Here is a 57,671-nt window from a genome sequence, read left to right on the forward strand (position 1 = left end):
TGCAGCGTGGCTTCCAGGTCTACAAGAACATCTGTGCCGGTTGTCACAGCCTGCGCTTCATTGCCTTCCGTAACCTTGAAGGCATTGGGTTCAACGAAGACCAGATCAAGGCGATTGCCGCCGAGTATGACATCGAAGACGGTCCGAATGACGATGGTGACATGTTCACCCGTCCGGGCGTTGGTTCGGATTACTTCCCGTCTCCGTTCCCGAACGAAAAGGCGGCGGCCGCATCAAACAGCGGCGCCATTCCGCCGGATCTTTCGCTGATGACCAAAGCCCGTGTGGGTGGCCCGGACTATGTGTTCGGCCTTCTGACCGGCTATGAGGAAGAAGCACCAGAGGGCTTCGACCTTGCAGACGGAAAGTATTACAACCACTACTTCCCGGGTCATCAGATCTCCATGGCACCGCCGCTTTATGATGAAGCGGTCGAGTACACGGATGGCACCCCGATGACCCTGGAACAGCATGCACGCGACATTTCTGCGTTCCTCAACTGGACGGCACAGCCGGAACTTGAGGCTCGCAAGGCGCTTGGCATGAAAGTGATCCTGTTCCTGCTGGTTCTGACGGCAATGCTGTATGCGGTCAAACGCAAGATCTGGCGCGACGTCGAACACTAAGACGTCCTGATCTGCCCGATATTGAAACAGGCCACCGACATTCGGTGGCCTGTTTTTTTTGTACGCCGGTCAGACGCTACGCAGGATATGGCGGGCGATATCAATAAGAGAAATAGGACACAACCAGCCGGTCGATCTCGCCGCTTGCAAGCATGTCACTGAGCACGCGATCAAGAGCACCGGCGAACTGGTCGCGATAGGGCCATTTGCCTTCCGGGTCCGGGCCATAGGCAACATAGCCAAATTCGTGCCCGATGATCGCGGCCTCGTCAAACAGGCGGGCGACTGCCTTGTCGACGGCCAGTTCGCGCATCCCGGCCAGAATGGCCATGCGTTCATTGACGTAACAATCAACACGACCAGCCATCAGGAAACGCAGGTTGCTTGCGGTGGTGTTGGCTTCTTCAAGGGTAATCTCGCCCGCCTCGACCATGTCAAAAAATTCCGGCCCGGCCAGACGATATCCGGCGTTGTTGGCAAAGCGCGCCCCTTTGAAATCATTCGGGAAGCGCTTCAGATCGTTGCTTTGCGCGTAATCCTTGCTGCAGATTGCCACGACGGTTTCGCGCAGGATCGGGATGGAATAGCGTTCGATCCAGTCGCGATCCCCGCGCGCGTAAGGCGGAAAGAACCCCATGATCTTGCCGTCCTTGAGCAGCTCCATCCCGCGGCGAAACGGCACATTGACAATATCAAGCTGATAGCCCGGCAGGCGATCAAATGCTTCCTGCAAGATGCGGACATAAATGCCTTCGGGCGTGACCCCATCGAGAAACGCATAGGGTGCGTTGCTGTCTTCGGCATAAAGCGTGATGGTGCGGGGCATGTTGCTGTCTTGCACCGGCTCGGCCACGGCGTGCAATGGCAGAAACAGCGCACCGCCAAACAGCGCGCGTCCGGTAAACCTGACTGTGTTTCGCAAAACAGATTTCAATGACATGACGTTATTATGCAGACAATCATGGCGTGCCTGTCAATTATCATCATGTAACAAAACCTGCCGTGATTTTGCGGACTTACTGGTCTGATGCCGAAGCCTGTGCTGGTTTGTCTTCGTCCGACGGGCTGTTTTGACACTCATCCGTCTGGTCGTGCGACACACGGTGCTGTTGATTGCCATCGGCCGGGCGCAGTGGCGGCACCGTCACCGGGATATGCACCAGACGGCGTTTGCGCTGTGGCGTGCCGGAGCTGGCGTAAAGCTGTTTACCGGCTTCGACAATCGAGACACCGGCAAAGGCCTTGAACAGGCGCGATCCGATATTTTCAAACACCTGCGACCAGCGCAGCAAAAGGCGCATGTTGGTCGGTGGCATGAAAAGCGCGCGACTGTGCTGGATCGGCAGGAACATGTTTTCACGCAGCAGGTTTTGCAGCTGTGACACGCTATGGGGATGGCCATAGCCAAACGGCGTTTTTTCCGACCATGACCAGAGCGAGCTTCGGTTGGGTGTTACCACAACAATCCGGCCATTAGGCGTCAGCACCCGCCAGCATTCGCGCATCAGGCGACGCATCGAGTCCGTATGTTCGACCAGATGCACGACCAAAATGCGATCCACCGAACTGTCAGGCAGCGGCAACATGGTTTCTTCGGTCAGTGCCACACGGTTGTCTTCACCCGCAGGCCAATGAACGCAGCCCTGCTGGGCGGGCATGAAGGCCATGACACGCTCCGCCTCGCCAATGAAGGGGCGCAGATAGGGTGTGGCATAGCCAAAGCCAAGGACCCGCATGCCGCGGACATCCGACCACATGACGCGCAAACGCCTGCGGATCAGACGCCGGGCGGCCTGCCCGATACTGCTGGCATAAAAACGGTGAAGATCAACGACATCCTGACGCATGCGATCAGCCTATCATTCCCGGTCCGGCACGGGAATGTTTTTGCGTGATTGTTTCAAGACAGTGGTTGCTGCTAGTCTTGGTTCAAATCGGAATTCATAGTTTTGAGGTACGCCATGGCTGCGGGCGAAGTGATCGTTATTCCCTGTCTTTCAGACAATTACACCTATCTTGTGCGCTGCCACCGCAGCGAAGTCACCGCCATTATCGATCCGGGCGAAGCGGCCCCTGTGATTGCCGCCCTTGAAGAGCGTGACTGGAACCTTGATCTGGTGATCAACACCCATCACCATCATGACCATATCGGCGGCAATGCCGAATTGATCGAGAAATACGGTGCGAAATTGCTGGGCCCGACGGCCGAAACCGCGCGCATCCCCAACATGGATGAAACCTGTGCCGAGGGCGATCAGGTCCTGATCGGGGATCTGGAAGGACGGGTATTTGATGTGCCGGGCCACACCAGCGGGCATATCGCGTTTTATTTCCCGGCCATCACCGCGCTGTTTTCAGGCGACAGCCTGTTTGCGCTCGGCTGCGGGCGTTTGTTTGAGGGTACACCCGAACAGATGTGGCATTCCTTGCAGAAGTTTCGCAATCTTCCGCCCAGCACGCAGGTCTATTGCGGCCATGAATATACCCAGGCCAACGCGAAATTCGCCAAAACGATCGAGCCCGACAACGCCATCCTGATCGCACGGTGCCAGGATATTGACGGGCTTCGCGCACGCAACCTTCCGACCATTCCATCGCGTCTGGATGTGGAGCTTGCGACCAATCCGTTCCTGCGCGCCGATGAGCCCTCGGTCGCCGCGGCCATGGGCATGAGCGGCGAAAGCCCGGTTGCGATCTTTACCGAGATTCGCAAACGCAAAGACAATTTCTAAGCTGATGTTGGTTCAGGCCATCTGTTTGAACAAAACGTTCTGATCCAAAAGATAGCGCGAGAACAAGGGCAGACTTGCCGCACCGATGGCGCGTGCGGCACTGCCCACCCGCCCTTGTTCGATGCGGGGGCGTTCGATGCCTTGCAGATCGAGCTCGGAAATTGCGGCACGGGTTGCGGCAACCACCCGTTCGCAGACATCGGCCGGGAAGCCGCCATCAACAATGACCGCTTCGAAATCGATCACCGAGCAGACCGAGGTGATGGCAATCGCCAGACTGCGTGCGGTGTGTTCGATCCAGATATCAAGCGTCTTGCCCAGGCCATGCCAGTAATCGGGATCGCGCCAAAGCATCGCCGGATCACCGCCTTCGCGGGTCAGCATCTGTTCAAGCACAAAGATCGAGGCCTGATCGATCAACTGGCTGGGATGGCCGCTGCGTGAGGAGACCGGCATGGAGCCAAAGGCGCCAGCATTGCCCGTCCGCCCGGCATAAAGCGCCTGATTAAGCACAACCCCGCCGCCAATAAACGACCCGATAAAGAAATAGGCAAAATCGGAATAGTTCGGGCCAAGGCCAAAGACCAGCTCCGCCCCGCAGGCGGCAGTCGCGTCATTTTGCTGAAAGACCGGGAACGGCACGATGGCGGCGATGGCATCGACCAGATCGACCTCGCGCCAGGCATTCATGTCTTCGACCGGTGCGCCGACTTCATCGACCCAGTTCCAAAGTTCAAACGGGGCCGCGATTCCGACCCCGGCAATGCGGTCAATCTGGTTGCGATCAAGACCGGTCAGGATGTCATCGACAGCACCACACACGAACCGGCGAATGCCATCGGGGGTGGGATATTTATACGCTTCGCGTTTGGTTGCCCGCACCGATCCAACAAAATCCATCAGGATCAATTCCGTGCTGCGCCGCCCGATCTTGAGCCCGAAGGAATAAACCCCGTCCGGGTTAAGCGCCATCGGCACCTTTGGCTTGCCAACATTGCCGCGCACCGGTGTGCCGCGCATCAAAAGCCCATCCTTTTCAAGGGCGCGCATGATGACGGAAACGGTTTGGGCCGACAGCCCGGAAAGCCTTGCAATTTCGGCCTTTGAAAGACCGGCGTTACGGCGCACGAGCGACAAAACAAGTCGTTCGTTATAAGCGCGCACACGCAACTGGTTTGCGCCGCCGCCCGGATGCAAGGGACGCGCGTTGCGATCATCCGCCCCGATATTGTCCGGGTTCGCAGAGATGCTGTCAGTCATTGGTTCCTCCCACTCGGGGTCCTTAATGCCCGATTAGGGATCATGGTGACAGGAATAATTAATAAATCAATCGGATTTATTAATTGACAGGATCGCCGGTTTGGTGTGTCGTAAGGCCATACAGATTGAAGACCCGCGACAAAAAATGTGCGTCACGATCTGTTGGAAAACAGCAAAATCAGGCCAAAATGGCCAAATATTCAGGTTCAGTCCTGGGAGGAAACAAATGAAGAAAGCACTTCTTGGCGCCGCCCTTGGTGCGCTTGCACTGGGTATGACTGCGGCTCCGAACGCCGCAAAAGCCGACGAAATCGGCGCCTGCCTGATCACCAAAACCGACATCAACCCGTTCTTCGTGAAAATGAAGGAAGGCGCGTCTGCCAAGGCCGAAGAACTTGGCATTAACCTGTCGACCTATGCCGGCAAGATTGATGGCGACCATGAAACACAGGTTCAGGCCATCGAATCGTGCATTGCATCGGGTGCCAAGGGCATCCTTCTGACCGCATCGGACACCAAGGCGATTGTTCCGGTTGTCAAAAAGGCCCGCGATGCTGGCTTGATCGTGATCGCACTCGACACGCCGCTTGAGCCGATTGATGCAGCCGATGCAACCTTTGCCACCGATAACTTCAAGGCTGGTGAACTGATTGGTCAGTGGGCGGCCGCCAAGCTTGGTGACAAGGCAGCAGACGCCAAGATCGCCCTGCTTGATCTCACGCCGAGTGCGCCGTCGGTTGATGTGCTGCGCGATCAGGGCTTCCTGAAAGGTTTCGGGATCGACATCAAGGACCCCAACAAGATCGGGGACGAGGATGACGACCGGATCGTTGGCCATGACGTGACCAACGGCAACGAAGAAGGCGGCCGTACTGCGATGGAAAACCTGATGCAGCGCGATTCCGACATCAATGTTGTTTACACCATCAACGAACCGGCCGCTGCCGGTGCCTATGAGGCACTGAAATCGTTTGGCATGGAAGACGGTGTTCTGATCGTCTCGGTCGATGGTGGTTGCCCGGGTGTTGCCAACGTCAAGGATGGCGTGATTGGTGCAACCTCGCAGCAATATCCGTTGCTGATGGCGTCCAAGGGGATCGAAGCGATCAAGGCATGGGCTGATAGCGGTGAAAAGCCGCAGAACAGCCAGGGCCTTAACTTCTATAACACGGGTGTGAACCTTGTGACCGATCAGCCGGTAGACGGTGTTCCGTCGATTGACGTTGCCGAGGGCATGGATCGCTGCTGGGGTTAATCCGGGGTTTATCCTGACCTGCTTCGAAGGAGGGCAGCATTATCCCCTGCCCTCCTTGTCCCACTTTGCTTTACACTTGGTATGTCATCCGAACCCGCCACAAGAGCCGGGCGGGAGACAGCGAACGGATCAGGGATGCCTGATCCTGTTTTCGACCAGGTCCGGAGGAAACGATGAGCGAGACACCCAAATCCTCGCGCCAGAAACAGGAATTCGAGCACGCGCTTGAGTCCAGCGACCGCAACGTCGCGCAATTCGAACATAAACACCGCAGTTTTTTCGGCAACGTGCAGCATTTTTTGCACGGCAACCCGACCATGGTGCCGGTGATTGTTCTGATATTTTCGATCATCATTTTCGGCTTTGTCGCCGGCAGTAAATTCTTTTCGCCCTTTAACCTGTCGCTGATCATGCAGCAGGTGTCGATCATCGGCATCCTGGCCGCGGCGCAAAGCCTTGTGATCCTGACCGCCGGTATCGATCTTTCGGTCGGTGCGATCATGGTTCTGATGTCGGTCATTATGGGCCAGCTTGCCGTCACCATCGGCATTCCAGCGCCGATTGCCATTATCATTGGCTGTATCGGCGGGATCTGTGCCGGGGGACTGAACGGGTTCCTGGTGACCCGGATCAAGTTGCCACCGTTTATCGTGACGCTCGGCACTTGGAATATATTCTTTGCGCTCAATCTTTGGCTTTCGGGCGCGCAGTCAATCCGAAGCCAGACACTTGATGAAATTGCCCCGCTTTTGAAATTCTTTGGCGAAAGCATCGCGCTTGGCGGGGCCCGGATCACCTATGGGTCGATCCTGATGCTGGTGATCTTTGCGGTGCTTTGGTACATCCTTAATCACACCAGTTGGGGGCGGCATGTTTATGCCATTGGCGATGACAAGGAAGCGGCCGAACTTTCGGGCATTCGCACCAACCGCACCCTGATTACGGTTTATTGCCTTGCCGGTTTGGTTTGCGCGATTGGCGCATGGGCATCAATCGGGCGCGTGGGATCGGTTTCACCGCAGAGTTTTCAGGAAGCCAACCTGCAATCGATTACGGCTGTTGTGATCGGCGGCATTTCGCTGTTTGGCGGGCGCGGATCGATCATTGGCCCGTTGATCGGGGCGTTGATCGTTGGCGTGTTTAATTCCGGCCTTCGCCTTGCGGGGGTGGATGTTCTTTGGCAGGTGTTTGCCATCGGCTGGCTGACCATTATTGCTGTCGCCATTGACCAGTGGATCAGAAAGGTGTCGTCATGAGCAACACTTCCCAATCTGTGCAACCTGTTCTTAAGGCACGCGGCATCGTCAAACGATATGGTCGTGTTACCGCCCTTAACTATGCCGATTTTGATCTTTATCCCGGCGAGGTTCTTGCCGTGATCGGCGATAACGGGGCGGGGAAATCATCCCTGATCAAGGCACTTTCAGGGGCTGTGACCATTGATGAAGGCAGTATCGAGCTTGATGGCAAACCGATCCAGTTCACATCCCCGATGGAGGCCCGCGAAGCCGGAATTGAGACGGTGTATCAGAACCTGGCACTTTCGCCGGCACTTTCGATTGCTGATAACATGTTCATGGGCCGCGAGCTTCGCAAGAAGGGCTTTATGGGCAAGTATTTCGGGGCGCTGGACCATAAGGAAATGCAGCGTCTGGCACGTGAAAAGCTGACCGATCTTGGCCTGATGACCATTCAGAACATCAATCAGGCGGTTGAAACCCTTTCGGGTGGGCAGCGCCAGGGGGTTGCGGTTGCCCGCGCAGCCGCATTCGGATCGCGTGTGGTGATCATGGATGAACCGACAGCAGCACTGGGCGTTAAGGAAAGCCGTCGCGTGCTGGATCTGATTGCCGATGTGAAGGCGCGCGGCATGCCGATTGTGCTTATTTCGCATAACATGCCGCATGTGTTCGAGGTCGCCGATCGCATTCATGTCCATCGGTTGGGCAAACGTCTTTGCACCATCAAACCCGATGATTACAGCATGTCAGACGCGGTTGCCTTCATGACGGGGGCCAAAGAGCCACCGGCAGAAGACGCCGCCTAACACAAAGCACCCCGGATATGAGAACCATAGTTTCATGACACCTGATCTCGACGCGTTGGCAGACGCCATTCGCGCCAAGCACGCCGACAAGGGCCGCATTCTTGTGGCCATTGTCGGTGCACCAGCCTCGGGCAAGTCAACCTTGTCCGACCGGCTTTATCACCATCTGGGGGGTGATAAAGCCGGGGCTGCTGTGGTGCCGATGGACGGGTTTCATTTTGACAATGGCATTCTGGAAGACCGCGGCCTTCTGGCCCGCAAGGGTGCGCCCGAGACATTTGATGTTGGTGGGCTCAAACGCACGTTGACGGCACTTCGCGACGCGCCAAACGAAGATGTTTACGTACCGCTGTTTGATCGGACACTCGAAATCTCGCGGGGTTCGGCCAGGATGATTGCGCCTGATCACAAGATCATTCTGGTCGAGGGCAATTACCTGCTTCTGGGTCAATCCCCGTGGAGCGAACTCCATGACCTGTTTGATTTATCGATCTATCTTGATGTGCCGGAAGACACGCTGCGTGCCCGATTGATCGCGCGTTGGCGCAGCTTTGGCTTTGATGACGCCACCGCCACCCACAAAGCCACCAGCAACGATCTTCCCAATGCGCAGACCGTGATACGCGGGACCGGGAAAGCCGATATTCGCGTGCGCCCGTCCTGATCGATCACCGGACATCTCTAAAAGAAAACGCCCCGCATTCCTGCAGGGCGGTTTGCTTTAGCGGAGATGCCTCGCCCAATGGGCCAAAGCATCAGAACATATGCTGACCGCCATTGATCGACAGGCAGGAGCCGGTGATGAAGCCCGAATTCGGGCCGCAGAGATAGAGGATCGCCTGGGCGATCTCATCGGCCTCGCCCAGTCGTCCAACCGGGATTTTGGAAATGATGCCTTCAAGGACCTTTTCCGGAACAGCCGCCACCATGTCGGTATTGATATAGCCCGGCGCAATGGTGTTGACCGTAATCCCCTTACGCGCGACTTCCTGCGCGAGTGCCTTGGTAAAGCCGTGCACGCCAGCCTTGGCGGCGGAATAGTTGGTCTGGCCCAACTGACCGGCCTGGCCGTTGATCGAGGAAATATTGACGACACGGCCAAAGCCGCGTGCACGCATGCCTTCAAGAACCGGTTTGGTCATGTAAAAGAGCGAGCTCAGGTTGGTGTCGATCACCGCGTTCCACTGCTCGGTCTCCATCTTGTGCATGAAACCGTCGCGGGTGATGCCGGCATTATTGATCAGAATATCAATCGGGCCGACTTCAGCTTCGACCTTGGCGATGCCAGCGGCACACGCATCTGCGTCGGCCACACTCCATTTATAGGTCGCAATGCCGGTTTCGCCGGTGAAGGCCTTGGCGGCCTCGTCATTGCCAGCATAGTTCGCCACAACGGTGTAGCCCGCGTCCTTGAGTGACAGACTGATTGCCCTGCCGATCCCGCGTGTTCCACCGGTTACCAGTGCTGTTTTTGTCATGGTCGCCTCCCTAAACTTCGTTCATCAAACGTGTCATCATCGCGAATTCCGTAGCTTGCCCTTCTACGACTTGCGTAACTTTAATCCATAAATTGCGTTATATACGTAACTTTATTACTTCTCCATCCTCGAATTCCACAAAAGCGCTTAGTCTTTCGTCGCACCGCAGCAAATTCTGCATCAATGCAAACGGGGCATCCCCATCAAGAGGACGCCCCGCATATGTTATTTTCCGGCAAAAGGTCGCTTAGCGTTCAACGCAAAGCGCAACCCCCATACCGCCACCAATGCAGAGCGTCGCCAGACCTTTTTTGGCATCGCGTTTCTGCATTTCGTGCAGCAGTGTCGTAAACACACGGGCGCCGGATGCGCCGATCGGATGGCCAAGCGCAATCGCACCGCCATTGACGTTGACCTTATCGGTATCCCAGCCCATGTCGCGGTTAACCGCAATCGCCTGGGCAGCAAAGGCTTCGTTGGCTTCAATCAGGTCAAGGTCGGCTGCCGACCAGCCTGCCTTTTCAAGCGCCTTTTTCGAAGCCGGGATCGGGCCGGACCCCATGATCGCCGGATCAACACCGGCCGTTGCCCAGCTTTTGATCGTCGCAAGCGGGGTCAGGCCACGCTTCGATGCCTCAGCCGCCGACATGACGACAAGGGCGGCCGCCCCATCATTGATGCCCGATGCGTTACCAGCCGTCACCGTGCCTTCCTTATCGAAGGCCGGGCGGAGTTTGGCCATACCGTCGATGGTGGCACCGTGACGCGGATATTCGTCAGCATCAAAGATGGTTTCACCCTTGCGATGCGAGATGGTTACGGGAGCAATTTCATCATTGAAGCGACCGGCTTTCTGGGCGGCCTCGGCCTTGTTCTGGGAGGCGGCGGCGAATTCATCCTGCTCTTCGCGCGAAATGCCCCATTTCTTGGCAATGTTTTCAGCCGTGTTGCCCATGTGATAGCCGTTGAACGCACACCACAGGCCGTCCTTGATCATGCTGTCGATAAATTTGACGTCGCCCATTTTGTGCCCGGCGCGCAGATGCGCGACATGGGTTGAAAGCGACATGTTTTCCTGACCACCGGCAACGACGATGTTGGCGTCCCCCGTCATGATCTGCTGTGCCGCCAAGGCAACGGTACGAAGCCCTGAACCGCAAACCTGGTTGATCAGAAACGCGGTTGTACGATCAGAGATGCCCGCACCGATGGCGGCCTGGCGTGCCGGGTTCTGACCCTGACCACCTGTCAGGACCTGACCAAGGATCACTTCGTCAACAGCATCGCCTTCGACACCTGCGCGTTCGAGTGCAGCCTTGATGGCAATAGCACCCAGATCATGCGCCGGTGTATTGGCCAGCGTGCCACTGAATGCGCCGATTGGTGTCCGTGCGGCACCCACAATTACGACGTCGGTCATGAGATCCTCCGATTAATCCTGATTACGTTTCCAAAGATCGGGCGAAGGTCGTTACGAGCCTTGCTCAGATCCTGCCTCAATCTTACCGCGCCGCAGCAAATTTCCAAGCGCTGATACCTACCACTTTCGGGTCAGTCGAATATATACAACTTGCAAGCGAGGAGCATCAAAGGACTCCCAGCAGGCGATACATAGAGTGTGTGCCTATAGCGGCGAGATCGCAAGCCCTGTGCGCAACTTTAAGGGCAATGTCACGATTAATTTCGACTTATAAGGCCCGGTCCCATCACTGGAGCCGGGCCTTACAGGCGGGTTAGCGGACGTCGTAGATCTCGGCGGTGTTGTCCTTGATCTGATAGACTTCGAACGGGGCATTCTTGACCCCGCCCATACCGGGCGAGCCCATCGGCATGCCTGGCAGGGTATATGCCTTGGCCTCAGGGCGTTCTGCCAAAATGCGGTCGATGGTTTCAAACGGGACATGACCGGAAATGGCGTAGCCTTCGATCATGGTCAGGTGGCAGCCCTGCATTTCTTCGGGAATTCCCATCATGCGCGACATCTGAACGACCTGATCGCTTTCGATCACTTCGACTTCATAGTCCCGCGCGACAAGATAATCGGCATAGATCGCACAGCAGCCGCAATTGGGATCCTTGTAGACTTTTGCCTGCAAGGGATTGGCGTGGCTGTGGTCGGAAAAACTCATCGTTGCCAGGCCAAGGGTCAGCATAAATGCAAAGAAACGTTTCATGGTTTTGATCCTGTCGTTTTTCGATTGCAGCTTTGGGGCGGTCAGGCGGTCCGGATGAAGCCGGACATGCCGCCGAATTTGTGTTCGAGAATGTGACAATGAAGCATCCAGTCGCCGGGATTGTCGGCAACAAAGGCGATTTCGGCCTGTTCTGCCGGGGCAAGAAGGACGGTATCCTGCCATTCCTGATAGCGGGTTGGTTGCCCGTCGCGCGAAAGCACCCGGAAGGCATGACCATGCAGGTGGATCGGGTGATACCAGGCCGTCGCGTTGGTGACGGTCACGACACAGCTTTCCCCACGGCCGAGTGAAAATAGCGGGCCAAGTTCATCCCGTTCGGGATCGCGGCCATTGACCATCCAGATGCCACCGCCGGTCATCATGCCCATCATCGATTGCGCCATGCCGCGCACTTCACCAAGGAAGCCGGCATCAATTTTGCCGGTTTCAACAAGATGACGCAGCACACCACCGCCCATCATGCCGCCGGTATAAAGCAGCTGTTCACGCCGGGCATTTTGCAGATCGGGTTCGGGCAACGGGTTATCGGGCAAGGTCATGCTGGTTTGCGCAACATCACCGCGCACCGGATTCCCCGCAACCCGCAGGCTTGCCAACGGGTTTTCAAGCCCGTCATAGAAACGGTCGATCAGAGAAAACTGGCCACTGGCATCGGGCGGGACATCAACAATAAAATCGGCCCGCATGCCCGGTGCGAACAAAAAGACTGGCAGGTCCGGCACATGCGGTGTGACCGGATGACCATCGAGGGCAATCAGATGCGGTGCCAAACCCGCAAAATCGATGGCAAAGACCCGCGCATTCGCGGTGTTGATCATGCGCACCCTGATCCGTTCGCCGGGGCGGACCGAAATATCGGGATTTGCCACACCATTGATGGTGACAAGCCCGCCCAGACGCCCGGCGTGGCCAACATCGTGCCCGGCGTTAAACACCGGATCGATTTCGCCATTTTCCCCAAGACGCCAGTCATCGATCAGCCAGACAAATTCCCGATCGACGCTGACCGGATCGGCTTCCTCGACGATCAGGGCACCATAGAGGCCACGGGCAAGCTGGGTCGGTGAATTGATATGCGGATGATACCAATAGGTGCCGGCATCCCGGGCGTTAAAGCGGTAATCGAATGTGTCGCCCGGTGCGACCGGCTTTTGGGTCAGGCCCGGCACCCCATCCATGGCATTGGGAACACGCACCCCGTGCCAGTGGATGCTGCTGGGCTCGGCAAGCTGGTTTTCAAAGCGGACATGGACGTCTTCGCCCTGTTTAACGCGCAAAAGCGAGCCCGGCACCGTGCCGTTAAACGCCCATACCGGCGTTGGCACAGCACCCCCGGGGATAAGGCGGGCAGTGGCGGGTGCGGCGGTCACTTGCTGAACGCCCCTGGTCTCGGCGGCGTGGGCCATGCCGCGCCCGATGCCCGGGATCATCCCGGGTAATGTGGTGGACAGGGCCGCGGCGGTGACGCCACCGGCACCCAGCGTTTGCAAGAAACGGCGCCGTGACGGGCGCAAAGTGGAAAGGTTCTTCATGAGGATGACTTTCCTGACAGATGACAGTTTCCCGGCATTGCACATGCCGGAATGGTTGGCGTGCAGCACCTTCGCGAAGGCACGCGCACTTGGCCGGTCTTTGGGGCACTACTGCTAAAGACCGGGTCGGGTCAGGAAAGAAGGCGCGGCGGGGCGATTTCCGGGCGTCGCGTGATGCCAGCAGCGCGATGGGCCACGGGCAGGATATGAAGCTGCTTGACCGAAAAGAGGTTTTCCAGCGGATCCTTGCGGGCAATCACGGCCGGGACAGCGCAGATGATATCGCAGGCATCGGCCACCTGTGGCGACGCCGCGCAATCATCGCAATCAGCCATCATCTGATCCATGGTTACATGAGAAATGCCTGCCCCTGCCATCGGCATTGCCGAGGCCGAGGCCGAGACAGATATATGTGTCATGCCCGCGACCGAGGCGCTCAGCAAACACAGTGTCATGAAGATATGGAGCAGCTTGTTCATAAGCCGAAAACTATCGCGATCCGGTTGGCGCGTCCATGATCTTGATCATATCGACCAAAGACATTCACGTTACGGCTAGATCGCTGGTCCGAATTCATCCTTCAGCGTTTCGGTGATGATATAGGTGCGGTACCAGACGATGTTGTCGTCGGCATCAAACAGCGTTTCGCAAAGGGCGGTATATTCCGCCATGTCACGCATCTGCAAAATCATCACCCCGGTAACTTCGCCGGTAACAACATGGCATTGGCGTACGGCATCAAGTTTGCGGACCTTGCGAATAAAATCCTGCCGGAACTGATTGCCGTGACGATGAAATTCAAGATTGATCACAGCCCCCAGCGGACGTCCGACCTGGGCCGGATCAATCACCGCGACGGTTTTGCGGATCACACCTGATTGGCGCAGCTTGGCCACACGCCGTAAACAGGCCGACGGCGACAAGCCGATCCGATCAGCCAATTCGGCATTGGGGATATCGGCGTTTTCCTGCAACTGGCGCAGGATTTTGGTATCGATCTGATCCAGTTCGGGCATATCACGCAACTCCACCGCGCCAATCAGCTTAATAACGCTTCCATATTGCACTAACATGCGCAAATACGCTGCACAAAAATCAGAAACCCGTGGCATGATCGCGGCCTTGAACGACCTTACATGCGCCTACCACCACCATTAAAACCCTCAACACCTAACCGGGTTGCCGCCCCATGCATCGTTATGCCTTTGATCTGATCAACCGCAGCCAGAAACTGTTCATCACCCTGATCAAGGTGATGTTGCCCGTGATGGTAATTGTCCGCATTGCCGAGGAGTTCGGGGCAGTTGAACTGGTATCCAATTGGCTGGCACCGGTGATGGCGCTGATCGGCCTGCCGCCGGAGGCCGGGCTGATCTGGGCGACCTGCGTTTTGGTCAGCATGTATGGTGCGGTCGGTGCCTTTGTCGGGCTGGCAGCGCACCTTGATATGACCGCCGCACAGCTTAGTGCGCTGTGTGCGATGATGCTGTTTGCCCATGGCCTGCCGGTCGAACAGGTGATTGTCAAACGGGCCGGGGCAAGTTTTTGGGCGACCACCGCCCTTCGCGTCGGTGCCGCGATCGGATATGCCGCGCTGGTGACCTGGGTGAGTGATATCACCGGATGGCTTTCCGAGCCGGTTGATTTTTCCTGGATGGCGGGGAGTGAAACCACGACTGCCGCCAGTGGACTGGCCGGTTGGATCGACTGGTCGATCCAGATGTTCAAATCGCTTCTGGTGACCTTTGGCGTGATTGTCGGATTGCTGATCCTGCTTGATCTGCTCGAGAAAACCGGGGTCACGGCGCGCATCACACAGGCGATGATGCCGGTCCTGCGTATATCGGGCATTTCACGCGACGTAGCACCGGTAACCACCATTGGTGTGCTACTTGGCATTACCTATGGCGGGGCGCTGATCATTGATGAGGCGCGCAAGAACAACTATCCGCCAAGGACGCTTTTCCTATCACTCAGCTGGTTGTCGCTGTCGCATTCCCTGATCGAGGATACGGCGATCATGCTGGCGCTTGGGGCCGATATCTGGGTGGTTCTGGTCGGGCGGGTGATCCTGACCCTGATCATCATCGCCCTTCTGGCGCGCCTGACCCTGCGCTGGGCGCCGGAGCGCGCCCAACTTGCCACGGAGAGCTCAGTTAAATGAGTTCTACAGAACTTAGATTTCAGGGCGCATAAAGACGAAGCACCACCCAACTTGTTGCTACCAAGGGACAAACCCAAATCGATTTGTCGCGAAGTTAGTACCCAGGGTATTTATTGGGTTATGGCATCAATAACGTGCTCTATAATCTGCTGCTGGGTCTTTTCAGGCATGTATGCGTGCATCGGCAAGCTGAGTACTTGGCTAGCGAGTTTTTCTGACACGGTTACGCCGCTAGAGACTACAGGGTAATGCATGTATGCGTTTTGCTGATTCAGTGGTTTTGGGTAGTAAACAGCAGTAGGAACCCCTACCTCTTTAAGCTTGGACTGAACCTCGTCTCTTCGCTCTAATTTGATGGTATATTGCGCCCAATTTGAAATTGCACCTTCTATCAAAGAAGGCGTTTCAGCAAATTCTTCAAGACTTTTACTGTATCTTTTCGCTATTTCGTTCCGCGAACTCAGCTCATCTTCGAATACTTTGAGTTTCTCAAGAAGAATAGCAGCTTGGATCGTATCAAGGCGGCTGTTTAAACCGATATTAACATTATCGTACTTTTCACCCCCCTTACCATGCTGCATTAATGATCTGATAAGTGTAGCCTTGCCATCCAAGTCTGTTAATATCGCACCACCATCGCCGTAGCACCCCAACGGTTTGGCCGGGAAGAAACTCAACGTAGTGTAATCGGCCAAAGTACCTACCCTTTTGCCGTATAACGATGCGCCGAATGCTTGCGCTGCGTCAGCAACTAGTATCAGACCATGTTCTTCTGAAACGTCTTTTATTGAGTTGTAGTTAGCCGGTTGACCAAACAAATCAACAGCGACCACCATCTTAGGTTTTAGGCCAGCCAATTTTGAGTCAGCAATTCCCTGTTTCAGGCTCTCCACTGACAAGTTGAACGTGATAGGGTCAACATCTATCAGATATGGAGTTGCACCGAGAACGCTGAATGCTTCAGCAGTAGCGACAAATGTAAATGCTGGAACAAATACAGCATCTCCGGCGCCCAAGCCCTCGGCCATACCGACTAAAGTGAGCGCATCAGTGCCATTACCACATGTCAAGGAGTGAACTGCACCGGTAAAAAGGGAAAGAGCTTCTTCGAACTCTTGAACCTCCTTTCCCTGAATGAAATCTCCACGTTCTAGCACACGCTTAATAGCTTCATCTAGAAGCGGCCCCAAAGCTTTTCTTTGGGCCTGCAAATCAATAAAAGGAATACTCATTCTGGTTTGCCGCCTACAAATTCCAGCGTCCCACAATCGTTTAACTGATACTGAGAGCCATCATGTGGGCATACGAGGTCTTTATCTAGCTTCATACCGGCACGACTAACCCAACCAACACGTTTGGCTGGAACTCCAACCATCAGCGCATAGTCAGGTACGTCCGTTGCTACAACGGATCCTGCAGCGACGAAACAATACTCACCTAAAGTATGACCGCATACGATTGTAGCATTTGCGCCGATGCTCGCACCTCGCTTGACTAAGGTCGAGCGAAACTCATCCTTGCGCTCGATATTAGCCCTTGGATTATTCACATTTGTAAATACACATGAAGGACCACAAAAAACGTCGTCCTCCAGCGTCACGCCCTTATAGACACTAACATTGTTCTGGATTTTAACCTGATTACCGATGGTTACATCCGGGCCAACAACAACATTCTGACCTAAAACGCAGTTTTCACCAATTACCGTATTCTGCAAAACGTGCGAGAAATGCCAGATTTTGGTTCCCTTGCCAATTCTAACAGGCATGTCCACATAGGCACTTTCATGAACTGTCACCGAGGCAAAATTTGGGGCACGAGATCGAGAATCTTCCATACGTTAGTTTCGCTCTATAACAAAGGAATGCATATCGCCTTTTTGCGGTTCCAAAGCTTTGCTGCGAATTGACGATACCAACTCAATTGATGGACGCACCTGATCTATACCAAACCCACCGCCGTTAAGAATATCTTGGTAACTCCGCGTATGCAGGTCTGTAAACCCACCAGAGAACTCAACTTCATCACCATCGACGGTGATTGATCGATAGGTCGTTTGACCATCTGGGGTTTGGGTTGGAAGGTCATTTCGATCGACTGAGAGGAACCAGCGGACACGCGCACGTTTGAATTCTAGATATCCTGCTGCATGGCTCGGCTCACGAACATGCACATTATTACACTGCAACTCACCGAACACAAATGAAAGCATATCGTAAAAATGCACCCCAATATTCGTAGCAATTCCGCCTGATTTCGCTTCATTTCCTTTCCATGACACATAGTACCAAGCACCGCGCGATGTAATGTAGGTCAGGTCGACTTCAAATATCTTATCGATTGGAGCCGCATCAATGCGTTGTTTTAGAGCCATAATCGCGGGATGGAGTCGGAGCTGCAAAATTGTGTAAAGCGTCCTGCCGGTATGCTGCTCCATCTCTTGCAAGCCATCAAGGTTCCATGGATTCAGCACCAACGGCTTTTCACATATTACATCTGCCCCGGATCTCAAACCGAAGCGTGAGTGCGCATCGTGCAAATAGTTCGGCGAACAAACACACATGTAGTCCACACCGTTTCCTGAACGGGATAGGACATCAATATGACGGTCAAAGCGCTCAAACTCCGTAAAAAAACTTGCGTCTGGAAAATAACTGTCCATAGCCCCAACGCTGTCTGCAGGATCAAAAGCCGCAACCAGCTCACCCTGAACTTCCTTTATCGCCCTCATGTGCCGTGGCGCGATATATCCGGCAGCTCCGATTAACGCGAATTTATTCATATCGAGAAAGTCCCAGAATCTTTATGAAATAGTGATGAGATATGCTACTTTTGTAGTATCTATTTTACGTTGCCTTAAATGAAAGAACGGCCTGAAGAACACTATCTGTGTCCTTAGCCCTAGCTAGCCAAGAATGGCTTTGAACAACTACTCTCCGCGCATTTTCAGACCATTTCAGGCGCTGATCTTCTGACTCGACGAGCTTCGACACGGCATTTGCCAAAACCTCCGGCTGCCCTGGCTCGATAACTATGCCGCAATTCTCTTCACGTATGAGTTCTGCTTGAAACGGCTGATTGGTAGCAATTACTGGAACGCCGGACGACAAACTTTCGAACAACTTGAGGGGGGCCAACCCTGTGACTGCCCGTCCCTCCAAGTTTTCGGGGCAGACTAAAGCCCCTGTCGCGCGCGCAACAATTGTAGCTAATGTCTGATAAGGCACCCGGCCATAATAGTGCACGTGGTCTAGACGTTCTGCTGCCATTTCGACAAATTCACGATCTTCGCCATCACCCGCAAAAACCACATGCATCCCAGCTGGCCAAGCAGGTTCTTCGATTGCTTCTAGGATAGTTCGAATACCCTGCCAACGAGCCATGGTGCCAAAAAAAATCAAAAACCTTCTAGGCAATATTTCTGTTAAACCGTTCACTTCTTTGGCAGCCTCAGGAGAAAACACATCTGTATTTGCGCCGTTTGGGATTAACGAGACAAACTTCTCTTCTCCGCAGATTTTCTTGGAAAGACTTACCAGACCGGGCGTAACAGCCACCACAGCATCCGACCAATTGAGTTGACTCTTCATCAACCAAGAGAAGAATGCCTTGAATCTTCTTGTATGTGGCCAGGCGATAAACAAATCATCTATTGGGCCGTTGACTTCTACAACGGTTGGAACACCGCCTATTTTAGCCCAAAGCGCCAATGGCCAAGCCGCGAAATGCCAGCGCATGTAATAAATGTCTGGCTGCCTCCTGAAAATAATAAGCGTTAAACTACGAGCAATCCCCGCCACCCGAGACAAAGCCCCGGGCAACCTACTCTGCTCATAATCAGGACAAAACAGATCAACCTGCCACCCTATATCCCTAAGATGGCGAACAATTTCGTGAACATGCGTATAGGACGCATGGCCCTCTCTGTTAGGCTCAGGACTGAGATAAGCCAGACGATATTTTTTGGTAGCCACCTGCGTCATAGCCCCAATTTTTCCGCTATATCCTTAATTATAATGCGAATATTCTTATCCGTGCGGTAGCAACTGTGGGGAACAGGGTCTGCCGCCATGACAGTATCAAACTCTCCCTGGCTTAGATTAAGCTTTTTAAGGACGTAGGCTTGATCTCTGCGAAGTTCATCTTCTTGGTACAAAGGTTTTTCGAGCTCCAACAGCGCTTGCGCTCGTGTGAGCTCACCATTTCTAACTAAAGCTGACAGATGGACTTTTCGTTTATCAATATTAAATTTGACCGGTAAAATGTACGCTTGGTAGAATTTCGTAAATATCGATTCGTAGTGTTTTCCTCCATAATATGTCCATCCAGTTTCCTCACTCAAAACTTTCATAGCAGCATCTTTGCGAAAATTAACTAGATTAAGAATTTCGACAAACTCGAACCCCATGTGGAATTTTCGCCGAATTGTACTCTTTAATAAACCCATACGAGGAAATGACGTTAGCTTAATTTCGCCAAATTTTCTGTGGATGTCTTCAATATTCGTAAGGTCATTCTTGTTCCACACCCAAGTTCTAGGCATACCGTGTTCTGTGGCAATATTGGTGCCCGAAAGAACATACCGAACGTTATGACGCTTAGCTAAATCAAACATTGACGCCATAATTGCGTGGTCGGAGAGCATCTCTATGTCGACGACACCGGCACGGATAAAACTCCGTTGTAAATCCCTGAATTCAGGCCAATTAATTACGTAGGTTTCGAGGTCAAATCCGAAAGCATCGACTAGGGTCTTAATATTCTTCACAGCAACTTCGGAATTCCATCCATTGTCGAAATGCACCGCCAAGACTCTCAAACCAAGTTTATGAGCGAGCAATGCAACGTAAGATGAGTCTACCCCGCCAGACATACCTACAACTGCATCGTATTTCCGATCAGCTGAGTAGCTGCGAATTCTATCCACCAGTTGACCGATCTTCTGCCGAGTTTCGTCTGGTGTTAGTTTAACCTGTGCCAGGCTCAACTCTGCCTGTTTGCAATGGTTACATACCCCAAACTGATCAAACGAAATTTCGGGATCTGAGGTGTCCATTACACATTTCGAACAAATTTGGCTGTCTAAAGTGCGATCATTCATTACGGTAAGACATTCTCAAGTTCACTACGGTTCGGATACGATATCAGCACGGCACGATGAGGGCCGTGATAAATGAAGAAGCTTCCGGCAGCCACGGCAGATGCGCCAGCTTTCGTTGCTTTTTCAAAATCTGCGATATCTCTAGCACCACCGCAAGCCACTATCGGAATGTCTACACAACTTGCAACCTCATTAATCAGCTGCAAATCATATCCCGATAGAGTTCCATCTTGATCAATTGCATTCAGAAGTATTTCCCCTGCTCCGCGCATAACCATTTCCTGTGCGAAGTCCTTCGGCTTTTGCCCGGTCTTCCGCGTGCCACCATGGGTCATCGCATGATATTGCCTCGTAATCCCTTGCTTTTTTACATCGATTGAAACGACAACACTTTGCGACCCGAAGCGCTTAGCCAAAATACTGACCAAGCCAGGATCATCGGCAAGAATACTGTTGAGAACGACTTTCTCCACTCCCAGGGCAAGCAACTCACCAGCCTGCCTCTCGGTTGTTATACCTCCTCCATATGCAACCGGCATAAATGCCTCGCTTACGATCTCACCAATGGCATTAAAGTCAGGAGCTCTTCCTTGCTTGCTTGCCGATATATCAAGCACCATTAATTCATCGACTTCTTTACTGTTAAATATCCGGACAGCGTTAATCGGATCACCCACGTAAGATGGTCTCTTGTAGCCCGTTGTCTTAACAAGTCCTCCATCAGCGATCAGGAGGCAAGGAATCACTCTAGTTTTCATCCTGCTTCAAGCCCTGAAAACCTCTCAAAAAGCTTCATGCCGAAACGATGGCTTTTTTCCGGGTGGAACTGTGCGCCAAATATGTTTCCTCGTTCCACAACCGCTGTTATGTCGGAGCCGTGCCACACAGTCCCTATCACATCTTCAGCCTTATGACAGACGACATGATAAGAATGCACAAAATAGAATCTGTTTTGATCTGCCGTGTCATCAAACAGACGACCACCTCGAACGAGTTTCAACTCGCTCCACCCCATATGAGGAACCCGCAGTTTTTGAGCATTATCTTGAAGGTCAAAACGCTTTGCCCTGCCATGAATCCACCCCAAGCCAGCAAGGTCGCCTTCATCGCTACCATCACACAACAATTGCATTCCGAGGCAGATACCAAGAACAGGCACTTTGCGATCCAGAACAGCTTCATTTAGTGCCTCTGTGAAGCAAAGCTCGTTTAGGCTTCGCATACCGTGATCGAATGCTCCCACACCCGGCAGGATAATCTTTTCGGCAGTTTTTATCTGTTTCCAGTCGGTCGCTATCTCTGCCTTGATCCCGAGATAGTTTAGCATATTGGTTATAGAACCAATATTTCCTGCCCCCCAGTTCACTACGGTAATCATCTCTATACCCGAACTTTAAATCGTTTCATCCACAGCCCAAAGCAAATCATTCTCCACAGCCTAGAATTGTATGGAAGATCACCATCAATCATCGCCGAGCCAATGTTGAACGCTTCTTCTTTCAGTATCCCCTGAGAGTTTTCTACGGCATCTTTGAGCATCCTTTTGAAATCGGCAGGACTGTCCTTACACACCCAAATTTCCTCCGGCGTTACAAACCCCATCTTATCTTTTCGGTTTCGAACCTTTTCCGGCAGCAACTGCTTCATTGCGGAGCGCAGAATTCTCTTAGATACCCCACCATCAAACTTATATTCATCCGGCATGCTGAGCACTAACTCAATAAGACGATAATCCATAAACGGTGCCCGACTTTCTATGGAATGCGCCATAGAGTCCCGATCCACCCACTTTAACTGCATCGGCAAGCTGGTCGCAGTTAACTGAGCGCGAGACAAACCTGAGAGATTTGGTTCCTGTCGCTTTTGAAGGCTCTGCATCGGATCGACAGGCATAATTCCCAATAACTCGGTGTTGATCCACGAAGGGCAAGACACTGAGCGCCCGCTTAATTTTCTAGCAAATTGCCGTAACCAATTAGGAGCCAGGTTATCAAGTATCTCGACAAGTAGAAAAAGAAGAGCTTTGTTCTGATATTTTCTTTGCGCTGAAAACTCTTTCAAGAACTGCCCAAATTTTCCTCTGGTGAGAAGGGAGGATAGGAAAAAACCAACATTACTCTTATATCCTGCAAGGGTTTCGTCAGCACCATGACCGTCAAGCACGACCTTTATCCCCGCCTCTTTTGATTCCTTGAAGACTCTCCACTCTGCGTAGACACTGGTCGATCCGAAAGGCTCATCATGGTGCCAGATAAGCATGTCCAAATCACGCCGCAAGCCATCATTATCAGGATAAATCATATGTTGAACGGTTGATGTTTTTGATGAGACAGAATCAATAAAATCGCCTTCATCAAATCGTTTGTCGACAGCTCTGGCTGAGAACGTGTGCATTGTTTTAGCGTCGCTTTCTCGATTAAGCACATCCGCCACACAAACGATAGATGAGGAATCTAGCCCCCCTGACAAGGCAGCACCAACTTCAACATCTGCATTTAGCCGAAGTTTTACAGCATTAACGAAGACGTTTCTAAAATTCACAACCGAGTCTTTATAAGGCTGCCTCCAACACTTTTGAGGTAACTCATACCACTGCTTTATTGGTAACGCGGAAGCTATTTCATCAATATTGCATTGAACGTAATGGCCGGCAGGCAATTGCCAAACACCTTCAAACAAGGTTTTTGAAGTATGGTCGGTTAAACCCCAGTTCAAATAATCGAATGCAGCCTTGCGTTCCAACTTGGGAGCCCAATTGGATAGAAAGGTAAATTGTTTTATTTCAGAAGCTAGAGCCAGAGACTGAGCATCCGGACGCCACCAGTACAGAGGCTTGACCCCATATCGGTCACGAGCAGCGAAGATGGTTTCGGAAATCGAGTCAAATATAACAAACGAAAACATGCCGTTAAGATGACGTAGGCAATCATTCCCCCATTCAGCGTAGGCGCAGATTAGGACTTCGGTATCAGAGTCCGAAGTGAATCCGTAACCTTTAACCTCCAACTCTGCTCGAAGTTCCTTGAAGTTATATATCTCGCCATTGAATGTGATCCAGTATCGTCTTTGAGATCCAAAACTCATTGGTTGACTCGCGGCACTGGACACATCAGTAATCGCCAACCGCCTGTGTCCTAGAGCGACTCTTGTTCTCTCTGACTTCAGTTGAAGTGCCTCTTTGCGAGTGCAAGTAAGTTTCTGTCGGCCATCTTGACTGAAAAAAGCATAACCTTGACCGTCGGGCCCCCGATGAACGATCGCATCGCACATTTTCACCAAGTCATGTGCTTGGCTTCTTGCAGTTTGTGAAATAAGCGCAGCAATTCCACACATCTTCCAAACCTTATTGTTTAGGGGATTTAGCGATCTGGCGAGCAGGAACACCTACCCAACAGGTATCCTGTGGAAGAGATCGGATTACAACTGTCCCTGCTCCAACGACAGCGTGTTGGCCTACCTCTAGATTCGGAGAAATTACTGCGCCCGCGCCAATCATAGCACCGCGCCGCAAAGAAACACCACCCGTCAGTATTGCTCCGGGAGATATCGAGGAAAAATCCGCGATATCGCAGTCATGATCAATAGATGAGCTTGTATTAACAATGACATGACAACCAATCCGGACACCTACATTTATTGTTGCGGAGGCAGCAACGAACGAACCATCGCCAATCTGCACATCGTCGGCCACAACAGCATTAGGATGAACTACGGTTGCAAAGTCTGTTATACTAATCTTAGCTGCGACCGATTGTCGTAAAGCGTTATCTCCAATCCCCACAATCACCTTTAAATCAGCTATACTTTTCTTGAGATTTGTAAGTATATCGTCTCCACCGAGAATGGGCAGACCGTCTACAAGAAGTCCTGCAGGTAAGTTGTTGTCAAGGTATCCAAGGACGGAAAATTTCCCGGATTTCTGTGCCGCAGATGCAATAACGCGAGCATGACCAGAAGCACCGGCAACTACTAGACTATCCATTTAAAGTAAACTCTTTACGTAAACTTCGCCTTTTGCTGAGTTTGCCACTACGCATCTACCATCAAATATTTGTGCATCATATGGGTTCTCAAGCGGGAGACTGTAATCATCAGCCACAAAGCGCCCTTCGGCGTCGAACCACTGCAATCGACTGTTCCCCCAGTCGGTAACGACTAAGTTTGCGTGGCTATCGAAACTTATCGATACAGGTGCGTAAAAAGCTCCGAGGCTCTTTGACGCTTCCACGGACTTTGCAGTACGTACCCACCCCTTTTTCTCACCTCCAAGACATCCGATAAATTCGCCGTCAGGGCTAAATTTCTGCAACCGGTGATTCCATGTATCGACAACGATCAGGTTTCCTTCATGATCAGTTCTTGCCATATGCGGCCGATCAAAGAAACAAGCACCACTTCCAGGCATGAAACCTTCATTTTCTCTAAACCCAGGCCTCCCGCCCCCAAGTGCGCCTTTCAGTGACATTGTATAAGTGTCATATGCAAACACTGCGTTCAAGCGATACTCAGTAACCCAAAGAAGACCATTTGCACCTAAAACCCCGGTGGCGGGTCCAGCCAAAGTAGGCTCATTATCCTCTCCTCTCCCCCATACTTTAAGGAGGCTCCCCTCCGAAGAGAGCATAATGACGCCGGGATCATAATATGTGGTAACAAACATCGCACCATCAGCCGCAACTGCAATCGAATGCGGGCCATTAAAGTCCAAAGGTTTTCGACGCTTGTGTGATTGCACCCGACCATTTAGCACTTCGACTGGGGATGACCACCCGGCGACATTGTCTAGCCACTGAAAATATTCGAGTTTCGCATCGAACCGAAAAATACAATGCAAATCCATGTCTGCAACGTAATATCTTCCCTGCAGATCTGCAGCTAATCCAAAAGGCCTTCCAAAACCAGTGAGACAACACGCTCCCGAGATAGTTTCTCGGCTGATGACCGGGCGAAACCGCGAAAACAACTGTCAAACACCAAAAATCTGGTTGATGAGCCGCATCGTATGAAGGCTATCTTCAAGGCTAACCGCGTGACTTTCCTCCCCCCTCACCCGAGCGATGACAGCCTCGGCCTGACGCAAAAAACCGGCCTTAAACTCAACATCAATCGGATCAATTTCCACGGGATTTTGAACGCGTTCATTCACATTTTGGTAAGCTGCTTTTTCCAGTGGTTGCATTACCCACCGGCGGCTTGGAGTACTCAAAGCACAAGCCCATGGCCCAGGCCCCTTCCAAATCCCTTCATATAAAGCGCTATCACCACTATCAAAGTTTATGTGAGCCAGAACCACTTCAGTATCTGCACCCTTCCAAGGCATAACAGGCTGAACATTTGTAACTTTCCCTCTGCATAGGCAAAGCATCATATCAATGACGTGAATAGAATTGGCATACATAAATTTCTGCACAACCTCTTCAGGATGCCCATGCAAGCGAGCCTCTTCGTAATTTTGTTGATCCTGAACATGAACGTAGCGGTGCTCATTTCGTTGTTCAACATCGAGAAGAATATTTTGCAAGCTGCTGTAAAACCTACGATTAAACCCGACCATAACAGGTTTATCTCGCCCTTTTGCCGCAGCAGCTATATCTTCTGCATCACTCAAGTCGTAGCCAGCAGGTTTCTCTAGTAAAACGGCCCAATCATGAACGAAGACCTCCTTAGCGACAGCATTTGCTGCGAGCTCAGGAACAGCAACTACCACCAGATGTGCAGCACTTTTTTCCTTTAGCTCCGCAATGTTGTCGCAGACATTGCCAAAGTTGTGCTCTTGTGCCAGAGCTTCGGCTTTCGCACGGGTCCTGCTGTAGATCCCGGTAACTTGCACACCATTCAGAGCACTAAAAGCCCGAATGTGCTCCTTTGCCATCGACCCTGCGCCGACTATTGCCACATTAATCATTTAACCTCTCACAACTAACAGCAGCTATCTAACACCGCATTACTCAGAAGCTCTAACAACGTCCTCGTATGCGCACATTTCTTCAATAAGGGCGACAATTCGATCTGCAGACTTCCCATCCAGCATCCCCCAACGATGGGCGGCCAGCTTTGCATCACGCTGAAGATCCCGAAACTTGTCACAATTAGGCCTGAGGCTTTCAAGCGCATTCTTGAAACTATCCTCTGAGGCAACGGTAAGCACGCCCGGCACCCCCTTGAAATCGTCATAGTCGTAGTGGAAAAGGTCATAGTTAACAACGGGTACTTCGCAAGCAATGGCCCACCTGATCGTAGCCGAAGCAAAAGCCAAATAAACATCAGACAAAGCTACTAGCCTAGCTGTATCAAATTCAGTAACAATAATCCCATACTTTTCGAGCCCGATTCCCATTTCCAAATTATTGGGGTGCGGGCGGAAAATTACATCATAAACATTCGTGAGAGGTTTAAGGAGAGTTCCCAAGCGAACAATGAACTGGTGGAAGTCGCTGTATTCGAAACCGGAAGGACAACAACCGGATTGATCAGGGCATCCCCCAACAACCAATATAGGCTTATCCCCCTCGATATGCAGGTCGCCCTTCAATCTGCTCACTTCTTGTGCTTTATTATTTTTAAACTGTGCCAGATGATCATCCGAAATTGACCCAACCACTCTTATTTTTTTTTTCGGAATTCCGGACTGCAGATAATAATGTTTCATTGCCAAATTTTCGACCGCGATCACGTTTGCAAAACCCGAATTCATCATCCAAGGATTTGGCGGAGAGGTTTTAGTGAGAATCTGCCCCAGAATATAAGGAGCTGGCATTCTTACCAAAGATACCCCATCTTGGCTCATAACCCAATTCGGGAATAGTTTTCCCATTGCGCGGTTCCAGATTCCTTTCAAATGATAATGCGCATTTCCACATAAACTCTTGAATGCCTCTTGTTCATTTGCAATCGTGTATGGAATTATTACTGTCGGTATATTTAACTCATGCCCAGCTTTAATTATTAGCGGAGATATATACCCAACTACATCTTCAGGAACGATGATAACATCTGGACTTGATGTTTTGACGACCCCCTTCAACGCTCTTTTTTCAGATAAATAAAAACAAACAATTCTAACCGAATTATACAGAATCAATAAAGTCGTATATTTTGTCAAAAACTCCTTTATTTTTCCCAAAAAAAGTCTTTTAGAGAGCGCTAGAAGATAATCATATAATCTTGTGAAACTAGATAATCTATCTGACGATGCTTCTGTTTTGGAACGCCTTCCCATACCAATTTGGCGTAACTCAACGTGAGAGAAGTCACCTTCATTCTCCTCTTGTTTAATGGAAGCAATGATATCAGTATCACTTCCGGTTTCCCCATGAAAATACAGGAAATGAATTTCCCAACCTTTATTTTTCAAAGTTTTAGCGCATCTCCTCATTTCGACATAGTCTGATGGTCTCTGAGAAACAAGAAGAGCCCTGCCTGAAGAGGCCTTATGGTTTATCTTCAAAGCACTAAATCCTCAACTGAAGGCGCATCAACGCTATATATACCGACTTTAGCAGTCAAATATGAATTGGAAACATCAGAAACATCGCTATTAAGCTCTTTGTTAAACTTCCCAACTATTTGGAAAAATTCGCTTTTGTCAAAGCAAGGAACAACGAATTCCGCCAACTCTGGCATTCTAAAGGTCTCGTCAATCCCCATTCCACTATTACGCTCTTGCAGCCCAATTACCGACAACCCGATTCCGATTGCTTCAACCATCATCAATGAAGTGTATCCAACAACTACATCTGAGGCTATGATTGCATCGAAAGCCTCAACGTCATCAGGCACAACAGAAACAGTGCTGGGATATTTCTTGGCTAATTTGCGGTATTCTCGCGCGCTTTGCCGCTCAAGCGGGTGAATTTTTATACTTAAATGGAACAGGTTACTTTGTGCACTTGTCATGCCTTCAAGCACATTCGTCCAGAAACTAATAGCATCTCTCCGGACGTAACCTTGAGTGGGGAATAGTAACTTTAATGGTCTAGGGCCACCCGGTTTTTCAAGTTTCCTTTGCTGCGACCACAGTTGCCGATACTCTTCAATCAGAGGATTTCGCGCGACAAGGATGTTTTCTGGTGACCAGTATCCGGCTTGGCGTAATTGCCTTGCCCATACCTCCCCAAAGACTACTTGGGAATCTGGGATCGCCCGCATGAAAGGCACATACCTGTGGCGTTTACTCCAAGAGTAGTCTGGCTCCCTTGTACTAAACATGCCGTGCTGGATTTCAGTTACATGGATCCCCAACGATTTTGCGGCAGCAAGTTCGGGAACTTTTCCGTCGGCGTCTAAGACGATGACCTTACTGACCCGAGAACGAGCCAAAAGGCACCTAGTAAATAAAAATCTACAGCAAAAGCGAGCTAGTTGGTCAGAAATTAGATTAAATACCTCGTTCACATCAAGATGTGGGAATTCTTTTAAGAGCTCATCGGATAGAAGCTTAGCAATTTTTTGTTCCTTCTCTCTTTTTCTGAGGACACTCGCAAAAACCGCAACTACCGAACTAATTCCATAATCTTCAATTTCCCCGGGAAAAGGAAACCGCTTTCCTGCACGCCCCCAAGGAAAGCGATAATGTATCCATGATCGATTTCGTTCTATTCGCTCAAGATTTCCAAGATGAGGGTGAAGTTTCTGACCACTTGGCAATAATACAGGCCGCGCCTCATAGAATACAGCGCCACTCTTATGAGAGGGGTACGACAAGTTGGCGACAACCTGCCATAAGCCTGAAGATATTCTAAGGACAACCTCCGAGAACGCTATCCGGCTCCCCCCTTCAATAGCAACCGAATTGTTGAGACAGTATAGCCATAGTCTCTCTTTAACTATCGGCCATGCCCACCAACCGCGGAATGAAGTCTCAAGAATTACAGGATTATTGTCTAGACGAATAAATCGCGAGTTTACCTCTTCGTGACTTGGATTGGGGAGTACCTTAGCGTGCATTGGTTGCTACAAGAGAACTATGAATGTGATTAAGAACGATTTCAGGGGCTTTAATAGGACTTGGCAAGTGCTTTGCTGCAGACCAATACTTCTCTTTAACCCGCTTAGAACCGGCCAACGCCAAAACACTCGATAGGTCTCGAACGTCGTTAATTGCCAGAACCAAGCCCGATTTTAAGTACGGAAATTCATCGAGTTTAACCATCTTGTGGAAATAATCGATAATCTCTGGATCAAAAAACAAGGAGACCGGTGTGATAAGTGGAACCTCAGAAAAATAGTTCAAATAGGCAACATCATAGGTGCAATTTGAAAATGCGCTACATACGACATCACACGTCAAAAGAGAGTGCTCGACATCTTGCCCCTGGCAGATAACACATGGCATCCCAGCATCCGCAAAACGCTGAACGGTCCAACGTATATCGCCTTTATCTTCTCTGGGATGTGGTCGGTATAGCGCTTTGTATTCTCCCTTTTGAGCGATCATTGCATCGACCCATGCATTCAAAGTATTCCTGTATCCTTTAACCCAGTGCAATGCCTGCCCATAAAACCCAACGACAGTTGTTTCTTTGGATGCACCAATTCGCCTTCTTTCTTTTTCTCTAATCGCATTAATATCCATGCTTTGGTAGGCGGAGTGCCGAGGGGACCCCACACTGACAGCATTAAGCCCATGACGGTTTTCGCTTAGACGCACAGCCTCATCGTCCAGGGCGAAATATAGCTGAGCTCGGGCCCCAAAAAACTGGTTAGCCTCCCCCCAGAAGTCTTGCATAACGAATTTTGGCCCCTTGAAAACAGCTGTAATTGCTTCATCCAGCCCCCCATCAAATGGAGTAGACAATCCACTCAAAACAGCGTCTGGCTTCAAAGAATCGATCAGATCCCGCGATTTTTGAAGTAGATTTTCCCCTTCAACCGAAGGCATTTCTTTAGCGGGCGGAAGATCCACTACGGTGGTTAGAAAGCCTGCCTCATCAAAATACCTGCTCGCCGGCTGCTGCGTAACGATATCGATATGAAGGTCATCAAAGTTCCTAGAACATTTAGCTATTTCGATTAGATGAAGAGCTGCTGCAGGATCTCTTGCTGTAAGAAGTATTTTGTATTTCAAAGATATTAGTCCTTAAAAATATTTAGAATCACTTCAGCGCGATAACGGGACATTTTCTCAAGAAAGAAGAATTTTTTCCATTCACTTTCTAAAACTTTTGACCCGGAAAGCTCTCCATTGACAAGAACCATCAATGATCGAAGTGCGAGGGATCTAAGAACTTGAACAGGTTCAATATAGACGCTTTGTAGTTCTGTCTTTATTTGAGATCTATATCCATGCAGGAACGCCTTTCCTAATCGGCTTGCTTCCAAATCGTTGTCTACACGAACTAAAACAAAACGCTCAATTGCAAATAAAACCTCGTATTCAACAGGAAGAACGCTATGAGCAGTATCTTCAAAATCCATAAAAACAGGAGTGTTGTTCAAAATCAGCACGTTACCGGGGTTAACGTCCCCATGCAAAGGCTGTGTGAACCATTGAGATCTCTCAAAATCAAGTTCTGCGTCGTTCGCTAAGTTTAAAAGACGTTGCGGATAGGGGCCTAGTTCCACTCCACTACTCACAATATATTGTCGAGTTTTTGATAAGGCCTTTAATCTTTGCGCAGTCCTAAGCCTCCAACGTTCACGATGAGGCACGTTCCTTAGAGCCTTATGCAACTTAGCAAGGCTAACACCAAATGCAAAAAGCTCATCTACAGCTAACCCAACACGACGCCCCTCAAGATAGGGCATTTTGACGATGACTTCGCCACTCGGCAGTCGGTACTGACCTGACGCAACAACTACAGGAACTTTGTTAGAAGCGAGCCACGCGCTGGCTTTTTCTGCCTCTTCTGACTGACATACTTCACTGTCTTCTAATATTTTAAAAATGAATTTCCGGCCGTCTGGCTCGTCGAGCCTAAACATTCGATCAGACACAACGTCACCAAACTTTGCTGCCCAGAACTTCCCTTCGGAACCAACAACTTTTGCTATTTGGAAAGCGATATCTTTGGAAGCGACCTCCCAACCTGGTATCGCTGGCTCTAGCCCTTCCCAAGCTGGTGGGCGAATACTAAAGTTACTGGGCGACATCGGCCCACTGAATCGGCAGCCCAGCCAACACTTTTCTCGAGAGTTTCCGACCGCGAACACTATCCCAGTCTTGAACTGGGATGCCGCGACACGGAAATGCAAAACGCACGTTACCGAAATCAATAGGGTCGCCAACACTCATATCTTTGGCCGCCACTAGGCACTGACGCTGTGAAGTTCCTATCACTCCCTCAATCGGAATCCCTATGTCTCGTTCGAAATTACCGAGAGATAACCAAACATTATGTACCGAACGCAGGACTTCTGGCAGATCATCAAGATCCATGGTGTGTGAAATATCAATATCGAGATCATCAGGATCGACATGCACCCCCTTTTCGACAACAGCAGCTCCGAGAGCTATTGCTGCATAGAGCATTTCAATGCCGGTGTGATGATCAGACAGGCCTACAGGCAGATTGAACCTCTCCCTGTAGGTTTGAAGTATCCTCAGGTTATGCGCTTTTGGCAATGCTGGATGGCCATCGGGACTGTGTTCGACAACAATGTCATTACATCCGGCCTCCCTCGCCGCTTTGACCGCCATTTCGACTTCTAAGAGAGTTGCACGGCCAGTATCTATTACAAGAGGCAGCCCCTTAGTAGCGCAGTGCCGAATTAGTGGAATATGCACCAAATTTGCTGAGGCTATCTTTAAGGAGCAAGCTCCTATTTCATGCGCAAAGTCTGCTCCTTTGAAGTCGTAAACAGATACAATAAAGGGCGCCCCTGCATCACTACAATTACGCAAGATCTTCTCGTAGCTGTTGAGTGAGAGTACCTTACGCTCTATTAAATCTCTGTAGTTTTCCTGCTGTACTCGGCCATCTTTAGATGCATACGTTTCAAGTGTGTCACCAGGCAAACATATCTCCGCATCGTGGAGAATTTCCGTTTTTAGTACCATTGGCTGTTCAGCGATTGATTGCCCAATGCCAATTATCCGCTGGACCATTTCTGAAGCCAACTCAACATCTTGACCAAAAAAACCCCCGATTTCCGCTAAAAACACCGGTGGCTTATCTTCCGAGTTGAGCTCATATCCGCCCAGCGAAAAAGAATGCACCATTCGAAATAACCCTTAACGTTAGTTTATCTGTTGGAAAGCCGAGATCAGATGCTTGACTTTATTCAGTTAATTTTGGCAAAGCCACGCTTGGGGCGTTTTCCATCACGCCCCAGAGCTTCTGCTTTGTACGATTGAGAATGTGCTCGTTCTTAATGTATACTCCGTTTTAAACAACTTCTTCGAGAAGTTTACAGTAGACGGAACCCCTTCTCAAAAACGAATTAAAACGCAGAATCACACTTGTGCACTTTCAACCAACACACTTCGTAATTCACCACATAGCTTTCGCAACCTAGCTATTTCGTACGATGGTGACAAAATACGTCAAAAGACATCATGTTCAACAATCGATCCAAAAAATTAAACCAAGGCGATCGTGAGGCTACAACAAACAGTATATCCCAGCACCTCTCGGGTAGCTATTATCCCGGCAAATTAAAGTTCACCCATTAATTTTACGTAGGGCAAAAGCACGTAGTCGGGATAGAAGACGCACCGCTATAGCTTATTTTTGGGGCTTGTGTACGATCATAAAATAGTGATCAATCATAATCTTAAGGCCATTGGTTAGCTGCAAATCTCGATATTGCGTCTGCATTGTCCAAGTTCTTATTGGATCCTCCCGTCTTGGAATATCGAACGGTATCTGGAAACGCTGTAGCTCGAGCCTTGCCCCCAGGTCCGCCACTAATTCTTCAATGGTCTCCCTACTGAATATATTCCAACCAGTCTCCCAAGAACCCGGAGAACCATCAGGTCGCTTACGATGACGTATCATCGCGTCAACACCAAACTCGTTCAGAGGAGATAAGACGACAATTAACCCCCCCGGTTTAGTAACTCGATAGAGATTGTCCCAGTACGCATTTATTTCTAACTCATTAAAAATAGACATACAGCCTATTGAGGTAACGAGGTCAAATTTTTCAAACAAAGAGGCGGGTAACTCCAGCGCTGAGGCACGCGTAAATTGCGCCTCAGGGAGAAGCCTTGATCCCACATCTAAAAGGCTCTGAGTTACATCAACACCAACTAGTTCACACTCTTTAAATTCCGTCGACAAGAATCCAAGTAATTCGCCAGCGGCACAGCCTACATCCAAAACACTAGAACAATCCTCACCAATGCGCTTCTTTAGGATGTTTAGTAGCGACTTAAACGTCTCCTTCGGCTCATTACTCCAACCTTCATCTATGTAATGCTGATGATTTCTGTAGGTTGCATTACTCAAAATATGCCTCCTTACGAGCCTTCAAAATTAGTTCAGCCAACTGGAAATCAAATTCGTCGTCAATATCCACGCTATCAATTCTACTCATCAAATAAGGGACGCTTGGTTTACAATAGAATCTTTGTTCAGCTCTAAAAATGTCTGCATTTACTACATATATAGCGCCATTCTGCTGGTAGACGTCAGTCATATTTTGTCTGCGCGCTTCCATGTCCCGGTCAGTTGTAAACGGGCGAATTTCTGAATTCTCAATGAGAACCGTTTTCCCCGGATGCACAGCCACTTCACAAATGCTCATTGCCGAAGCCCCGTTGGCGTTTTCATACGCGCTAATACATTCGTCAATATTTTCCGCTGTCCTCAATGGAGATGTCGGTTGCAACAAGACCACAGTTTCTGGGTGAACACCCTGACTATCTAAAGTCCGCAATGCGTGGATAACTACTTCGTGATTTTGGGCAGTATCTGATGCTAGTATACTAGGCCTTTCAATTACGTTGGCCCCAGCAGCTGCAGCGCAAGTAGCTATTTCGATGTCGTCAGTAGACACATAGACTGCGTCTATTGCTTTAGCACTCAAAGCTGCCTCAATTGAGTACACCACAAGCGGTTTGTTCAATAGTAATCTTACATTTTTTCGCAGAATTCCCTTTGAGCCCCCGCGAGCCGGTATTATTGCGACAACTTTCGCGTTTTCTTCTTCCATGTTCACCAACTACTTCGAAGGAGCCATTTGTGAGAGATCAACAAGGGATCGGAATTGTAGACACTCATTATAAAGTTGTTCAAACGTTCCTGTCTGCAGTATACGCCCACTATCAAGCATAATAATCCTATCGCAATCACGTAATGTACTGAGCCGGTGAGCAATCATTATGATTGTGGAGTTTTTCCTGATTTCACAAAGGGCATCACTGAATGCCTTTTCATTAGCCGAGTCCAAGCCGGAAGTCGCTTCATCAAAAACCAAAAAATCTGGTCTCTCATAAAGCACGCGGGCAATCCCCAAACGCTGTCTTTGCCCACCGGAAAAACGGGAACCATCCTCTCCTACGAACTCGTGAATCCCATTTGGGAGGGTGCTTACAAATTCCTTCATTTGAGCTATCTCGAGGGCTTCCCAAACTTTCTGCTCATCAATATCTTCCGAAGCTTCGCCGAAGGCCACATTACGAGCCACCGTATCTTCGATAATAAAAACCGATTGAGGAACAAAACCGATATGTTTGTGCCAAGCACGCAAGTTTTTTTGCTCGCTAAGAGGCACATCATCAACCAAAATTGTCCCATTTTTGGGCGCAACCAAACCCATAAGAAGGGCAACTAGAGTGCTTTTCCCAGCTCCTGAGGCACCCGTAATCCCAATAGTTTCTCCCTTGAAGATCTCAAAATCCGCGCTCTCCACCGCGCAAGCCTGTGATTCTGGGTAGCAATATGAAACATCTTTGAAAGTAATTTTTGACTTGAAGGGTAAAGGATCAGGCTCAGTTACAGGCTTAAATATTCCTCGCTCAAGCTGATGGAATTCGTCAGCAATTATATCCACTGCATTGTTACTGATGTTCATCAATTGTAGCGAACCTAAAATTCGGTTTATTACCGGTGTCAGGCGAAAAAACGACGCCGCAAGGAGACCCAAAATAGCTAGTCCTGGCTGCTCTTGAGTGCTAAAAAACATCACATAGGTCACGACCGACAATATGCCAACGATAACCGCTCCCTCTGTTACCAGAGGAGGAATAGTTGCCATGAAGTTATAATGGGCTTGCCTTCCAAAGTTTCTAAACTCCACTTTCGCATATGCATCTAAAAAGAAATTTTCTTTTGCAGTTAATTTTGTTTCTTTAATCATACCAATAGACTGACGCATTATACTTTGGCGAACTTTGAAAAGATCGTTCAGCTCAGCCCCGATTTTCTTAAAAGGCCCTCTCATGAAAGCGTAAAGTGCCCAAGAAACGAAAGCGATTAGCAACAAGCTAAGCAACATTTCTGCAGGCAAAACAAAAGTTAGTAGAATACAAAGCCCAATTAATATTGCGAAATTAACTAGTAAATTAATAAAAGGCGCAATAAATTGATCATATACAGCGGCCGTCAACGCCATATTTCGAATGATTTCTGAACTAGACTTGGCTAAGTGAACGCTATAGTCAGAGAAGAGATAAATATTCATCAATCTCTTTGAAAGATCTCCCTTCCATTGCGCTAAAGAACGCATCTGCATCCAATTGAACATGAGCATATAAGCGTTCTTACCAAGCAAAACTAGCCCAATCAGTCCAATAATAGCTATCGACAATGTAGTGTCTGATTCAATTCCAACAAAGTCGACTACTTGAGGAAGATACGGAATATTGGCAATTTTGTCAGGTGCAACTATAACGACTAGGAGCGGGAACACCAACCCCACCCCTGTCATTTCTATAAGTGCAGCAACAAAGCTTAGAACGACAAAGCCAAAAAATTGAGCCCAGCGAACAGATATTTCAGCTGCCACAAAGTCTAGCCCAACGGGAGACAAAGTTAGCCTTAGAAGTTTTAGCAGTTTTGACATGTAACCCTACTCGTCACGTTCTGCATATTTAAGCTTTTCACTAGGCGTTGTCACAAACAGTGCGCCTTAATTGCCATTGATTCCCTTCAAACTTCCAAAGGTGTGGTGAACGAAAAGTATTAGTTAACCTATCAAAGTATTCTCTATTCATTTCCGGGTGCTCAAACATTTTCGATGCTACAGGAAAATCTTTTGGGCTAATACTCAGGTAATCGAAGTTTTCCTTCTCAAACCTTTCGGAATATTCCCCATCAAATCGACGCACTAGACTAATTGCTTCATCTCTATCAATTTCGCCATTCCTAATTTCTTGCGAAGAATCATAGGTTGCGCGCCCAATACCAAACTTGATGAAAGTAGTATAGTAGTGCAGGTCATCAATCTTATCGTCAATGGAGCTATATTTGCTGTAGGTTCCTGCAGAACGCTCAGGAGCGGCCTCAAAACCACCATGCTCGACAGAGTAGTAGTAACATTCTTGCGGGTGCCACGGAATGTAATAACCAAGATAGTGCACGTCGACGTTTGCCTGCTTCAGTAACTCTGGATTTGGTGGCATATATGGCTTCAAATCGTGCTCACTCAGACCAAATGAGCTTTTGAGCTCAGCAACGGAGGTTCCCGCCAAGTAAATTTGGGATTGGTCTGGACTAGAAAAGAATTCCCAGTCTTTTGTCGCTTTGTCATCGGCAGCAGACGAATTGCCATATTCCGTCGGATTCTCGCCATAAAACACCAACGGGATGCCAAGCTGAGCAGCCATTTTAGGGGGGAAGTACATCTGTCCCATAATAAACGGCTGGAACGGATGGAACATCTGCTCCAACGCCAAACGCGTTAGAAGCCTATGAGCACGTCCATTGGGAGTGAAAAGATAGTTGTCGAACCCTGCATGCATCCAAGCTTGGAAATTTCGCCAGCCCCAATCAGTATATATATGGGGGGCCCAAGTAACAGTCAGTGGGTTCATTCCATATTCATACTTGAGCTTGTGAGCAGCAAAAAAACTATCCTTGCCTCCCGACCCGGGCACAAGACAATCGTATCCGCCGTCGTTCCGTCTATATCTGTCACATAGTTCACGGAGCCGTTGTTCACGCTCAACCCAATCAATATTCTTCTTTTTCTCAGCAATTCTGCAAGCGGCGCACACACCTTCATCGTCGAAGTCAACAGTCGGCTTGTTTGAAGCCCTAGTATGTTTGTACTCCTTTTCGGAGTTTGGCTTCTGGTTGCTATACGTACACGATTTGCAGAACTTCACGTTAGATGGCAGGCCATAAAACGGCTTGGCATCTGAAACATCTGCGGCGTATTGCGACAAATCTACGGGCTTTGGGTACGGAATGCGTTCCATAATGCTATCCTGTTGTTACTGTTTCGCTACAAAGGGCTGTTTTTTGGGGCTTCATAGCGACCTATATAGGCATTAGTCGCCGCAGCGTTCTCGCGGCTTTACTTTGGCTACGACTCAGAACAACATCATTCAGATGTCGGCAGTCTAATCTGGTTGCAGACGGTCATGATGAGTTAAATTAGGCAAGCTATCCAATAGGTACAAATTTAGCTCTGCAGTAACTGATTTTGAAGCCACCTTCAACCCGTATGAGGAGGGAAAGGACTCCAATGCGGCTCAGAGTCTTGTGAGCTAGTAATATCGAATGCTCAGCGACGGCAAGAAAAAGGCAGACGTTTCCCAAGTTACCCTTAAACACCAACCTTTAGAGCGACGAATCACCAAACCGATAGACCTCCATCGACCATCACATTTTGGCCGGTGAAATAGCTTGAAGCGTCTGACGCTAAGAACAAAATGGCTCCGTGCAGTTCGTCATCCCTACCCATACGCCCTAGTGGAATGCGTGCGCTGTACTTTTTTTTGAAGGTCTCGTTTTGCCCACTTTCAACTCCTCCCGGAGACAAAACGTTCACACGAATGTTTGCTTCTGCCCAATATGTTGCGAGATAGTTAGAAAGACCTATCAAGGCTGCTTTTGAGGCGCTATAGACTGCGGGTGTGTTAATTGCCACCCCCATGTATTCAGAGCCTTCATAAATCCTTTGGTCAGGCGCCAATACACCGTAAATTGAGGACGTATTAATTATACTCCCCCCGTTCCCCTGCTTGACCATTTGTCCGCCTACGGCCTGAGCGACCAGAAATGCGCCGTCGATGTTTATCGACATCACCTTACGCCAAAGATCAAGGTCATAGCTTTCGAACGGAGCAAAAAAGGCATTGAGATCGTCTGCTTTACTTGCTGCATTGTTCAATAAAACATCGATAGAGCTAAATTGTCTAACGGCAGAATTTACCATTGATGTCACACTATCCTTGTCCGCAACATCACATGCCAAAGGCATTATCTGAGCGCCTGGAACATTTTGGAGAATGTCCTCACAGGCCTTTTTAGCTCGCTCAATGGTTATATCGACAAGCACTACTGAAGCACCATACTCGGCGAGTACCTTGCAAAACCCCTTGCCTAAAATACCTCCACCGCCCGTAACTAGTGCAGTTTTTCCCGTCAGGTCAAAGTGTTTATGCATTGGAGACCTCAAGCATCTGAGATGGGGGCATCGATTTTGCCAGTCGAATCAAATTCATCGTACCGATAACGCTGTCTGGTGCTATTGGAGGTTTACGATCGACAACCATATTAAAAAAGCGCTCAAGAGTTCGCCGGAATGCCATAAAGTTATTGGCTAACTCCAAGTGCAAATTTCCGTTTTCTCCGTAAATGTTTATTCGAAAAGTCTTAGCAACCTTTCCGAGGCAATCCAAGCGAAGCGCAACGTCATTGTCGTAGCGGATATCATAAGACTCGTAGCCGGTATCCGCCCGAGAAATAAATCTCGGCTTACTGAATCCAAGTCCAGAGAGAGCATCCAAGATATGAATGCCGTACTTATCAAGGTCATTCACCACCGTCGCAGATACAAATCGAATATCGCCAATTTTATCCTTATTCTGTGTATATTCTTCAAGTTCGATCGCATAACGAAGGCCAGAGGTTGACATCAGCAAGCCAGCCTTGAGATATGGCTGGAAGGCCTCCAGTTCTGAAATATCCAGACTCAAAGGTTTATCAATGAAGACAGGGATACCAGCTTCTAGGAATGGCATTGCAAATTTCGCATGCGTCTGCCAATCGTCCCTGGCAATAATTAAAGCGTCAATTTGCCCCAGCATTTCTTCAGGCGCTTTAACTGCCCGCTCAATATTGCAAGCTGCGCATAGCTTCTGAGTCAAGGAGTGATCCTGCGTCCACGCACAACAGATTCTCGCGTCGCCAACCCCAAACCTGTCAGCAGGCTGGCGACTTAGATAATCAAGAATAACTGGCCATCCGGCCTCAGAAAATGCTTTGCGATCATAGCCGTTTACGATCGCCGAAAAGGAAAACGGATGACCGTTTCCCTCGCTGAAGCCAATGATGCCAGTACGGATCACCATACTGCCCATCCCCCGTCAACACATATGTTCTGCCCCGTAATATAGGCACCAGCGTCACTGCATAGCAGCCCAGCAGCTCCTTTAATATCAATTGGGATACCGATACGTCCCATGGGATTTTTTGCTTTAAGCCTCTCGATAAAATCCGGGTTTTCTAACTGCGTGCTTTCGAACGGAAAGGGGCCAGGACTAATACAATTGACCCTGATACCTTGAGGCGCCAAGAAGCTCGCCAAATATTTAGAAAGCTGTATAACCCCAGCTTTAGCCGCCCCGTAACTTGGTGGGTTTGCGAAACGTTCACTGTCATACATCCGATAATCTGGTGCGACGTGACCGTACATCGATGCAATATTCAGGATAACACCGTTTCTCGGAGACAGGAGCGGAACGGCCGATTTAATAGTTCGAAAAACACCATTCAAGCATACTTCGATATCCAGATCCCAATCCTCATCCGAAATCGACTCAAATGTATTCTTGCGACCTGACCACCCGGTGTTGACCAAGATATCCAGTCCGCCCTCTGTAACCTTCGACGCCTCTTCACAAAGTTTTCGGATTGAATTTCGATCCGTAATATCCACGCCCAAAGCTTGGTGATCACCCTTGAACCTCTCAGACAACTGTTTCACAAATGTCTGACACTTTCCCTTGTCGCGGCTAGCGACAATTACCCGAGCACCAAGCTCTGCAAGAGTGTACGAGATCTCACCACCAAGAAGACCAGCACCACCGATAACTAGCGCATCTCGACCTTTTAATGACAAAAGGTCGTTTAGGCTGCGCGCTTCTTTAGGATTCGAGTATGGCGTTTGCAATTATAAGATCCTTTCTATCATCAATATCTATCACTTTGTCTTTAGAGATAATCTCAGCCCCGATCTTACCAAACAGAATATTGGGTCCGTTTGTCGGAAGTCTATCGGCTCGGAAAGCGTAAACAGCACCGTTCAGCTGATAAGCGGCGGAAAGTTCCTGACGGGGTTTCCATGGAATTGCACCATCGATGAAAGGCTTTGGGATACCTTGTTCAATCTTCCAACATCTTTCCGGATTGATCTCCGCACTATGAAAAGTCGCAATTGAATCTAATTCTTCATCTAGCATTCTTCTCAGGCAATTTAAGATCATCTCAGGAGTGCGAAACGGAGATGTCGCTTCGAGCAGCACAATGATGTCGGGAGCTTTACCCTCTTGCTGCTGCTGACTAAAGAAATGCCGCACAGCATCGACCACAAGAGCAGAATCCGTTGCAAGTTCGTCCGGTCGCCAGTGAATCTTTGCTCCTAGATCTGCTGCAACCGTACCGATTTTCTCGTCATCTGTGGAAACAAACACTTCATCAATTTCGGGCGTGGCAAAAGCAACATCAACAGGCCACGCTAGCAGAGGCTTACCCCCCAGATCACAAAGATTCTTGTAAGGAATCGACTTACTTCCCCCTCTAGCAGGAGTGAGAGAAACGACCCTTTTCCCATTCAACATTATTCAAGCGCCCACTTAAGATTAAGGCAATTAATCAACTCTCACCTTCTGCAAAAATCTATGCCCAAGGGAAAACTTGGTCATCAGAGTTATCGTTTGACCCGATACTGACAAGGACCGAGCTCTTTTGTGCAGAAGCGTAAGCTGCGGCTAAAGATGCGACAATTTTCTTTCCGTTCCCACCGGACGGATAATTCTCCCCTTGCAACAACGCTGACATAACCTCACGGGTAGGCCCAACGTTATCTGCCTGCGGGAATGCTATTGTTTTTCTATCCCATGGCATCCCGTATCGGGTCATAGGTTGACTTTGATGCTCCAAGAGGCGCGCTGTAACGATCATCTCGCCCTGCAACTCATCAACAAATACGTGACCAAATTGGGTCGCATACATTGACGTCATTCCGTGCCCTTGATCATGACCTATGCTCAACTTCAACCTTTGACCATTTTCAGAAATAAAAAGAAATTCTCCTGCCTGATCAAAGTAACGAGGGCCTCGAGGATTCTGAAATGGCTCACCTGTGAAATGGCCAGAAACTCTTGAAGGCCATGTCCCGGTTAAATAATTGAATGCCTCAATGTAATGGGATCCATTCATTGCCAGTCCGAAACACCCTGCAACAACATTCATGGAAGCAAGGAGACCCAATTCACCACGCTCGAGCTCCTTCTTCACCAATGCATACTGCGGCATAAAGCGCATCTGGTGGTTCACTGCAAGAGCAGTTCCTGATTTTTCACAGGCATCAATCATCCTGTCACATTGCTCCACCGAGACAGCCATCGGCTTCTCGCACAGGACAGCTTTGGAAGATGAGCTTGCAGCGAGACAAACCAATTCGCAATGCGTATCAGCTGTTGTCGCAACAATAACTAATTCGGCGCCCCCTAAAGAATCAAACATCTCTTGAGCATCAGAAAAGCAGTTCGATTTAGCGACACCAAAGTCATCAGCAAGGTTGTCTCGAACCTCTTTCCTAGTGTCACAAATCGCTTTTAAAGACATCCCTAGGTCTACAGCGGCCTGAGCGTGAGCTCTTCCCATACGGCCCGCTCCAACTAAATAGACAGATTTACTGTTCACGGCTGCTCCACATGGATTTTCATAGTTTTCAGAAGAGTTTGAACTTAGCAAGAGCGATCGCCCAGGGAAATAAAGTTTGAAATAACTTTCAATCCAATAGGGCCGCTCTTTTCAGGGTGAAACTGCAAGCCATATAGATTTTCTTTGCGCACTGCAGCGCATAGCTCTACCCCGTTGTATGAACATGTGGCTAAAACATCTTGTTCTCTCTCAGGATATGCAGCATACGAGTGGATGAAATAACAGTCAGCACCTGGAACGATTCCGTCCAATACAGTGCCTTCCCAAGCTTGCTTCTTCGGTTCTAGTCCTTCCCAGGTAACGTGAGGCACGCGATGTGGGTAGCCATCGCCCCCTTTATCAGGAATTTTCCGAACTTCTCCTGGGATCAGCCCCAAGCCTTTATGATAACCAAACTCGCAACTACCTTCCATGAGCATTTGCATACCCACGCAAATACCCAGAATTGGCTTCCCGCTCTTAATATATTCCAAAACGGGCAGATCAAGTTTCTTTCCACGCAACGAAGAAATGCATTTCCCAAAAGCACCGACTCCAGGCAGAATCAGCAGCCTCGCATTTAAAATTGCTTCTGGATCACTTGATAAAACAGGAGTTGCTCCGCAAACAGAAACGGCTCTCTCAACGCTTCGAATATTCCCTGCGTCATAATTAACAATTAAGAGTTCAGTCATCAAATTTTCCTCACCGGGATACCAGCTTCCAACGCTTTAGCGCGCACATCTTCAACCGACATGCGTTTGTAGTGCAGAACGTCAGCCATAGCGACCGCCTCAGCCTTTCCTAGTTCAAAGGCAGCAATCATGTCATTTGTATCCCCCATCCCTCCGCTAGCGATAACTGGAACATCAACCGTGGAGGAAACTGCCTGGATCAACTCAATATCAAATCCTTTGCGTGTACCTTCTCTATCAACAGAAGTAATAAGAACTTCGCCTGCACCAAGGGCCGTTGCTTTTTTCGCCCATTCGACAACGTCCAAACCTGTTTTCTCACGGCCGTTATCCGTGTAAGCTTCCCATGTCCTTGGGCCCACTTTCTTTGCCTCAACTGACAAAACGATGCACTGAGACCCATAAATGTTTGCCAGTTCAGAAATCAGATCTGGTCGTCTCACAGCGGCAGTGTTGATAGCTACTTTATCAGCACCGCATCGCAACATTTCCCCGACATCATCAGCAGAGCGAATCCCCCCTCCAACTGTAATAGGAATAAAAACATTCTCCGTTGTAGATCGGACGATATCGCCAAGACCATTTCTCTGATAAAGACTCGCGACAACATCCATATAGATGATCTCGTCAACGCCTTGCTTATAGTACTCTTCAGCAAATGAAGCCGGGTTTCCCAGTTTTCTGAGCCCTTCTAAGTTTATAGATTTGATTAAGTTCGGTGCCTTAACGTCCAAGCGCGCAATTAGTCTTTTTTTGCTTTTTGAGATCATCTCGTACGACTTCCAAAAATCTTAGATCTTAAATTTACTTATCCGAATACTCTTCATTCGCGAGCTCTAAATCATCTGGTCTACCAACATCCCTCCAAGCTTCGAGAATAGGAAAGACGTGAGTCGGATAATTCGACTCCCTGATAATTTCAAATAAAGTTGGCATATCCAAATACTGGTTTGGCTTCACAAAATTCAAAACATCTGGCTCAAGCAGATAAATTCCCGCATTCACCAAATAGGTTGATGTTGGTTTTTCTTCAATTTGTAAAATTTTGTATCCATCGACATTAACCACACCGAAAGGCACTTCATAAGAGTGTTCGCGCACGCACATGGTCGCTTTACAAGGATGGGTGTGATGGAAGTCTATCAAGTTCCGAGTGTTAACCTGCGTTAACACATCGCCATTCATAACTAAAAACGGATCCTTAATGTCTTGGTTTATCAAAGAAAGAGCCCCTGCAGTACCTAAAGGCATTTTCTCTTCAACATAACTAATATTTAATCCTTTGAATTGCCCGTCACCAAAATACTCTTTAATCATTTCACCTTTGTAATTCAGCGATATTACAATATTGACAAACCCTTCACTAGCAAGTCTATCAAGTATGATTTCAAGCATGGGCTTACCTGCGACATGAACCATCGGCTTGGGAACAGAATCCGTAAATGGGCGAAGTCTCTTTCCTCGACCACCAGCCATAATTACAGCAGTATTTGGAATCTTCTCTTGGTTCAAAAGTCCATCAAGGGTTTCAAGCCCAACCAATTTTCCGTTTGGCCCCAAAATAGGAACGTGTCTCAAAACCCTGCTCACCATCATGCTCAAGAGGTGCTCCTTGTCATCAAGCAAGTTGGCAGTAGTTGGCTTAGAGTTCATCACCCGTGAGACCGGAGCATCGAAAGGCATACCATTCAAAATAGCGCGTCTAATATCTCCATCAGTAACAGTTCCTAACAGTTCGTGTTCAGGGCTGACAATGAGGACAATTCTTGCAGGGTGACGATCTAAAATCGCGATCGCCAGCTTAACTTCATCTTCAGGCTCTAAAACAATTTCTGATATATCCTGCATCAAATTTGGTCTTCCAATACTGAAGTATCTATCATCTCATCTTCGAGATAATCACGGTTTGACTTGCGCCCAAGAATATCCCAGATAGCCATAGGCGAAAGCCCTCCACCGGGCCGCTTGGCAGTAACATCAGCTGCTGTAAATTCTTCACCTGACCTTATGTTACGTTTTACCACTAAGCTTTTACGAACAACGTTCAAGTTTTCGCCTTCGGCATCGTTGCAAACCTTCGTTGGCAGTCCCATCAAACGTTCGACATCACGAACCCCAGCAACTAATTTTTGCAAATCATGAGGCTCAATGGATGCGGCGTGGTCTGGTCCTTCCATCCCACGGTCTAACGTAAAGTGTTTTTCAATAACAGTTGCTCCATTGGCCGCTGCGGCAATTGATGCCATAATTCCTTCAGTGTGGTCCGAGTACCCAACAGGTAAACCAAAATGCTTGGCTAGCGTCCCCATTGCGCGCAAATTGACTTGATCAAAAGGTGTTGGATATTGGGTTGTGCAGTGTAGAATTGTAACTTTCTTCTCCAACATTTCTATCCCGCGCTCGCTTTCACGGGCGGCTCGAAATGCTTCCATCCTGGGACTTTCGCCCTGAGATGAAAGATATCCGAATGCGAGAACCCCCAATGCATCGGAGATTTCTTCTACCGTGCTCATGCCTGTCGAGAAAATGATAGGTAGCTGAGAACGCGCAGCCTCTAACAACAACATCCCATTTGTTATCTCACCAGAGGACATTTTAAGTTTTTGAACCTTTACGTCACGAACAAGAAAGTCGAGTTCCTCCAAGCCGAAGGGAGTAGACAAGAACTCTATCCCCGCGTTTTCGGCATAATCTTTAAGTTCAAAATGGGCATCTCGACTTAACTCTAGGACTTTTAACATGTCATACTGAGAACTGTCTGACTTGCTATTTCGTTCTTGGTAACGCGCCTTAGGAGCTGATTTCGTAACCAAATTTTCTGAAAAGAAAGTTTGAAACTTAACCGCATCTGCCCCGGCTCTGGCTGCTTCTTCAACCAAATCTTTAGCAATTTGCAGTGATCCGTTATGATTAACTCCAGCTTCAGCTATAATATAAACTTTATTCATTTCCGCTGATTTTCCTTATCTTCGTCTACGTCGAAGAAGTGTTTAACCAATATATGATCAAGGTTAATACCTTTAAGAATCTCTTTTATTTTTTTTGAAATCTGTCCTGGCTGGCCATATGGATTCTCAGAAGAAAACACTGATTCGAGGAAATCTCTCGACATACACATATTTATAGTCTTCGTTATATCTAGAGGTACGTTTACACAGTCTAAAACAGATGGGGCGCGCAAGCGACCTTTCTGGCGATCACCAATATTGACGGCGGGAACACCTGCAGCTGGTGCCTCGATAATACCACTTGAGGAATTCCCGATTACCACATCGACAAGCTTCAACAGCCCCAAATAACGCGCCTGACCAAGAGAAGTGGTAACCAAAACTCTATCTGGATATTTTTTAGCAAAAGCATCCAACTCGGCATTTATAGCTCGCCCTCCAGCATCAGCGTTCGCTTTAGTGATAATACAGGTTGCGTCATCGAAAGCGGCTAAAGCTTCTAGCAAAGGCTGAACTGCGGCACTAGGCTCTTGATTTGCGAGGGTTTCAGGATGAAATGTCACAAGAAATAAGGGAGCCTTTAGCTCAATACCTAAGCTTAACTCCAAAGAAGTGCGATCAGGTAAATCCATTGCCGCGAAGTTATCTAATCCAGGTGCACCAAACGCAAATACATTTCTCGGATTTTCCCCCATTTGGATTACCCTCTGCCGATAAGACTCGGCAGCGGTGAAGTGAAGGTGCGCCATTTTGGTCACTGCGTGTCGAATACTCTCGTCAACGGCGCCCTCTGTCGTTTCGCCTCCATGAATATGCGCCAGAGGTATCTTCATCAACATTGCCGCCTGAGCAGCAGCAAGAATTTCATATCGATCACCTAACAGCACAACAATATCTGGCTTCAGCAGGTCATATGCATCGGCAAAACCTATGACCGCCCTCCCTGTCGATTTAGTGATACTTACGGGCGTGTCGCCAGTCAGCGACATATCAACCTTCGCATTAATATGAAAACCATCTTCTTCAATATACCGATAGGTATAACCAAACTCTTCCGAAAGGTGTGAACCGGTAACTATCGTTTGAAGCGCCAACTCGTCATCGCAAGCTATCTGGCTCATTAAATTAGATAGAATTCCGTACTCAGCTCGTGTCCCAGTGACAACGCAAATCTTACGCTTATATGTCATCCCTCCCCTCCGCCAAGTAAGAACTACTGGGCGTATTGATGACACGAGCTGCCATGTCTTCAGCACATGATAAATCCATTCGGGGGTTCTCAGTGAACATTGGCAATGTATGCATCAAATTCCAAACGGGACGGCACCAAAGGCCTGCCTTATTAAGAGCTTCCAGAACTCCATCTCGCTGCTCAAATGACGTCCCTGGTTTCAAAACGATCGCATTTAACCAGTGGTTCGACACTGAGTCCTCTGGAACCACCAACAAATCGATATCAGAAACATCTTTCAGGATATTTCCATAAGCCTTAGCCAACTTCCTTTTTAGCTCTATCCTTGTGTCCAGTTGTTCCAGCTGAGCACACCCCAAAGCCGCATTGATGTTCGGGAGCCGATAGTTATAGGCAACACAATCATGCTCATACAGCCACGGATGGGGACGCTTCGCCGTGGTGCAAAGATGGCGGGCGCGCTCAGCAACCTCGTCGCTATTTGTTAAGACAGCCCCACCACCACCGGTGGTGATGATTTTATTACCGTTAAAACTTAACGCTGCTGCATTTCCAAACGATCCGACTGGTCTTTCTTTATATTTAGATCCCAGCGCCTCTGCTGCATCTTCAATAATGAGCAGATTGTATTTACTAGCAAGATCAACCAAAGCCTCAATATCCATAGGGATACCAAATACGTGCATTGGCACAATGGCACGCAGCACCCGCCCTGTCTGGCGATTTCGGAATACTGGGCCATTTGATCCCTCGCCATCCGCTACTGCTATTTCTTCGAGATATCTTGCCAATTTTTGCACATCTACGCCAAGACGATCTTTATCGCAATCGACGAAGTGTGGCACGGCTCCAGCATGGCAAACGGCATTAGCAGTAGCCACGAATGTCAATGCTGGCACAAAAACCTCGTCATTTGGACGAACACCTGTTGCCATGAAAGCAGCATGTAGTGCAGCTGTACCATTTACTGTTGCTATCGCATGACGAACCCCGCACCTGTCCGCTAGCTCATTCTCAAATCGATCAACAAAAGCACCAACGGAAGAAACCCACCCTTCGTCTAGGCAAGACTTGACATACTCCCATTCCCGCCCCCGAAATTCCGGCTCATGCAAAGGGAAGACTTCTTGATCAATGGGCAGCACTGAACGCAGAGCACCGACCAGTTTCTGGATCGTTGCAGCTGTCAACGACGTGTCCAAACTCGCATCTCCTCGTTAAATTGTGTATTGACCAATGCGATACTGTGCGAGATTTTCGGGCGATGAAAACCACGTAATTGTCTCGGCAAGTCCCTGTTTCAAACCTTCCCGACCACCAATTCTGGGCTCCCAATCCAATAACGATTTGGCTACTGAGGCATCCGCAAGCAGACGCTCTACTTCACTCGCTTCCGGACGAATACGTTCATTCTTGGAAATAATTTCCACTTCTGCATTCATGATTTCGGCAACCAGCTCAACCATATCACCCACCGAAATTTCATAGCCACTACCGATATTGATAACTTTGCCGACAGATGCTTTCCCGTCAAGAATAGCAATCATTCCTTGAACGGTATCTTTCACAAAGTTGAAGTCCCTGGTTGGACTGAGCGCGCCAAGCTCAATTGTTTTTTTGCCACCAGCGATCTGTGTAATTACTGTCGGAATTACCGCACGTGCGGATTGACGGGGGCCGTATGTATTGAATGGTCGGGCAATAGCCACCGGAACTTCGAACGAGCGCCAATAAGACATGGCAATTTGGTCCGCGCCAATTTTGCTCGCTGAATATGGCGATTGCCCAACCAGTGGGTGCTCTTCTGTAATTGGGACAAACTGGGCTGTTCCGTACACTTCACTGGTTGAAGTATGCATAATCTTCTCGACACCCAAGTCTCGAGCCGCCTGGACGACGTTAAGCGTTCCCACAACGTTCACGTCAACATAGGAATGTGGAGCAACGTAGGAATATGGAATTGCAATCAAGGCCGCCAAATGCATGACGGCACCACAACCTGTCATCGCATTTCTTACGCAGATCGGATCACGAACGTCGCCAGAAACGACTTCGATTGCATCCTTAATTTCCTGTGGCGCCTGATCCAGCCATCCCCAACTATCAAACGAATTGTATAGGACAAGAGCTTTAACTTCGCGACCTTGACGAACAAGCTCCTCCACGAGATGGGAACCAATGAAGCCATCTGCACCAGTTACAAGGATTTTCCCGTTCACAGCTTTTCCTTTATAGTTACCTTCATAATTTTCGCTCCCTGCCCAAATTAGTGCATGCGCAGAGAAAACAATTCACTTTGCAAGCGATACAGAAAAATACATTTTTTTAACATCCACTTGTGTAAACAAATTTGCACTTTCTTCGCTAGATAAAAAATGCGCCCACTCAGGCAAATTTGATAGTCAAAGCTTGTTCGATTAGCATTTGCATACACGCCAAACAATGACGAATAACCAATATCAATGTAGCCCCCATAAAGTTAAATCAGCATCCACACCCAAGAATAGAAATACAAACTGACAATTTATCCTTTGCGCGGTGAACCTACATTGACCGACTTGCACTTAACTCGGATCACCCGGGTGTTGTTTGTCGGACGTGTGATCCTGACCCTGATCATCATCGCCCTTCTGGCGCGCCTGACCCTGCGCTGGGCGCCAGAGCGCGCCCAACTTGCAACCGAAAGCCCCGATTAAAAGCGGGCTTTCGGGTTAGCCTGCAAGCCAATCAACCACCGGCTTCCAGGTGGATTTTTCCGCACGTGATCCGACCATCATGCCGATATGCCCGGCAGAGGGATGAAGTTCAGTGCGGAGATCTTCGGGGCAGGCATCAAAAAGCGCCTGCGCGCTTTCGGGTGGGACGATGCGGTCATTTTCCGGGATCACGGCCAGCACCGGGCACGACAAGTCCGCCGGGTTGATATCAATGCCGTCAATCTGCCACTGGCCCTTGGCCGGGCGGTTTTCGACATACCAGCCGATCAGGCAATCGACCGCGACCCGGCGCGGAAGCGGAACACCATCATTCAGCCAGTCTTCGAGGGCGACAAAATCCTGCGCCTTGGTTGAGTCCATTGCCATGGCCTGAAAACGCCGGAATTTTTCACCCATCATGAAGGGATCGAGGCTGGCAAACAGGCTTTGCAGCACATCGACCGGAAGCGTGTCATGGATCGCCAGCATTTGCGGCAAAGAGGGCGCAAAGGCCGCAGCAATGCGTGACTGGGTCGGACCGGCGGCCATGAAGTCCCACGGGGTTGCCAGCAGAACAAGCTTTGACACCTGTGCCGGATCGAGAAGCGTTGCCGCAAGGGCAACAACCCCGCCCATGCAATAGCCCACCACCGGCACCGGCCCGCCATTGATATCGGCGACATCCTGAAGGATGGTGACCAGCCGGCCGGCAACATAATCATCCAGGCCAAAGTTAGCTTCATCCATGCCGGGATAGCCCCACTCGACCAGAAGCGGACGATAGCCGCATTTGGCGAGATAGCGCGCAAAGCTTCGCTTTTCATTGAGATCAAGGATATAGCCGCGATTGACCAGCGACGGCACAAGCAGGACGACTTCGCCGGTTTTCGCCGCCTTGTTGTCAGAAGTTGCGCCATAGTCATACACCCGCGTCGAACCCTCTTCCCAGACGGTCGGGATATCTTTGCGGTCCTGATCGCGTGGGCGGCGATAGGGATGGCGTTGATAGGCGCGCACCCCGTCATGGAACCCGGCATGGCGATCAAAGGCGACCCGGTCAAGCGCCTGGGCGACGTCATCAGGGTGATAGGCCTCAAGCTCAGCCAGAAGACTTTCCGCCTGATCCTTCAGTTCCGGCTTCCAGGGCAGCAATTGTTTCAGAAAGATCGGCAATGCGGCGCGCGAGCTGAGCCAGCTCGTCATCTCGACTGCCAGATGCATCGGAAGCGGTCTTGGCCCGGCCCGCCTCTGATTTTCGCGTTTTGGCGGAAGCGGTTTTTGTTTTGGCGGACTGATCATTCTTCCCCTGCCCCTTTGCAGCATTTTTTGCAGCACGTTTGGTTTTGGAAGTATTGTTGGCTTCATCGTTAGCGGATGGTTGCGCGCTGTCTTTATCGGATGTCTGTCCATCCGCATCACCAGCAGCATTACCAGCAGCATCCGTGACATCCGGTTTAGCTTTTGCAGTGTCTGGTTTGGGCGTCATCCCGGCCATACCGGCCATCGCCGACATATCGGGCGCAAACGGCATGCCCGCGAACGGCGATGCGGGCAGTTCGCGTGCGGCCTTTGCCATCTGATCCATCATCGCCTGCAACGGGTTGGCGGCCGCCATGGCATCGCCCATCGGGTTATTGATTGAATTTCCGGGCCCGGCGGCAGGGTGTTGGCCCATCGCCATTTGACCGATCAGCTTGCCCCAGGCTTCAAAGCCTTCGCCCACGCGGGTGGTATCGGCACCAAGGGATGCGTAAAGACGTCCGATGGCACTGGCGGCATGGGCGCCATCAGCCGTTGCGGCGACCTGTTGGCGCCAGAGTTCAAGAAACTGCCGGGCAAGTTGGTCAAGCCGTTCGTCATCGGCGTCTGATGACGAAGACCCTGTGGTTTGTGATTGGTCGGGGTCGTTCGTAGCCTCGGCCATCGGCGATACCCTTATTGTTCCCAGTATTGTTCAGATGCGACGCATATCTGTTGGTGACCACTATAGGAGGTTGAGGGGCGCGGGAAAACGAATTCCCGTGCTGTGGCGCAACAAACCGTATCCAGGGTCTGACCCTAAAGTTGTTTTTCGCACTGCACTTCGCGTTGAATACTGGACACATTGGAAAATTCGCGGCACTCTCACAGTCTTCTGAGCGAATGCAAAATCGAAAATGCTGCGCAACATCGTAAACGCAACAATGTGAATTGCCGGGGCGCAAAGCAGGTGGAACGACACCACCAGAAGGTTCGCCAGACATACGTCCGGGAAACAGGGAAGCAGGAAAGACGCCATGACCAACAAGAAATCAGATGATCAGGACCGCATTGTTATCAAGAAATATGCGAACCGCCGCCTCTATAACACGGCGACCAGTTCCTATGTGACGCTTGATCACCTTTCGCAGATGGTCAAAGACAATACCGACTTTGTTGTCTATGACGCGAAATCGGGTGAAGACATCACCCGTCCGGTCCTTACCCAGATTATTGTCGAGGAAGAAAACAAGGGGCAGAACCTTCTGCCGATCAGCTTCCTGCGCCAATTGATCGGTTTTTATGGCGACAGCCTTCAGGGGCTGGTGCCGAGCTACCTTGAACAGGCAATGCGCGCCTTTGGCCATAATCAGGAACAGATGCGCGAATATATGCAGGGCACCATGCAGGGCATGTTCCCGTTTGGCCAGTTCGAGGAAATGAACAAACAGAACATCGCGCTGTTTGAACAGACAATGAAGATGTTCTCGCCCTTTATGCAGGATGAAAACGGTGAGCCGACCGGCGAAGGCCCGAAAAAGCCAACAGCACCCGGTGCTGCGAAATCCGATGCTTCGCTTGATGAGCTGAAAAGCCAGCTTGAAGCCATGCAGGCGCAGCTTAACAATCTTGCCGGTGGCAAATCCGGCAAATAAGGCCCCCGGCCCGCATCCCGGGCACTGAGATCAAAAAGGCGAAGCTGCCATAGTGCACTTCGCCTTTTTTCATGCCCGCATGAGATCGGGCAGCAAACAATGCCCGTCGAACGCCCAAGCCGTCCGGCACCAATCCTGCATAAATTTTTCGTTAACACTTTCAGAACGCCCGGCACCGCCGAAAGGCGGCAATTTTTGCCGGGTGAATGCCATGACCACGCACCAAAACCCACGGAGTCCCGAAATACACAGGCAACAATGACCCAATAAACCGAAAAACACATGACCGCGATCACACCGATTTCCATGCTCCCGGCCCGCAGGACCGAAACTGCGAGCAGTGGAACCGATGGTCCTGCCGGGATCGGGATCGAGCAACTGACGCAATTTTCACCTGTTGAAAAAATTGCGCAGGGTGGTGGCGCGTGGCTGCAACCCCATGATCTTGTGGGCAGTGCAGCATTCTGGACCCAGCTTCTGGGTCAGATCCTGCCTCAGGAAAACCTTTTGCAACCGCCGGTCATTCAGTCTGCGCATGCCAGCTATGCGCTTCATCACAAACCAGACAGCGTAGAAACGAACGTCTTTTTTTCGCCTTCTGCACTAGACAAAGACAGCTCGATTGACCTATATAGCTAGCTTCTGGCGGAAAGCTGTAATGATTATCTGACCAATGTTCAGGTACAGGTCATCAAAATCGCAGTGCCTGAAAGGTGCCGCGATGGGTGTGACATATCGGGAAAAACAACGAACCCGACAGCATCCGAAGTGGGGAATAATAACTGGCGGTTGATAACGGATTATAAAATGACTGAGAATGCTCAAAACGAAGAACCGAAACGCGCAAACCGCGCCACAGACACTGACCGTTATGTTGGTCAGCGCATCCGCGAACGTCGCATCATGCTGGGTCTTTCCCAGCAGCAAATGGCGGATCTGATTGGCGTTACCTATCAGCAGGCTCACAAATACGAGCGCGGCATTAACCGCATCTCTGCTGGTCGCCTTTATGAGATCTCCCAGGTCCTGGGCGTTCCGGTAAGCTATTTCTATGAAGGCCTGGAAGGCAATCAGGAAACCGAGCTCAATGCGCGTCAGCGTATGTGCCTGGAACTTGCGCGTAACTTCGCAAGCATCAAGCACGAGAAGCATCAGGAAGCACTGAGCCAGATGGCTCGCGCTCTTGCCGATCAGGCTGCTTAAGTCCACATATCCGGACCATAGTGCCACCGCAAAAAAGGCTGTCCTCTGTATTCCGGAGGCCAGCCTTTTTTATGACCGGTTCGCAGATGCAAAAAAAAGGGACACGAACGTCCCCTTTCGGTCTGCTGGAATTGTGCAGGGTTTGCGCCTAGCCCTCGACCAGCACCAGATCATCGGAATGAATGATGGCGTTGCCGCGCGTAAAGCCCAGGGTGGCTTCGATGTCGGCCGATGCATGGCCCATCAGAAGCCGGGTTTCTTCCGCGCCATAGGATGTGATGCCGCGCGCGATCTGCGCCCCATCAGGCCCCAGCACCCGCACAGCATCCCCATGCTTGAACCGGCCATCGACGCCGGTTATTCCGGCCGCCAGAAGGTTCTTGCCAGCCGCCAGCGCCTTGGCCGCCCCGGCATCGACAATGATGGCCCCTGACGCCTTGAGCGAGGTTGCAATCCAATGTCGGCGTGCGGCAAGCGGACTTTCGCTTGGCAGGAAGACGGTATTGGGGGCGCCTTCAAGCTGGGCTTTGAGCGGATGATAGATGGTGCCACGCGCGATGATCATGCGACACCCGGCCTTCATGGCGATTTCGGCGGCCTGAAGTTTGGTCACCATCCCGCCGGAGCTGTACATGGTCGGCGCAACACCGGCCATATTGAAAATCTCCGGTGTCAGTTCGCGGACTTCGGGGATCAGTTCGGCATCCGGGTTCTTGCGCGGATCGGCGGTATAAAGACCATCGATGTCAGAAAGCAGAACCAGCGTATCGGCCGAAATCATGTGCGCGACCTTGGCACCCAGACGATCATTATCGCCAAAGCGGATTTCCTCGGTCGCGACGGTATCGTTTTCATTGATCAGCGGAATGGCGCCATGGCCAAGCAATGCATTGAGCGTTCCGCGGGCATTGAGGTAGCGACGACGGCCTTCCATGTCCTCTAGTGTGACCAGCACCTGTGCCATGGTCAGGCCATTGCGACCAAGCGCCTCTTGCCAGACCTGTGACAGGCTGATTTGGCCAGTCGCAGCGGCGGCCTGCTTGTCGGCCAGACTGATCGTACGGTGATCAAGGCCAAGCAACCGGCGGCCAAGGGCGATCGCACCACTGGAGACCACAATCACCTCGACCCCGCGTTCGCGCAGAAGGGCGATGTCATCAGCCAATGCTTCAAGCCAGGCACGACGCAGCTTGCCGGTATTTTCATCAACCAGCAGGGCCGAGCCCACCTTGATGATCAGGCGCTTTGCATCCGCCAGGGCATTGCTTGTCACGGCTGGAAGCCCTCTTCTTCGCGGCCTTCCCGCGCACGGCGTTCACGTTCGCCTTCGATATAGGCGCGGATTTCGCGATGGATTTCCTTGAGCCCCTGCTGGGTCACGCCGGACACGATATAGACCTTTTTGCCGATACCCTTTTCAAGGATCTGGCGCTGCTCCTCGACCATTTCGGGCAGGAGCTGATCGGCCTTGGACAGGACGACGATTTCGGGCTTCTCGACCAGTTCTTCGGCGTAGCCTTCAAGCTCTTCACGCACCGTCTTATAGGTCGCGACCGGATCTTCTTCGGCGCAATCAATCAGGTGAACCAGAACTTCGCAGCGCTCGATATGGCCAAGGAAACGGGTGCCGATGCCCTTGCCTTCGGATGCGCCTTCGATCAGGCCGGGAATATCGGCCAGAACAAATTCATGATCATCAATATTCACCACGCCCAGCTGCGGATGCAGGGTGGTGAAGGGATAATCGGCAATTTTCGGGCGCGCATGCGAGGATGCGGCAAGGAAGGTTGACTTGCCGGCATTCGGCAGACCCACAAGGCCAGCATCCGCGATCAGCTTCAGGCGCAGCCAGACCCACATTTCTTCTGCCGGCCAGCCTTCTTCGGCACGACGCGGTGCCTGGTTGGTGGAGGATTTGAAATGCGTGTTGCCACGGCCACCATCGCCACCCCGGCACAGCATATAGGTCTGACCCGGTTCGATCATATCGACAATCAGGGTTTCGCGATCTTCGGCAAGAACCTGTGTTCCGACCGGGACCTTAATCGTGATGGATTTGCCCGACCGACCGGTGCGTTGCCGGCCCATGCCATGCATGCCGACTTCGGCCTTGAAGTGCTGCTGATAACGGAAATCGATCAGGGTGTTGAGGTTCTCGACCGCCTCGAGGATGATGTCGCCGCCGCGGCCGCCATCGCCGCCGTCCGGCCCGCCATACTCGATATATTTTTCACGGCGGAAGCTGACCGAACCGGCACCGCCGCGGCCACTGCGCACATAAATCTTGGCTTCATCGAGAAACTTCATAACCGGTCCTTCGGGCGCACCCGTTTATCACTTTATATTGGCTCCCCGGTGCGCGAGGGACGCGCAGCGACGGGGTCCGAAATTCTATATCACATAAAACAAGGGAGGAATGATTGCTCATTCCTCCCTCGAAAATCTTGCTACGTATCGCGCAGCCGACGGGAGGCTTACGCCTCGGCCGGAACGACGGTTACGTAGGTACGACCCTTGAAGCCCGACTTGAACTGGACAGAACCGTTCACAGTCGCAAACAGGGTGTGGTCTTTGGCGAGGCCAACATTGTCACCGGCATGGAACTTGGTGCCACGCTGACGAACGAGAATGTTGCCTGCAACAACTGCCTGACCACCGAATTTTTTAACGCCGAGACGGCGACCTTCGGAGTCACGACCGTTGCGCGAACTACCACCAGCTTTCTTATGAGCCATGAAACTCTCCTAAAACTGCATCTCAACCTGATAAATCAGGCTTTGATGTCCTTGATGCGCAGAACAGTCAGGTTCTGGCGATGACCATTTTTACGACGGTAGTTATGCCGACGCTTTTTCTTGAAAACGATCACCTTGTCGCCCTTGGCCTGCTCGAGAACTTCTGCGGTAACAGAAGCACCTTTGACCAACGGAGCACCAACCTTCGGCGCACCGTCGCCAGCAACCATGAGAACTTCTTCAAGTTTCACGGTGTCACCGGCCTGGGCAGCGATCTTTTCGACTTTGATAACGTCGTTGGCAGCAACTTTATACTGTTTGCCGCCAGTTTTGATGATTGCGTACATCTAAAAGTTCCTGAAAAACATTCTGGAAACACAAACGCGCAGCTCGGTGCCGCTGCTAACAGATACCGAACCGCTGCGAAGAACGGGTGAATTACCGCTTTTGCCCCAAAGAGTCAACCACAGAGTGACCTTTTACGCCGCCCGGGATCGCATGCCAAAGCCGCAGATTTGAGCGAGCTTGCCAGACTTGCAAACCGGTTCAAACATCGCGCCCCAAAAGCCCAGGCAAAAGAGTTCGGTGAAATTTGAGATTTCCCTCTTGCAATCTGGCGCTCATCCCGGTAAACACCGCCTCGAACGCCAAGACCACACATGCGGAGAGGTGCCGGAGTGGTCGAACGGGGCGGTCTCGAAAACCGTTGTACTAGCAATAGTACCGTGGGTTCGAATCCCACCCTCTCCGCCAAACTCTGCATTTCTATTTCTCCAAGCTTAGATACCTCGGTTGTCGCACGCGCTGAAATCGCTTGCGCATTGATTTACCGATACGCGTCCAAAATGATCGGTGGTGCGACCGGGTGCGAAAGTACTGTCGCTTCATACTTTGTGGAAACGCAGAGGGAGAAAACCCTTTGCACCAGCAAACATACG

59 protein-coding genes and 1 tRNA gene (2 of these 60 running past the window's edge) are annotated in these 57,671 nt (G+C 50.2%); 12 read left to right on the forward strand and 48 right to left on the reverse strand.

The features are described from left to right. A protein-coding gene (locus tag TH4_RS02040) for a cytochrome c1 (RefSeq protein ID WP_064779717.1) crosses the window boundary here: on the forward strand, positions 1-626 show its 3' portion. The gene continues 151 nt to the left of window position 1, outside the view; 626 of the gene's 777 nt are visible here — the last part of the coding sequence; its start codon lies off the left edge, out of view; its stop codon occupies positions 624-626. Between the two features lie 100 nt (positions 627-726). On the opposite strand, the gene TH4_RS02045 is transcribed toward TH4_RS02040, so the two are convergent. Continuing rightward, the gene (locus TH4_RS02045) at positions 727-1,566 is read right to left on the reverse strand and encodes a substrate-binding periplasmic protein (protein ID WP_064779718.1); all 840 of its coding nucleotides are present in this window, start codon (positions 1,564-1,566) and stop codon (positions 727-729) included. Between the two features lie 76 nt (positions 1,567-1,642). Further along, positions 1,643-2,473 (reverse strand): methyltransferase domain-containing protein, encoded by an 831-nt coding sequence (locus TH4_RS02050; protein WP_064779719.1) that lies wholly within the window; start codon positions 2,471-2,473, stop codon positions 1,643-1,645. 114 nt (positions 2,474-2,587) lie between these two features. Between TH4_RS02050 and gloB the strand changes: the two genes are divergently transcribed. Further along, entirely contained in the window at positions 2,588-3,358 is a 771-nt protein-coding gene (gene gloB / locus TH4_RS02055; protein WP_064779720.1) for a hydroxyacylglutathione hydrolase, read from the forward strand. A 12-nt stretch (positions 3,359-3,370) separates the two neighbouring features. Here gloB and TH4_RS02060 read toward each other — a convergent pair whose 3' ends face one another. Continuing rightward, on the reverse strand, positions 3,371-4,618 hold the full coding sequence (locus TH4_RS02060; RefSeq protein ID WP_157097689.1) for an ROK family transcriptional regulator: 1,248 nt from the start codon (positions 4,616-4,618) through the stop codon (positions 3,371-3,373). 226 nt (positions 4,619-4,844) lie between these two features. Here TH4_RS02060 and TH4_RS02065 point away from each other — a divergent pair, with 226 nt between their 5' ends. The 4 genes from TH4_RS02065 to TH4_RS02080 all read left to right on the forward strand — a co-directional run bounded on the left by TH4_RS02065 (position 4,845) and on the right by TH4_RS02080 (position 8,584). Then, positions 4,845-5,873: a sugar ABC transporter substrate-binding protein gene (locus TH4_RS02065; RefSeq protein WP_063088695.1), complete on the forward strand. Its 1,029-nt coding sequence runs from the start codon at positions 4,845-4,847 to the stop codon at positions 5,871-5,873. Between the two features lie 173 nt (positions 5,874-6,046). Then, entirely contained in the window at positions 6,047-7,129 is a 1,083-nt protein-coding gene (locus TH4_RS02070) for an ABC transporter permease (protein WP_064779721.1), read from the forward strand. Then, the gene (locus TH4_RS02075) at positions 7,126-7,920 is read left to right on the forward strand and encodes an ATP-binding cassette domain-containing protein (RefSeq protein ID WP_064779722.1); all 795 of its coding nucleotides are present in this window, start codon (positions 7,126-7,128) and stop codon (positions 7,918-7,920) included. Before TH4_RS02070 ends, TH4_RS02075 begins: the two co-directional genes overlap by 4 nt. A 34-nt stretch (positions 7,921-7,954) precedes the next feature. Next, positions 7,955-8,584 (forward strand): nucleoside triphosphate hydrolase, encoded by a 630-nt coding sequence (locus tag TH4_RS02080; protein ID WP_064779723.1) that lies wholly within the window; start codon positions 7,955-7,957, stop codon positions 8,582-8,584. 91 nt (positions 8,585-8,675) lie between these two features. Here TH4_RS02080 and phbB read toward each other — a convergent pair whose 3' ends face one another. The 6 genes from phbB to TH4_RS02110 form a co-directional block, all read right to left on the reverse strand. Further along, positions 8,676-9,398: an acetoacetyl-CoA reductase gene (gene phbB / locus TH4_RS02085; protein ID WP_064779724.1), complete on the reverse strand. Its 723-nt coding sequence runs from the start codon at positions 9,396-9,398 to the stop codon at positions 8,676-8,678. Positions 9,399-9,645: 247 nt separating this feature from the next. Beyond that, on the reverse strand, positions 9,646-10,818 hold the full coding sequence (locus TH4_RS02090) for an acetyl-CoA C-acetyltransferase (RefSeq protein ID WP_064779725.1): 1,173 nt from the start codon (positions 10,816-10,818) through the stop codon (positions 9,646-9,648). A gap of 313 nt (positions 10,819-11,131) precedes the next feature. Then, on the reverse strand, positions 11,132-11,572 hold the full coding sequence (locus TH4_RS02095; protein WP_064779726.1) for a DUF411 domain-containing protein: 441 nt from the start codon (positions 11,570-11,572) through the stop codon (positions 11,132-11,134). Positions 11,573-11,613: 41 nt separating this feature from the next. Further along, complete coding sequence (locus tag TH4_RS02100; protein WP_064779727.1) at positions 11,614-13,125, reverse strand: multicopper oxidase family protein; 1,512 nt, start codon at positions 13,123-13,125, stop codon at positions 11,614-11,616. 131 nt (positions 13,126-13,256) lie between these two features. Beyond that, complete coding sequence (locus TH4_RS02105; RefSeq protein ID WP_064779728.1) at positions 13,257-13,604, reverse strand: hypothetical protein; 348 nt, start codon at positions 13,602-13,604, stop codon at positions 13,257-13,259. Positions 13,605-13,679: 75 nt separating this feature from the next. Further along, positions 13,680-14,141, reverse strand: a complete 462-nt coding sequence (locus TH4_RS02110; protein ID WP_064780005.1) for an Lrp/AsnC family transcriptional regulator — start codon at positions 14,139-14,141, stop codon at positions 13,680-13,682. A gap of 173 nt (positions 14,142-14,314) precedes the next feature. Between TH4_RS02110 and TH4_RS02115 the strand changes: the two genes are divergently transcribed. Beyond that, positions 14,315-15,289: a nucleoside recognition domain-containing protein gene (locus tag TH4_RS02115; RefSeq protein ID WP_064779729.1), complete on the forward strand. Its 975-nt coding sequence runs from the start codon at positions 14,315-14,317 to the stop codon at positions 15,287-15,289. A 110-nt stretch (positions 15,290-15,399) separates the two neighbouring features. On the opposite strand, the gene TH4_RS02120 is transcribed toward TH4_RS02115, so the two are convergent. The 32 genes from TH4_RS02120 to TH4_RS02275 all read right to left on the reverse strand — a co-directional run bounded on the left by TH4_RS02120 (position 15,400) and on the right by TH4_RS02275 (position 49,424). Then, complete coding sequence (locus TH4_RS02120; RefSeq protein WP_064779730.1) at positions 15,400-16,521, reverse strand: DegT/DnrJ/EryC1/StrS family aminotransferase; 1,122 nt, start codon at positions 16,519-16,521, stop codon at positions 15,400-15,402. Then, the gene (locus TH4_RS02125; protein ID WP_064779731.1) at positions 16,518-17,126 is read right to left on the reverse strand and encodes an acyltransferase; all 609 of its coding nucleotides are present in this window, start codon (positions 17,124-17,126) and stop codon (positions 16,518-16,520) included. The genes TH4_RS02120 and TH4_RS02125 overlap by 4 nt, the downstream gene beginning before the upstream one ends. A 3-nt stretch (positions 17,127-17,129) precedes the next feature. Continuing rightward, the gene (locus TH4_RS02130; RefSeq protein WP_064779732.1) at positions 17,130-18,071 is read right to left on the reverse strand and encodes a Gfo/Idh/MocA family oxidoreductase; all 942 of its coding nucleotides are present in this window, start codon (positions 18,069-18,071) and stop codon (positions 17,130-17,132) included. Between the two features lie 64 nt (positions 18,072-18,135). After that, positions 18,136-19,272: a glycosyltransferase family 4 protein gene (locus tag TH4_RS02135; RefSeq protein WP_064779733.1), complete on the reverse strand. Its 1,137-nt coding sequence runs from the start codon at positions 19,270-19,272 to the stop codon at positions 18,136-18,138. Continuing rightward, the gene (locus TH4_RS02140; RefSeq protein ID WP_064779734.1) at positions 19,269-20,390 is read right to left on the reverse strand and encodes an N-acetyl sugar amidotransferase; all 1,122 of its coding nucleotides are present in this window, start codon (positions 20,388-20,390) and stop codon (positions 19,269-19,271) included. The genes TH4_RS02135 and TH4_RS02140 overlap by 4 nt, the downstream gene beginning before the upstream one ends. Further along, positions 20,390-21,148 (reverse strand): AglZ/HisF2 family acetamidino modification protein, encoded by a 759-nt coding sequence (locus tag TH4_RS02145; RefSeq protein WP_064779735.1) that lies wholly within the window; start codon positions 21,146-21,148, stop codon positions 20,390-20,392. Before TH4_RS02145 ends, TH4_RS02140 begins: the two co-directional genes overlap by 1 nt. After that, the gene (gene hisH, locus TH4_RS02150; RefSeq protein ID WP_064779736.1) at positions 21,145-21,768 is read right to left on the reverse strand and encodes an imidazole glycerol phosphate synthase subunit HisH; all 624 of its coding nucleotides are present in this window, start codon (positions 21,766-21,768) and stop codon (positions 21,145-21,147) included. The genes TH4_RS02145 and hisH (TH4_RS02150) overlap by 4 nt, the downstream gene beginning before the upstream one ends. Positions 21,769-21,770: 2 nt before the next feature. Next, complete coding sequence (gene asnB, locus TH4_RS02155; protein WP_064779737.1) at positions 21,771-23,723, reverse strand: asparagine synthase (glutamine-hydrolyzing); 1,953 nt, start codon at positions 23,721-23,723, stop codon at positions 21,771-21,773. A gap of 10 nt (positions 23,724-23,733) precedes the next feature. Next, on the reverse strand, positions 23,734-24,372 hold the full coding sequence (locus TH4_RS02160) for an acetyltransferase (protein WP_064779738.1): 639 nt from the start codon (positions 24,370-24,372) through the stop codon (positions 23,734-23,736). Further along, complete coding sequence (locus tag TH4_RS02165; protein WP_064779739.1) at positions 24,373-25,230, reverse strand: NHL repeat-containing protein; 858 nt, start codon at positions 25,228-25,230, stop codon at positions 24,373-24,375. 126 nt (positions 25,231-25,356) lie between these two features. After that, a complete protein-coding gene (locus TH4_RS02170) occupies positions 25,357-26,295 on the reverse strand; it encodes a Gfo/Idh/MocA family protein (RefSeq protein WP_209272103.1) in 939 nt (312 codons plus the stop codon). A 39-nt stretch (positions 26,296-26,334) separates the two neighbouring features. Next, positions 26,335-27,744, reverse strand: a complete 1,410-nt coding sequence (locus tag TH4_RS02175; protein ID WP_157097690.1) for a hypothetical protein — start codon at positions 27,742-27,744, stop codon at positions 26,335-26,337. Positions 27,745-27,833: 89 nt separating this feature from the next. Continuing rightward, on the reverse strand, positions 27,834-29,036 hold the full coding sequence (locus TH4_RS02180; RefSeq protein WP_167351182.1) for a hypothetical protein: 1,203 nt from the start codon (positions 29,034-29,036) through the stop codon (positions 27,834-27,836). A 289-nt stretch (positions 29,037-29,325) separates the two neighbouring features. After that, entirely contained in the window at positions 29,326-30,456 is a 1,131-nt protein-coding gene (locus TH4_RS02185) for a hypothetical protein (RefSeq protein WP_064779742.1), read from the reverse strand. Between the two features lie 5 nt (positions 30,457-30,461). Further along, positions 30,462-31,481, reverse strand: a complete 1,020-nt coding sequence (locus TH4_RS02190; RefSeq protein WP_064779743.1) for a phosphotransferase — start codon at positions 31,479-31,481, stop codon at positions 30,462-30,464. Further along, positions 31,468-32,550, reverse strand: coding sequence for an N-acetylneuraminate synthase family protein (locus TH4_RS02195; protein ID WP_064779744.1), 1,083 nt, complete (start codon positions 32,548-32,550; stop codon positions 31,468-31,470). Before TH4_RS02195 ends, TH4_RS02190 begins: the two co-directional genes overlap by 14 nt. A 505-nt stretch (positions 32,551-33,055) precedes the next feature. Continuing rightward, the gene (locus TH4_RS02200) at positions 33,056-33,781 is read right to left on the reverse strand and encodes a class I SAM-dependent methyltransferase (RefSeq protein ID WP_167351183.1); all 726 of its coding nucleotides are present in this window, start codon (positions 33,779-33,781) and stop codon (positions 33,056-33,058) included. Beyond that, complete coding sequence (locus TH4_RS02205; RefSeq protein WP_064779746.1) at positions 33,774-34,487, reverse strand: acylneuraminate cytidylyltransferase family protein; 714 nt, start codon at positions 34,485-34,487, stop codon at positions 33,774-33,776. The genes TH4_RS02200 and TH4_RS02205 overlap by 8 nt, the downstream gene beginning before the upstream one ends. A gap of 9 nt (positions 34,488-34,496) precedes the next feature. Beyond that, entirely contained in the window at positions 34,497-36,338 is a 1,842-nt protein-coding gene (locus tag TH4_RS02210; protein ID WP_064779747.1) for an ABC transporter ATP-binding protein, read from the reverse strand. Between the two features lie 40 nt (positions 36,339-36,378). Next, entirely contained in the window at positions 36,379-37,695 is a 1,317-nt protein-coding gene (locus TH4_RS02215; protein WP_064779748.1) for an N-acetyl sugar amidotransferase, read from the reverse strand. 377 nt (positions 37,696-38,072) lie between these two features. Continuing rightward, positions 38,073-38,888 (reverse strand): SDR family oxidoreductase, encoded by an 816-nt coding sequence (locus TH4_RS02220; protein ID WP_064779749.1) that lies wholly within the window; start codon positions 38,886-38,888, stop codon positions 38,073-38,075. Beyond that, entirely contained in the window at positions 38,881-39,795 is a 915-nt protein-coding gene (locus TH4_RS02225; protein WP_167351184.1) for a Gfo/Idh/MocA family oxidoreductase, read from the reverse strand. Before TH4_RS02225 ends, TH4_RS02220 begins: the two co-directional genes overlap by 8 nt. After that, positions 39,789-40,616 (reverse strand): SDR family NAD(P)-dependent oxidoreductase, encoded by an 828-nt coding sequence (locus TH4_RS02230; protein WP_064779751.1) that lies wholly within the window; start codon positions 40,614-40,616, stop codon positions 39,789-39,791. The genes TH4_RS02225 and TH4_RS02230 overlap by 7 nt, the downstream gene beginning before the upstream one ends. After that, positions 40,591-41,283 carry an acylneuraminate cytidylyltransferase family protein gene (locus tag TH4_RS02235; RefSeq protein ID WP_064779752.1) on the reverse strand — a complete coding sequence of 231 codons (693 nt, stop codon included), beginning with the start codon at positions 41,281-41,283 and terminating at the stop codon, positions 40,591-40,593. Before TH4_RS02235 ends, TH4_RS02230 begins: the two co-directional genes overlap by 26 nt. Before the next feature lie 58 nt (positions 41,284-41,341). Next, complete coding sequence (locus TH4_RS02240) at positions 41,342-42,421, reverse strand: Gfo/Idh/MocA family protein (protein WP_157097692.1); 1,080 nt, start codon at positions 42,419-42,421, stop codon at positions 41,342-41,344. After that, positions 42,415-43,065, reverse strand: coding sequence for an imidazole glycerol phosphate synthase subunit HisH (gene hisH / locus TH4_RS20435; protein ID WP_083996942.1), 651 nt, complete (start codon positions 43,063-43,065; stop codon positions 42,415-42,417). Before hisH (TH4_RS20435) ends, TH4_RS02240 begins: the two co-directional genes overlap by 7 nt. Continuing rightward, complete coding sequence (gene hisF / locus TH4_RS02250) at positions 43,065-43,835, reverse strand: imidazole glycerol phosphate synthase subunit HisF (RefSeq protein ID WP_064779755.1); 771 nt, start codon at positions 43,833-43,835, stop codon at positions 43,065-43,067. The genes hisH (TH4_RS20435) and hisF overlap by 1 nt, the downstream gene beginning before the upstream one ends. 34 nt (positions 43,836-43,869) lie before the next feature. Next, positions 43,870-44,913 (reverse strand): nucleotidyltransferase family protein, encoded by a 1,044-nt coding sequence (locus tag TH4_RS02255; protein ID WP_064779756.1) that lies wholly within the window; start codon positions 44,911-44,913, stop codon positions 43,870-43,872. Next, on the reverse strand, positions 44,913-46,013 hold the full coding sequence (gene neuB, locus TH4_RS02260) for an N-acetylneuraminate synthase (protein ID WP_064779757.1): 1,101 nt from the start codon (positions 46,011-46,013) through the stop codon (positions 44,913-44,915). Before neuB ends, TH4_RS02255 begins: the two co-directional genes overlap by 1 nt. After that, positions 46,010-47,203, reverse strand: a complete 1,194-nt coding sequence (neuC, locus tag TH4_RS02265) for a UDP-N-acetylglucosamine 2-epimerase (RefSeq protein ID WP_064779758.1) — start codon at positions 47,201-47,203, stop codon at positions 46,010-46,012. The genes neuB and neuC overlap by 4 nt, the downstream gene beginning before the upstream one ends. Next, positions 47,193-48,407, reverse strand: coding sequence for a LegC family aminotransferase (locus tag TH4_RS02270; protein WP_197145886.1), 1,215 nt, complete (start codon positions 48,405-48,407; stop codon positions 47,193-47,195). The genes neuC and TH4_RS02270 overlap by 11 nt, the downstream gene beginning before the upstream one ends. A gap of 15 nt (positions 48,408-48,422) precedes the next feature. After that, complete coding sequence (locus tag TH4_RS02275) at positions 48,423-49,424, reverse strand: NAD-dependent 4,6-dehydratase LegB (RefSeq protein ID WP_064779759.1); 1,002 nt, start codon at positions 49,422-49,424, stop codon at positions 48,423-48,425. 330 nt (positions 49,425-49,754) lie between these two features. On the opposite strand from TH4_RS02275, the gene TH4_RS20590 reads away from it, so the two are divergent. After that, a complete protein-coding gene (locus tag TH4_RS20590; protein WP_157097693.1) occupies positions 49,755-49,901 on the forward strand; it encodes a hypothetical protein in 147 nt (48 codons plus the stop codon). Positions 49,902-49,916: 15 nt separating this feature from the next. On the opposite strand, the gene TH4_RS02280 is transcribed toward TH4_RS20590, so the two are convergent. Both TH4_RS02280 and TH4_RS20440 read right to left on the reverse strand, forming a co-directional pair. Beyond that, positions 49,917-51,104, reverse strand: a complete 1,188-nt coding sequence (locus TH4_RS02280) for an alpha/beta fold hydrolase (protein WP_081579273.1) — start codon at positions 51,102-51,104, stop codon at positions 49,917-49,919. Further along, a complete protein-coding gene (locus TH4_RS20440) occupies positions 51,001-51,825 on the reverse strand; it encodes a hypothetical protein (RefSeq protein ID WP_083996943.1) in 825 nt (274 codons plus the stop codon). The genes TH4_RS02280 and TH4_RS20440 overlap by 104 nt, the downstream gene beginning before the upstream one ends. A 352-nt stretch (positions 51,826-52,177) precedes the next feature. Here TH4_RS20440 and phaR point away from each other — a divergent pair, with 352 nt between their 5' ends. The 3 genes from phaR (at position 52,178) to TH4_RS02305 (ending at position 53,998) form a co-directional block, all read left to right on the forward strand. Further along, positions 52,178-52,795, forward strand: a complete 618-nt coding sequence (gene phaR, locus TH4_RS02295) for a polyhydroxyalkanoate synthesis repressor PhaR (RefSeq protein WP_008889414.1) — start codon at positions 52,178-52,180, stop codon at positions 52,793-52,795. Between the two features lie 282 nt (positions 52,796-53,077). Further along, the gene (locus tag TH4_RS02300; protein WP_008889413.1) at positions 53,078-53,434 is read left to right on the forward strand and encodes a hypothetical protein; all 357 of its coding nucleotides are present in this window, start codon (positions 53,078-53,080) and stop codon (positions 53,432-53,434) included. Between the two features lie 168 nt (positions 53,435-53,602). After that, positions 53,603-53,998 (forward strand): helix-turn-helix domain-containing protein, encoded by a 396-nt coding sequence (locus TH4_RS02305; RefSeq protein ID WP_062956477.1) that lies wholly within the window; start codon positions 53,603-53,605, stop codon positions 53,996-53,998. Positions 53,999-54,146: 148 nt separating this feature from the next. Here TH4_RS02305 and proB read toward each other — a convergent pair whose 3' ends face one another. The 4 genes from proB to rplU all read right to left on the reverse strand — a co-directional run bounded on the left by proB (position 54,147) and on the right by rplU (position 57,080). Then, positions 54,147-55,271 (reverse strand): glutamate 5-kinase, encoded by a 1,125-nt coding sequence (gene proB / locus TH4_RS02310; protein ID WP_064779763.1) that lies wholly within the window; start codon positions 55,269-55,271, stop codon positions 54,147-54,149. Then, positions 55,268-56,305, reverse strand: coding sequence for a GTPase ObgE (obgE, locus tag TH4_RS02315; RefSeq protein WP_063088683.1), 1,038 nt, complete (start codon positions 56,303-56,305; stop codon positions 55,268-55,270). Before obgE ends, proB begins: the two co-directional genes overlap by 4 nt. Before the next feature lie 167 nt (positions 56,306-56,472). Beyond that, a complete protein-coding gene (gene rpmA, locus TH4_RS02320) occupies positions 56,473-56,733 on the reverse strand; it encodes a 50S ribosomal protein L27 (RefSeq protein WP_008889409.1) in 261 nt (86 codons plus the stop codon). A gap of 35 nt (positions 56,734-56,768) precedes the next feature. Further along, the gene (rplU, locus tag TH4_RS02325; protein WP_008889408.1) at positions 56,769-57,080 is read right to left on the reverse strand and encodes a 50S ribosomal protein L21; all 312 of its coding nucleotides are present in this window, start codon (positions 57,078-57,080) and stop codon (positions 56,769-56,771) included. Positions 57,081-57,396: 316 nt separating this feature from the next. Between rplU and TH4_RS02330 the strand changes: the two genes are divergently transcribed. Continuing rightward, positions 57,397-57,486 (forward strand) — tRNA-Ser (locus TH4_RS02330). Positions 57,487-57,498: 12 nt separating this feature from the next. Here the strand turns inward: TH4_RS02330 and TH4_RS02335 are convergent. Continuing rightward, positions 57,499-57,671: the end of a glycosyltransferase domain-containing protein gene (locus TH4_RS02335; RefSeq protein ID WP_064779764.1), read on the reverse strand. It continues 568 nt past the right edge of the window; the window shows 173 of its 741 coding nt (coding positions 569-741); its start codon lies beyond the right edge, outside the window — the gene reads right to left on this strand; its stop codon occupies positions 57,499-57,501.

Source organism: Thalassospira tepidiphila MCCC 1A03514 (assembly GCF_001662875.1).
GTDB lineage: Bacteria > Pseudomonadota > Alphaproteobacteria > Rhodospirillales > Thalassospiraceae > Thalassospira > Thalassospira tepidiphila.

Bases quoted from the DNA above. Each gene is read 5' to 3' on its own strand.
- TH4_RS02045 (WP_064779718.1), bottom strand. From the start codon at position 1,566: ATGTCATTGAAATCTGTTTTGCGAAACACAGTCAGGTTTACCGGACGC.
- TH4_RS02050 (WP_064779719.1), bottom strand. From the start codon at position 2,473: ATGCGTCAGGATGTCGTTGATCTTCACCGTTTTTATGCCAGCAGTATC.
- gloB (WP_064779720.1), top strand. From the start codon at position 2,588: ATGGCTGCGGGCGAAGTGATCGTTATTCCCTGTCTTTCAGACAATTAC.
- TH4_RS02060 (WP_157097689.1), bottom strand. From the start codon at position 4,618: ATGACTGACAGCATCTCTGCGAACCCGGACAATATCGGGGCGGATGAT.
- TH4_RS02065 (WP_063088695.1), top strand. From the start codon at position 4,845: ATGAAGAAAGCACTTCTTGGCGCCGCCCTTGGTGCGCTTGCACTGGGT.
- TH4_RS02070 (WP_064779721.1), top strand. From the start codon at position 6,047: ATGAGCGAGACACCCAAATCCTCGCGCCAGAAACAGGAATTCGAGCAC.
- TH4_RS02075 (WP_064779722.1), top strand. From the start codon at position 7,126: ATGAGCAACACTTCCCAATCTGTGCAACCTGTTCTTAAGGCACGCGGC.
- TH4_RS02080 (WP_064779723.1), top strand. From the start codon at position 7,955: ATGACACCTGATCTCGACGCGTTGGCAGACGCCATTCGCGCCAAGCAC.
- phbB (WP_064779724.1), bottom strand. From the start codon at position 9,398: ATGACAAAAACAGCACTGGTAACCGGTGGAACACGCGGGATCGGCAGG.
- TH4_RS02090 (WP_064779725.1), bottom strand. From the start codon at position 10,818: ATGACCGACGTCGTAATTGTGGGTGCCGCACGGACACCAATCGGCGCA.
- TH4_RS02095 (WP_064779726.1), bottom strand. From the start codon at position 11,572: ATGAAACGTTTCTTTGCATTTATGCTGACCCTTGGCCTGGCAACGATG.
- TH4_RS02100 (WP_064779727.1), bottom strand. From the start codon at position 13,125: ATGAAGAACCTTTCCACTTTGCGCCCGTCACGGCGCCGTTTCTTGCAA.
- TH4_RS02105 (WP_064779728.1), bottom strand. From the start codon at position 13,604: ATGAACAAGCTGCTCCATATCTTCATGACACTGTGTTTGCTGAGCGCC.
- TH4_RS02110 (WP_064780005.1), bottom strand. From the start codon at position 14,141: ATGCCCGAACTGGATCAGATCGATACCAAAATCCTGCGCCAGTTGCAG.
- TH4_RS02115 (WP_064779729.1), top strand. From the start codon at position 14,315: ATGCATCGTTATGCCTTTGATCTGATCAACCGCAGCCAGAAACTGTTC.
- TH4_RS02120 (WP_064779730.1), bottom strand. From the start codon at position 16,521: ATGAGTATTCCTTTTATTGATTTGCAGGCCCAAAGAAAAGCTTTGGGG.
- TH4_RS02125 (WP_064779731.1), bottom strand. From the start codon at position 17,126: ATGGAAGATTCTCGATCTCGTGCCCCAAATTTTGCCTCGGTGACAGTT.
- TH4_RS02130 (WP_064779732.1), bottom strand. From the start codon at position 18,071: ATGAATAAATTCGCGTTAATCGGAGCTGCCGGATATATCGCGCCACGG.
- TH4_RS02135 (WP_064779733.1), bottom strand. From the start codon at position 19,272: ATGACGCAGGTGGCTACCAAAAAATATCGTCTGGCTTATCTCAGTCCT.
- TH4_RS02140 (WP_064779734.1), bottom strand. From the start codon at position 20,390: ATGAATGATCGCACTTTAGACAGCCAAATTTGTTCGAAATGTGTAATG.
- TH4_RS02145 (WP_064779735.1), bottom strand. From the start codon at position 21,148: ATGAAAACTAGAGTGATTCCTTGCCTCCTGATCGCTGATGGAGGACTT.
- hisH (WP_064779736.1), bottom strand. From the start codon at position 21,768: ATGATTACCGTAGTGAACTGGGGGGCAGGAAATATTGGTTCTATAACC.
- asnB (WP_064779737.1), bottom strand. From the start codon at position 23,723: ATGTGTGGAATTGCTGCGCTTATTTCACAAACTGCAAGAAGCCAAGCA.
- TH4_RS02160 (WP_064779738.1), bottom strand. From the start codon at position 24,372: ATGGATAGTCTAGTAGTTGCCGGTGCTTCTGGTCATGCTCGCGTTATT.
- TH4_RS02165 (WP_064779739.1), bottom strand. From the start codon at position 25,230: ATGGATTTGCATTGTATTTTTCGGTTCGATGCGAAACTCGAATATTTT.
- TH4_RS02170 (WP_209272103.1), bottom strand. From the start codon at position 26,295: ATGATTAATGTGGCAATAGTCGGCGCAGGGTCGATGGCAAAGGAGCAC.
- TH4_RS02190 (WP_064779743.1), bottom strand. From the start codon at position 31,481: ATGTCGCCCAGTAACTTTAGTATTCGCCCACCAGCTTGGGAAGGGCTA.
- TH4_RS02195 (WP_064779744.1), bottom strand. From the start codon at position 32,550: ATGGTGCATTCTTTTTCGCTGGGCGGATATGAGCTCAACTCGGAAGAT.
- TH4_RS02205 (WP_064779746.1), bottom strand. From the start codon at position 34,487: ATGGAAGAAGAAAACGCGAAAGTTGTCGCAATAATACCGGCTCGCGGG.
- TH4_RS02210 (WP_064779747.1), bottom strand. From the start codon at position 36,338: ATGTCAAAACTGCTAAAACTTCTAAGGCTAACTTTGTCTCCCGTTGGG.
- TH4_RS02215 (WP_064779748.1), bottom strand. From the start codon at position 37,695: ATGGAACGCATTCCGTACCCAAAGCCCGTAGATTTGTCGCAATACGCC.
- TH4_RS02220 (WP_064779749.1), bottom strand. From the start codon at position 38,888: ATGCATAAACACTTTGACCTGACGGGAAAAACTGCACTAGTTACGGGC.
- TH4_RS02225 (WP_167351184.1), bottom strand. From the start codon at position 39,795: ATGGTGATCCGTACTGGCATCATTGGCTTCAGCGAGGGAAACGGTCAT.
- TH4_RS02235 (WP_064779752.1), bottom strand. From the start codon at position 41,283: ATGTTGAATGGGAAAAGGGTCGTTTCTCTCACTCCTGCTAGAGGGGGA.
- hisH (WP_083996942.1), bottom strand. From the start codon at position 43,065: ATGACTGAACTCTTAATTGTTAATTATGACGCAGGGAATATTCGAAGC.
- hisF (WP_064779755.1), bottom strand. From the start codon at position 43,835: ATGATCTCAAAAAGCAAAAAAAGACTAATTGCGCGCTTGGACGTTAAG.
- TH4_RS02255 (WP_064779756.1), bottom strand. From the start codon at position 44,913: ATGCAGGATATATCAGAAATTGTTTTAGAGCCTGAAGATGAAGTTAAG.
- neuB (WP_064779757.1), bottom strand. From the start codon at position 46,013: ATGAATAAAGTTTATATTATAGCTGAAGCTGGAGTTAATCATAACGGA.
- neuC (WP_064779758.1), bottom strand. From the start codon at position 47,203: ATGACATATAAGCGTAAGATTTGCGTTGTCACTGGGACACGAGCTGAG.
- TH4_RS02280 (WP_081579273.1), bottom strand. From the start codon at position 51,104: ATGACGAGCTGGCTCAGCTCGCGCGCCGCATTGCCGATCTTTCTGAAA.
- TH4_RS20440 (WP_083996943.1), bottom strand. From the start codon at position 51,825: ATGGCCGAGGCTACGAACGACCCCGACCAATCACAAACCACAGGGTCT.
- phaR (WP_008889414.1), top strand. From the start codon at position 52,178: ATGACCAACAAGAAATCAGATGATCAGGACCGCATTGTTATCAAGAAA.
- TH4_RS02300 (WP_008889413.1), top strand. From the start codon at position 53,078: ATGACCGCGATCACACCGATTTCCATGCTCCCGGCCCGCAGGACCGAA.
- TH4_RS02305 (WP_062956477.1), top strand. From the start codon at position 53,603: ATGACTGAGAATGCTCAAAACGAAGAACCGAAACGCGCAAACCGCGCC.
- obgE (WP_063088683.1), bottom strand. From the start codon at position 56,305: ATGAAGTTTCTCGATGAAGCCAAGATTTATGTGCGCAGTGGCCGCGGC.
- rpmA (WP_008889409.1), bottom strand. From the start codon at position 56,733: ATGGCTCATAAGAAAGCTGGTGGTAGTTCGCGCAACGGTCGTGACTCC.
- rplU (WP_008889408.1), bottom strand. From the start codon at position 57,080: ATGTACGCAATCATCAAAACTGGCGGCAAACAGTATAAAGTTGCTGCC.